Genomic DNA, 57671 nt, shown 5'->3' with positions numbered 1-57671 from the left:
AAGAGATCAGTTCAAGAATGCGCTTATCTTTCATGCAGATGGCACCCGCTGCATATTGAATAAAACCCACTTTATGCGGGTCGACGGTAATCGAATCAACGTCTTTCAATGCCTTGAAACTCTGATAAACTTCCGGTTTTGGCCAACTGATATTTTCTGGCATGATCCCCGCCGAACGGTGGTAATTGGCCAGTTCATCATATTCCACAAATTCACCTTGCTCATTCAGGAGCATGGAACACGCATATCCTGCATAAGCGGCATCTACGTGAATATAGAATGATTCACCATAACGTTCTTCACACTCTTTTCTTAACGCAATCACTTCATCAATCCGATCAATGGCGCCAACTTCCGTCGTCCCCACCACGGCAATCATCGCCAGGATAGGTTCACCTTGCTCAATCAGTCCAAAGGTGATTTTCCGCATTTGGGCAACATCAGTTTGATAATGATCATTTACAGGCAATGGAATAATGTTTTCTTGGCCAATACCGAAAATATCTGCGGCTTTCATCCAAGAATAGTGTTTGGATTGTGGAACCAATAACTTGCCTAGAATTTGTGCTTTAACGCCAGTTCCACGGCATGTCATATCGCGGATTTCTTCAAACAGCCCACGTTTTTGCAATTCGGTAATCAAATCCAACAGTTCAGAAGTTGGCATATTTTTCAACTGCTTAGGTGTCTTATGCTCGATCAGATCTTTTGCTTTAGGATGTTGGGATATTGCAAAAGATAATGTTTTTAAATTCCTGGCTACCCACAATCCTTCATAGTTAGCCACGGTGCCACCAGAAGTAATATGCCCCCAAGATTGCTGAGGGTTATAGCCAAACATGCGGCAGAGATCCAACCCTGATTCCAGCTCTAATTCCGTTGTTGTCGGAGATGCTTCATAACTACAGTTATTCGGGTTGTACATCATGGCCATAACGTAGGCAAGATTAGAAACCATCAAGGTATCACTGCTGATATGACCGAGGTAACGGGGAGAAAAGAAAGGAATAGACGAATTTTTCAGTTTTGCTGACAACTGATTTAAGATCCCTTCTGTACGATAAAGCGTTTCTCTGTAGTTATGTTCATAGCGATCAACGGATGTCACTAAGGTAGAATCTTCGGGGTGAAAACCTGAACGCCAATGCATATGTTCACTAACTGCATAATCCATCATCTCTCTAAAAAAAACAGCGTTCTCTGATTTTGGCCCCAAAAACAAGGCATCTACATTTAAATTAGGATGAAACGGTTTAGTCATGATCATGTAACCTTTTAGCTGATTCTTTGTGTTTTGTCTTAAATTAAAAATTTATAAAATCATTAATAATTTCATTTTTATTTTCTGTTCTAACGACAAATGCCTTGCGGTGGTGATAAAACCCCCACAATAACTCAATGAAAATAATTGTTTGATTTTCGATCATTGCAATTGCATAAAAATCATTCTGCAATATATATCGAACTAATATATACAGATATAAAACATAATGCTTAGAATATTAATAATAAGTTAATAATTAATTTTAAATTTGTGCGCTACCACAAAAAAATGAAAAGAACACCTGATAGTATTAAATAGAAAATATTTACAACAGAAACTATAAAAGTGGTTATTTTTATACATAACAGAAACCGTAATATCGCCCCAGTTTCTGTTATGTCGAGCGAAGAGCGAAAAGAATAGGATTAATCAATCAAGAGAGTATGAATCATCTTTCATACATTTCACATAATAAAAAATGTATATTGATTAATCACTTCAGCGATGAACACGAGGGCTGCCCCGATGAGAATGGCATGGTTTTTAATGGAATAGTTTTTATTAATCAATGAGTTATTCCTTCCCTTCCATAGAGAGTAACTCCAGATTGCCATCGCAATAATATACAGGCACCATGAAAGCATTCTTAATCCAAAGGCACTTTTGATATTGAATTCAGCTTGGGGTGGAAAAATAACATTGGCATTGACTATTGTAACTTCCGATAACCACTCCATATAGGCGGGTTGTTCAATCAGTCGCATTGTGATGCTAATAAAAACAATCAACAGAGCTGCCATCACCAATTTGACAGGCAACTTTCCTTGGAGGCATTTTCCTAACGGATAAGCAATAAATGACAGCGCCAACGCAGGCCCTAACGTAAATACTGCGCTATAAAATAGAAAATAGGTGTTAATATTTGCCCATGTGATCATGGCACTGTTAACGTAAATAATCGCCATATAATAGAGATCAATTAAACCAATAACGCCAATCACCAGCATAATATAAACATGTGCGTGTTTTGTAATCATAAAAAAAAGTGTGTATAAGAGCAGCCCCCCAAAATAGATGGCAGCAAAGAGTGTTTCTATATTTACCCATCCTTGTACTATGTTCTGCAATGCGTGATAAACATTAAATGGGTGTCCTAGAATGTTTAAAGAAGCAGTCAGCCCTACTCCCGCCAGTGTGCTACTGACTAATAATGTTCTTAGTAATACTTCTTGCACAAAAATGGTCACTGGATGTTGCCATGTGTTTGACTCATGCTTCAACCAGTAAATATAAAGCCCGCTCATCAATACAAGCCCTACTGAGCTTTGGACTATCATTGTAAGTGCAATTAACAACCATTCACTCATGTCAACCCTATTTCATTTGTCTGTAACCAAATAACATCATCGACGTGTATTATATCCACATATTATTAATTCAATTTCAGTTTTATTGAGATATTATATTGAATGGCTAAAATTTCACGCAAGTGCGACGTTAATCCCCCCAAATTTCCTTTTCTTACCAGAATGATAAATACCGTGATAGTGGGAGTACTTACTCTTATCAGAGCAACCTAAATATGTTAAGTTTACGCATATCAATCACTTCTAATGAGTATTCCCTATGATCCCGGAAAAACGTATTATTCGTCGGATTCAATCTGGTGGTTGTGCAATCCACTGTCAGGATTGTAGCATTAGCCAGCTTTGCATTCCTTTCACCTTAAATGAACATGAACTTGACCAGCTTGATAATATCATTGAGCGTAAAAAACCCATCCAGAAAGGGCAAACGTTATTTAAGGCTGGTGATGCACTAAAATCACTCTATGCCATCCGTTCTGGGACCATCAAAAGCTATACTATTACCGAAGAAGGTGATGAACAAATTACAGGTTTCCACCTTGCCGGTGATTTAGTTGGATTTGATGCCATCATTAATACTGAACATCCCAGTTTTGCCCAGGCCCTGGAAACGTCAATGGTATGTGAAATCCCATTTGAAACGCTGGATGACCTTTCCGGAAAAATGCCTAATCTCCGTCAACAAATGATGCGTTTGATGAGTGGGGAAATCAAAGGCGACCAAGAGATGATTTTGCTGCTTTCCAAAAAGAACGCAGAAGAGAGATTGGCTGCCTTTGTTTACAATCTGTCACGCCGCTTTGCACAACGCGGTTTCTCTCCCCGCGAATTCCGCCTTACCATGACACGCGGTGACATTGGCAATTACTTAGGCTTGACGGTTGAGACAATCAGTCGCCTGCTTGGCCGTTTCCAAAAAAATGGTATTTTGGCTGTCAAAGGTAAATATATTGCGGTCGAAGATATGGGTAAATTGACTGAGTTGGCCGGCAAGCCTTCGGCTAATGTGTCCTAACATTAGCTAAATTTTAGGCCAGATCACGATATTTTGCTGATCTGGCGTACTCTTTCCCTGTTATATACCAATCTAACTTGAAGATGCAGGTTTTAAAATCTGAAAGTTGTCAGTCAGTCTAGTCGTGAGTTCTTTCGCTTTTTCTGGCAAAGTGACATGAAAAAAGTGACGAAGGGTTTCACGGAATGTCTTCGCATCCGGAAAATAAACATTGTTACGTACTTGCTCATTCATATACTTCCACAATCGCTCTATTGGATTGAGGTTTGGGCTGTAAGGCGGTAGGTAATGCAGTTCAATATTAAGGACATATGCCACCTCTTTCACCAATTCTGCCCGGTGGTAACCCGCCCCATCCAGAATAATATGAATTTTTTGCGAAAGTGGGTAAGTTTCTCTAATAGCGCCGAAAAAATACGCGATATTTTCGGCATTGATACTCGGGTATTCACGGATCACGGTGTCTTCAATTCGTTGTAAATTGAGGGCGCCCAGAAGATTGAGACGGGTACGACTGCCGGTGGTTTCGACCACTTTTACCTGATTTTTCCCCGCTTTCATCCAACCATAGCTGAGCTTTGTGGACTGCGAAGGATGCACCGCATCAATAAATAGGATAGGTTCATTCTGACCTGCCCGGTCTTTCAGAGACTGGAAGTCATCAATAAATTGTTGCTGCTTATCCGCATCGAATTTATGAGGAACGCCCTTTGGCTTTTTGTAGCTGAAACCTTGTCGGTGAAGCCATTTCGTCATGCCTCCCACGCTGAAAGACACCTGCCAACGAGCTCGTACATAATCCACAATTTGAGCGGTCGTATGCAGCAAATTTGCCGTCAAATAATCAACCAGATCGGCGGTTTGTTTGGCAGAGAGATGGCTTTCAGAACCGCCATTTTCGGGGGTGAGTTTTTCCTGCGCGATGAAATCTTTTAGGTGACGGCTTACCGTAGTTTCATGAATACGTAAGGCCTGAGCAATCATCTGAGCTGTCCAGCCCTCTGACGCCAAAAGCACGGCCTTGATGCGATCACAGACTCGACTATCACGAGTGGTATCATGCATCAATTCGAGGGCACGTTTTTGTTCTGGTGTCAGATGAATTTTCATGATTGCAAGCATGATCGGGTTTGGATAAGAAATCAAGCATCTTCAATGGCGATTGGTATATACGATATTCATCACCAATGTGTCTTCTTAGCCATTCAATGCCAAAATCATTTGTTACATGGCTTTTCTGGGCAATGATATCTCTACCACAACGATAGAAATCAGCCGCATCAAAAGTGGGTTCAAATTCTGTTACTGCTAGAGCAATTTTTTGTTGTTCTTTACTCTCCTTCTCCCAACCGAAATTATATTGTTCATCAGTCAATTGTGGTTTAGGCGCAGCACTCCATTTAGCTCCAGCCTTAAAATATTCTTTCAGCAAAGATTTATAGGCTGCTGTTTCGAAATAACGGGAACGCCATGCTAGTGGACACTCAATAATATTATCACCAATAATAAAAAGTATATCTCTTGGCATGGCACAATATAAACCTGTACTTGTCCATCCTGGAGCGCCAAATACTTTTGATTGATCTTGTTCATCAGGACGACGTACTTTGATACCTTCATTTTCAAGAATATAAACAAATTCTTCTAATTCTCTGGAGGCTGCTTCAATACGTTCTTTAGGAAAAGAGCGTCCTGCATTCCTTTGGAAATTAATGAGTTGATTATCTGGCAATACAGGTTCCAGCGCCATATGCCATGTGGGAAATCTGGCGCCATCGACAATTCCAACAATTACTTCTTCAAGTGGGTCCCATTCAGTAAATGCATTAAGTACTCAAGAGAAATTAATTGCAAATTGGTTACCATAACCGCCCAATAACGTATTTAATTCATTCTCCATTGTCTCCTGAGTCCAAGTGATAAAACGTCGCCAATGGTATTTGGCTTGTTTCCAGACGATTTCAATCAAATTCAGCTCTGGGCTGTAGGCGGGAAGGTAGAATAAAAACAGGTTGTGTTCTCGTAACCAGCTATTTCTGATTTTTTCTTCAATCCCGTGATGGATACGCGCATTACCCAACACTAAAAATGTCAGGCGGTTGTCCCCTTGTTGGGCGAGCTGCTCTAAAAAATCAATCACGTCATCTCGCGTGATACTGCCTGACGTTGTCTGGTAAAACAGCGTGTTATCCGTGTACTTTAACGCCCCCAGAACTGACCGCCTGTCATGCTCTTGAGGCTCAGTTTCATGGGGCTTACCCCGTGGACTCCATCCATATTGCACTGGTGGAGATGCGGCAAAACCCGCCTCATCAAAATAGACCAAACGGTAATGGCCTAACTGTGCTCCAGCCTTAATTTTATTCAGCAAGGCGGATTTGTTAGCAAACTACGTTTCGTTACGCTTTTTTTAAGCGATAGACGGGTGCGTTTATAGGTGAGCCCCTGCTTTTTCAGGGTATTTGCCAGCGTTTCAAGCGTACAAGGCAGGGGCCCATGCTTTGCCTCAACGCACTGGGCTATCCGTGCGAGAGTTAGGGACTCTGCACAGGCAGCTTCGACCGCAGTGGCAATCATTTCAGGCGTCATAGCGAGATACCGGCCTCCAGCATGACCGCCTAATAATCCCGCTATCCCTGAATTGTGCCACATGTGAACCCAATTATAGATAACCCGGAGACTGCATCCTATTTCAGCGGTGATCTGGGACGGCTTGCTCCCTCTGGCAAGCATGAGCAAACCCGTTCCTCGCGTACGGTATGCCCGGTGGGGATGATTCAAAGCGAGTTGTTGCAATGTTATTTGTTCAGGCTCAGAAAGTATTATCTTCGATTTCATAAGGACAGGCAGAAAATCAGGTTATCGTGTTATCGATTGTAACAGTAATGCAGATAGTTTATCTGATTAACTTAACAGGTGATTTAGATGATTCTGAATGAGATGATTTTTCCATGTTTTACTCCTTTTGTTATTTGTTTATTTGATGTCATTCATTATTCATTCCCACTTGATGATATTAATCATATTTTGAAAATTGGCAATCCTGTTAAAGTTTAATAAATTTGTTATTTTAAATGTATGAAATAATAACCAACATAAATCAATATGGCGATAACCATTTGAATTTACTTGATGTTATTAATTTTATTTGTCTTTTTTTTACGAAAAACCAGCGCCAAACCGATTATTATCGCGAACATTCCAAGGATACTCAAAATAGATAACGCATTACCTAAAAATAAATAATCCATGATTGCTGTTACTCCTGGAACAAGGTAAAATAAACTAGTGACATTAACCAAATTACCAGCCCTGATAAGTCGATAAAGTAATAATTGTGCTACGACAGAAATGACTAAACCAAGCCATAATGCTGGCACGATAAAACCAATGACCGGCTCAATATGAAAAGGTTTGAAAGGTATAAATAACAGGCAAAGCAATAAACTTACACCATATTGTAATGGTAGAACTTCAGAGGGGGTTTGATGGATTTGTTTCTGAAAGATAGCTCCGATACTCATACAGGCCAATGCAGCCAACGCGAAAAAAGTGCCTGAAAAGGAAAATTTTGTTAAAACCAATCCTTGAAATACAACCAGTACTAATCCAATAAAAGATAAAAACAACCCCACTAAACGGCGAGCAGTGAAATTTCTTTCCATTACCCAGAGTGTAATAATTGGCTGAATTCCCATCACCGTAGCCAAAATGCCGGGGGTTATGCCATTTTCCAATGCCAGAAAATAAAAAATCGAATATCCACCGATGATCAATAATCCTACTGCGGCGACTTTCTTCCTGCTTCCCGAAGCAGGAAGAAAACGTTTTTTGAATATGCAGAGTGCCAACAAAAATAGAAAAGCAATAGCAAAACGTATCGTCAAAATGGCAAAAGAAGAACTATGATCCAGCCCCCAACGGGAAAAGATTGCGCCGCTACTCCACAATAAAACGAAGAGAGAAGTTGAACCATAAGTACTCCAAAGTGTTTTTGCGGTCATATAAGTACACCTTCATAGTTATTTATGAAAGGGTAATAATTAACACTAAATGAAGTAATCTGTCGAATAATATTTGATCGCAAAAACGTCTGAGAAGTTAGTTAGAAATTTAAATTTCTGGCAGCATTCCTTAAGCGCTCATCCCCGCGTCGATCATACTTCTGGGTTGTCGTGATGCTTGAATGCCCCATTGCATCTTTGACGGTGACGATATCTTCTCCATTGTCCAACATAGCTGATGCAAATGTCCTGCGTAGATCATGCGGGGCAAACTTTTCCAGCCTGCTTTCTATCCTGCGTGTTTCAAGGATGTGATAAATGGCTTGATCTGACAAACGGTTATCGGTTACATCATCATGACGGCGAATACGGGTAAAAAGTGGACCCGGATGATCACCACGCACTTCATCTATCCAACGGTTTAAACGTTCCCATGTTCCTACCGGCATATAAGATAACCGTTCTTTATTACCTTTTCCCATCACTCTTAATGCTTGTTCACGATGAATAATGTGTTTTATATCGAGTGAAACAATTTCTGAACGACGAAGCCCACACCCGATAAGCACACCAATGATGGCCGCATCACGTAATCCTTTGGTGCTGATATCATTTTCGCAGGTAAAAAATAATGTTTTTATTTCATAACGTTCAAGCGCCCTGCCTTTTGGTAACCGGTTTCCCCTGACAGATCGCACCTGTTTTATATGTTGAAAACTATCGGTATCGAGTTGCTTCATGGTCCATGCTTCCAACGCAACGCCTTTTAAAGCAGCAAGATAAGTATTAATTGTTGCGGGAGCTTTACCCGAATCTGAAAGCATTTCCATAATTGCCTGAATATGGTGGCGACGGAGTGCATGCCAAGTACAGTCCTGCACATTTTGGTAGCCCAACATTTTTGCCACGATATCCAGAAATGATTTCATGGTTTGGCGACTGCGTTTTGATCCGAGACTAACAAGATAGGCAATGGCGGGATTGTTATAGTTTTGTCTTCCTGATGCTGACAGCGATATCAGCATATCCTGTTCTTGTTGGTAATCGGTCGGCACAATCAGTGATTTTTTATCACTGTCATTTTCATGTTCGAACGGAGCAGACATTTCCATTTCCCTATTCCAGTTGGTTTATTTTTTATGCGATTTTGGTGCACCTTAATGGTTACGCTCCGTAAAAATTACGGCTAATCACTCACACCATCTTATTTAATAAATCTTACTTTTTCAAATGTATATTTTAATAAGTAGAGTGTTTTTTGAAATGAGAGATATGCGTAATATATTGAATAATAATGATAAATTGAAATTGACGGAATTTTCTGGATGGATTGTTTTGATTGTAAGTTAGTATGAGTAATCACCAGAATCGTGTTACTGGATTAGAAAAAAAATCACACAAGGTGATTTTTTTAAATTTGTCAGTGTCAAAAGTGACATTAAGTTTTAGCGAACTTACTGAGATAATTTGTACTGGGATTGCTTAGACCAACCTTCTGCATACCACTGTGCTTTTCCATAGGTATAATCAGGAAATTCAGTTTCCAATGTTGTTTCTTTTTTCAGGATACGACGCACCAGATCCGCCAATTGGCGAAGTTCTTCGACATTGCGAATTTCTAGCGGTGCCACGATAGCGACATGACGATAGCGCTCCAGCATTTCGACTTTCATAGAGGGCGTGATAATAAAATCAGCTTCTTTGCGTAAACGGATTTTTTCTGCTTCCACTGCATCCCCCCATTTTCGCCAGTCTTCATTGGGAAGCAGGACATGAGAATGTACTTTTTTCCGGCTCCGCCCCACTTTTTTGTAGTTTTTTTCGGTCTGAAAGAAATTATCGCCTTCGGTGTGAGGATACAGATGGTTGGCTGCTTTCATGGCGGCGTCCTCAATTTTGTCCCAATATACACAGCGAGGATGCTGCCATGTCACTACAACGCGCACTTTGCCCAGAATAAAAGCAACATCATCCCACCAAGATAATTCGTCCGGATCACGTTCACTGTAATCATGATAAACCAAAATGCCTTGTTCAAATTGGTTGTGATGTTGATTACGATGATACTGTTTAGCCAGACGGCGATTTCGTTCAAATTTTCTGTTTTTCATAATCCTAGCCCCTAAATCTTAATAACAGCGATCATCTCTTCAACTTCTTCATCTATGCCAGCTTCAACAAAACCAAAACTGGCATAAAGATTTTTCGCAATGAGATTATTCGGATCATAGCTGATTGCTATTGATTCCAGTTGATCTGTACATCTGATTTCATCAAGCGCCAGCGATAGTGCTTTACGCCCAATTCCCATGTTTTGATGGTTTTTATCCACCATAAACCGCCAAATCATTATTCTTTGGTATCATCCGGTACCCACATGAAAAAACCGACAGGCTGCCCATCCAGACAAACTGCGCGTGTTTGGTATGAAGGAAAAAATTTAGATTGAGCAATAGAAAACGCATTCTCCGCAATATAGTCGAGTTGGTCATCAGTGACTGACAAGTCGCAGACAGCTTCAAAGTTGTTCTTGTTTACCTCAGTTAAGGTAATCAACATATACCGCTCCAATATGGGAAAACCTCGCCTTAGTATAGTTCCTAGGGCTGTATTAGGTTTTCTTCAAATTCAGCCCCTAACTTCCTCATTTCATCCAAAATAAGAGACAATTCGCTTTGATCTAACGTCAATTGGGCTGCTACGAAAAAAAGGATATGTTGATTTAATTCTCGCGGTTTTTCACCTCCAGTGTACTTGCGCCATTGGTTACTGCTAGATACCCCCGCAAGTTCTGCCATTTGTTGCCCCGTAAAATGCAATCGGCCTTTAAGATCAGTCAGATCATTTGTTGAAGGAGGGATGTAATTCTCAATTAGTCGCATAAGTATTCCATTAAAAAATGGGGCACATAGCCCCATTCATTAACCTACAAAAATATATTTTATGGCCGCGATGACGACTGCAACCCCAACCGTAAGGATTATTTTTTTCAGCCAATCTATATCACTTTTGATTGATGTTAAATCAGCTTTTAAATTGCTTTCTGTTTGTTTTAAATCCTCTTTTGTCGCCGTACTGACGTTTTGTAAGTCCGCTATAATCTCGACAATTTTTTCTGCTTGTGATTCATCCATGCCTGATTCTTTTAGAGATTTAATGGCGTTATGTATATTCATAGTTATGGACGGCATTTTTCACCCTCTTAGGGTTGATGGCTGCTGATCATCAGCTACCTGTGTAATTAACACTAACACCAAAGGGGCTAATTAGCTAGATTTTTATGCAACTCCCCGCTTCCGCATACGTTTTACCGAGGCAGCGCAATAAACCCCTCCTCCAACCCATAAACCTCTATTCCTTCCGGCATGGACTCTCCGATAGTGACCTGACGAGGCACAGACTGACGTTTTAAATCCGGACGCCAATTGACAATTAATTGCCCATTGCTATCGCGAGTCAATGCGGCTTCGGGTACAACAATGCCCTGTTCATTGCGATAAATAACAATATTGACTTTAGCACTCATTCCCGGCCTGATGGGATAACCTTGGTTCATGGATGAAGTGACTTTAATCACCACATCGTAATAAATCGCCGATCCGGGTTTATCCGTACTCACACTTTGCATTGCAATGGTTTCAATTTCTCCATCCAAAAGATGATCAGAAAATCCCTCCCCGCTAATTTTTACTGCCTGCCCTTCTTTGAGTTTGGCGAGATCGGTTTCTTCAACTTGGGCCAGTACCTGATATTGTGTGGTGTCCATCATTTCTAATAAAGGCATCCCTTCAGTAACCCGAACGCCGGTCTGAATCGTTAAGAGCTTCTTACTTTCCCCCTGTGCTGCCGCCCTAAGCACAACACCTGAAAATGGTGCTTTGATCTCTTTATGTAAATATTGTTCTTGCAGCGCCTGATAACGGCTTGTCGCATTTTGAAGTTCCATTTCGGCAACACGAACATTATTGATGCTGCCCTTTTGTCGAATAGAGGCAAGATCATCCTGTACGGAAGCCAGTTCTGTTAATTGTCGGCGAAGTTGTTGCTGGAGGTTTTCGACTTCCATTTTTGGCACGATGCCGCGGGAAAAAAGTGCCTGCGTTTTCGAAAGATTATTTTTTAATTCGATAACCATATGATTCGCATTTTCAACATTTCTTCTGGCACGGATCACGTCCTGGCTGTTCTCCCAGTCATGTAATTGGTCAACGGCGGATGAAGCCTTGATCATCTCAACTTGCGCTTGCCGAAGCTCAATATCAATCTTTCGGGTATCCAGCGTCACTAAGGTTTGGCCAGCTTCAACTCGTTGCCCTTCTTTGACCAAAACGTGTTGGATAATGGCATCAAATGGCGCGGGTATGGTTTCAAGGCGCGCAGATTGTAGATGACCAACTAAGCCAAGACGTTTTTCTATCACGCGTTGTTTTACTGCAATCCATTGTACCGATTCCTGATCCGGAGAGGGTTTTAAGAACAAAAAGGCAAAAAAACAAACTATCACGATAAATATGCCCGCTATGGCCCAGCGATAACGTTTAATCATTGAGGGTTATCTCCCAGCTTTCTAAGGTCGTGCCAAGAATGTGATCCAGTTCAGCCTGAGCATTGAGATAGTGAATCAGGGTATTCAGGCGGGCATTTTCAGCATTTCTCAGGTCAGTTTCAAAACTCAGAACCTGAAAGTTGCTGGATCGCCCGGCCTGCAATTTTTCCTGTTCAATGTCGAGTTTCTGTTGCGAAAGTGAACGGGCTTTTATCGCTAATTGATATTCCTGCCAGCGTGATTCGGTATCACGGATGGCATTGATGACTTTTTGTTCCAGATTTGTTTTTGCTTCCTCCACGTGCAACGCCTGCTTCTGGACGTTGACTTTGGCCTGAACTTCCGCCTGTTTCTGTGTCATATCACCAATCGGAATATCCAATTGTATCCCCACGTAATTTTCCCAGTTTCGAGGTTCAGAAGAAGATGAACGATACTGGGATCGCCCTCCAACCAGTGATAAATCCCAGAGCCGCTTATTTCGCGCCTGCATTAATTGAATCTCTGTCGTTTTTGCGGAAAGTAATTGGATAAGATAATCCGGTTGTTGAGCCTGTGCCTTTTTAATGGATTGCTCAATATTCAGATTAATGTGGGTGCCTTTCAGCGTCTCTGTCGCATAAATAGGGGTTTTATGGTTTAGCGCGAGTAATTTCAGTAACGCCAGTTTCGTGGTATGTACATTATTTTCAGCCTCTTTTGCTGAAAGCTCCTGCATGGCGAGATCGGCCTGCGTTTGTATGATATCTGTCTGCGCCATTCTGCCGGCTTCAATCAACTCTTTGTTAATTGATACTAATTTCTGCATACGTTTAAGGGAAGCAACCGATAATGATTGTTGCTCCTGAGCACGAAGTAACGCATGGTATGCCAGAATAATTTGTGTGATTGAATCGGCAACCGTCGCTTTTAAAGTCAGCCGGTGGGTTTGTTCCTGGAGTTTGGCCAGCAAAATCGGGGCATTATTCACATCGGTGCCGGCTCCCCGTAAAAGCGGTTGGATCACAGTCATACTTGCGCCATCATTGTGAACGTTGTTTCTCCCCGATTTCGTATTTTCACGTGTCCATGAAAGTGTAAAGCGAGTGCCCAAAGGGGTGAGTAGCGTGGCATTAGGCGAAAGGTTCATTTTCCTAAAATCGGCATCCTGATTTTTACCCGCTATGTAACGCCCGCTAAGCTGTAGCTTTGGTGTAAACCAGTCTTCTGCCACCCGTAAGTCAAATTTCTGGGCGACACGATCCAGATAAACACTGCGTATCGCGTAGTTATTTCTCAAACCCAGCCCTATTGCATCGCTTAACGACAGACCGATAACCTCTTTTGTGGGTTCTGATAAAGTTAACGGTTCCTGTTCAGCGGCAAAAAGCCCGGTTTGAGGAAAAAGAAGAAATAAACTTAACGAGCCATAAAGGAAATATTTTTTAGTCATCGCGTAATGCCTGTACGGGTTCCATTTGAGAGGCTTTGTGTGCGGGATAAAAACCGGAGATAAGCCCCGCCATGATTGAACTCCCTATTCCTAATGGAAGAGATAACGGAGCCAAAGAAAATGACCAGCCAGAATAAAGGACAAAAAGACCGGAGACGATGACACCGGCCAGTGCACCCAGTATGGCACCGGCGAAAGTCAATGCTGCCGCTTCATACAAAAAAAGCCGCCGGATATCCTGCGTTCGTGCCCCTAACGCCATCCGCAACCCAATTTCTTTGCGTCGGGTCGATACGTTTATCAGCATCACATTGGAAATGGCAATGCCGCCGGTAAGCAGCGAAATGACCGCCAACCCGATCAACATAAAAGAAAACGTTTTACTTTGTTCTTCCTGACCTTGCAGAAGTTGCTGGGCGACCCGCACATCGATATCAACCACTGGAAACTTGCGCTTGAGCAACGCCAATAAATCTTTTGCATCGGTTTCTGTGGTAGCGGTGGTTATGGTGCGGGCAATAATGCCATTCAGATCCGTATTGGGTGATATTTTGCGCATGGCATTAATAGGAACAATCACCACTGAGTCCAGCGAAAAAGGAAAGATAGGGTTTTGCCCTTTTATTTCGAAGATACCAATCACGGTATATAGATAATTGCCAAGCTGAATTTGTTTGCCAAGCACACGGGATGGCTCCCCTTCACCAAGGGTCACGGCCACTTCGTTGCCAATCACCAGATAAGGAGCGTGCTGATCATAATCGGAGATAAACCGGCCATAACGCAACCGCAACTGCATGACTTCTTCCAGCTCCGCAGAGGAACCTATTAGGGTAAATGTATCTGTTTTTCCGTTATAACGTCCGGGAGAAGGAAAATAGATCCACGGTGCTGCTGAAGATAATCCCGGAATTGCCGTTGTCAGGTCGGCCATGTTAAGTGATGTACTATCAATTCCATGATCGTAGGTGTTCAGGTTGACGGTAATGACATTGATATCCAGCCCGCTGAACATTTTCAGTGCCGCAAGGCTGGCGTTATGTCCGGTATTCACAAAGGCCACAATCGATGCACACCCAATGGCAATCCCTGATAAAGCAAGCAAAGTGCTTCTTCCTGTTGCCAATAAATTCCGCCAGGCTTCTCGCCAAATCATAAATGCCGACATACCGTAATTGCGGGGCTGATGATCACGCATGAATGGTTACGCCTCTGGTTTCCTGCAATTGACCATCAACCATGCGTAATTCACGCTGCATATGGTTTGCAACCTTCGGGTCATGGGTGATGACGACCAATGTCATCGCTTTGTCGGTGTGAAGGGAAGAAAGCAGCAATAAAATTTCTTCTGCCGTTTGTTGATCTAAATTACCGGTGGGTTCATCGGCCAACAGTAACGAAGGTTCTCCCGCCAATGCTCTGGCGAGCGCCACTCGCTGCCGCTGCCCGCCGGATAAGTCAGCCGGATAATGAGCCGCACGCTGTGAAAGCCCCACCAAATGCAGTTTTTCTTCGGCAATTTTATGCGCTTGTGAAGAAGTCAACCCGCGGTAAAGCAGCGGCAGAGCGACGTTCTCTGTCGCTGTCATTCCGGCCAACAGATGAAAACTTTGAAAAACAAAACCGATTTCTTTATTACGCATTCTGGCACGCAGGTCGGTATTGGCTGTGGACATATTGATACCACAAAGAAAGTATTCTCCGGAGGTGGGTTTATCCAGCAGACCGAGAATATTCAGTAAAGTGCTTTTGCCTGATCCCGATGTTCCGACAATGGCGCAACTCTGGCCGGCATAAATTTGTGCTGTAATATTTTTTAGCACCGGTGTTGGGTTCTCTTCGCCATGTTGATAAACACGGGTTAAGCGCTGCATATTGATAACCGGTGATATCGGCGTTGTCGGCTGCATAGCATTTATAAGATCCATTGTTTTTATAATTTCTCCGTTTCAATTATCTTTCTTATTAAATTAACTGACTTCCATTTACATTGAGAAATTAATAATTCACTGAGAAATTATCAATAATATTTCTTATGTCGGTGATTAATAGCACCGTAATGATTTGTCATAATTTATGATAATAAAAGCCAACTTTCTAATCCAGAATGAAATATATAGATGATATATAAATTTTAAAATTGCGATATCATCCGATGATGATTTAGATTTGGCTTGCATTATTAGAAGTGACTTTACAAGCAATAAAATTAACTTTCAAATTTTAAGGCAATTACAGGAGAATGTTTATGTTTAAGAAATTATTGACGGTTGGGGCGTTGGCGACAGCATTAATTGGTGGGATTGGGACTGCATCGGCATCAAAATATTGTAATCCTCAGGACCCAGCACCTATGGGTGGCGGTAAATATTATAGATTTGTTTCTAATCCTTCTAATAATTTTGCCAATGTATTTACGGAGAATACCAAATTTGGAAAGATAACATGGCATTTTAAAGAGCGTCTTGGATCTTGTGAATTTCATACCGGACGTACCGCTTTTCAAGCTTACTATGAAGGTAGAATAAGCGGATAATCTGATCAATTTTTTTGTGATAACGTTATTCACTGAACTAATAATATTTTTTCTCTAAAACTAAAATAGCTTCGTATTATAAACGAAGCTATTTTAGCATTTCGAGATTCTAGATTATTTGAATTCTTTCTAATTACAACCCCCGAAGAATCGCCTCTACACTCTCTTTGGCATCACCAAATAACATCTGTGTATTTTCTTTAAAGAATAATGGATTTTGCACTCCGGCATATCCGGTATTCATCGAGCGCTTAAACACAATCACATTCTGTGCGTGCCAAACTTCCAGTACCGGCATTCCGGCAATGGGACTGGCAGGATCTTCCTGCGCGGCGGGGTTAACAGTGTCATTGGCACCAATCACTAAAACTGTATCGGTTTCAGAGAAATCATCATTAATCTCATCCATTTCCAAAACAATATCATAAGGCACTTTAGCTTCAGCCAGTAACACATTCATATGGCCCGGCAACCGACCCGCAACGGGATGAATACCAAAGCGAACATTGATGCCCTTTTCACGCAGTTTCGCTGTGATGTCATGCACCGGATATTGCGCTTGAGCCACGGCCATACCGTAGCCCGGAGTAATAATCACCGAAGTGGAATTTCTCAACAGTTCAGCGACTTCTTCCGCCGTTGTTTCACGATACTCTCCCAATTCCTGTGCATCCCCTGCCGCCATACCATCGGTGCCGAAACCGCCGGCAATCACGCTAATAAAGGAGCGGTTCATCGCCTTGCACATAATATAAGACAGGATGGCCCCCGAAGAACCGACTAAAGCACCGGTGACAATCAGCAAGTCATTACTTAGCATAAAACCCGCCGCCGCCGCCGCCCAACCGGAATAGGAGTTCAGCATGGAAATAACGACCGGCATATCCGCCCCGCCAATGGAGGCCACTAAATGCCAACCAAAAGCCAGTGCGATAATGGTCATCACCAGTAAAGTGAAAACTTGCAAGCCAACACTTTCTGTTCTGATAAAGGTGAACATCAGGATCAGGGAGACGATCAATGCGGCCAGATTCAGTTTGTGCCGGTGTGGTAACATCAATGGCTTGGACGAGATTTTTCCCCGCAATTTACCAAATGCTACAATCGAACCGGTAAAGGTGACGGCACCAATAAATACCCCAAGAAAGACTTCGGTCAGATGAATATTTTCCATAATGGGGGTGGCAAAAATATCGTGGGTGGCGAAACTGTTAAACCCAACCAGCACCGCCGCCAGACCGACAAAACTGTGCAGGATAGCCACCAATTCCGGCATCTCAGTCATTTCCACTTTTTTGGCGAGACGAATGCCAATCGCTGCACCGATGACCATGGCTAAAATAATCCAGCCAATATTACCCGTATCAGGCCCTAAGATCGTGGCAACCAAGGCAATGGCCATACCCAAAATGCCAAAAATATTACCGCGTTTAGCGCTTTCGTGGCGGGAAAGCCCGGCAAGACTGAAAATAAACAAAATGGCGGCAACAATATAAGCTGCTGTAACTACTCCGTTCGACATAAGTTATCCCCTTATCCTTTACGAAACATTTTCAGCATACGTTGAGTGACAGTAAAGCCACCAAAAATATTGATGCTGGCAATTAATACGGCAATGAATGAGAAGAAACTGACCCATCCCCCTTCACCCATTTGCAGAACAGCCCCAACGACAATGATGCCGGAAATCGCGTTAGTAACGGACATTAATGGGGTGTGCAATGAATGGCTGACATTCCAGACAACGTAATAACCGACCACACAGGACAAGGCGAAAACGGTAAAATGCGATAAAAACTCTTTCGGCGCAACATCTGCCAGCCAGCCATACAGAATGATGGCGAGTGCGAGCAATCCATACTTCAGCCACGGAGATTTGGGCTTTTCTGCCGGTTTCTCCTCTTTTTTGGCTGCGGCGGGTTTGGCCGTTGCTGGTTGGGCTGAAACTTGGATGGGAGGCGCTGGCCAGGTGATTTCGCCCTCTTTAATCACAGTGACACCACGTATCACCACATCATCAAAATCAATGGCAATTTCTCCATTTTTTTCTTTACACAGTAGTTTCAGTAAGTTAACCAGATTGGTGCCGTAGAGTTGTGATGATTGAGTTGGCAACCGGCTGGGCAAATCCGTATAGCCGATAATTTTTACCCCATTGGCTGTCACAATAAGTTTATCGGCTTGGGTATATGCACAGTTGCCGCCCGTTTGGGCGGCCAAATCGACAATCACACTGCCGGGCTTCATGGCGTCAACCATCTCCTTTGTGATAAGCCGTGGTGCCGGTTTCCCCGGAATCAATGCCGTTGTCACGATAATATCGACTTCTTTGGCTTGTGCAGCAAACAACGCCATTTCGGCTTCGATAAAGGCTTCTGACATCACTTTTGCATAACCGTCACCGCTGCCGGCCTCTTCCTTGAAATTCAATTCCAGAAATTCAGCTCCCATGCTTTGCACTTGTTCCTTAACTTCTGGACGCGTATCAAAAGCGCGAACAATTGCACCGAGGCTACCGGCCGCACCAATTGCCGCCAATCCCGCCACACCCGCGCCAATAATCATGACTTTCGCTGGTGGTATTTTGCCTGCTGCGGTAATTTGCCCCGTGAAAAAACGGCCAAATTCATGAGCGGATTCAACAATGGCGCGATAACCGGCAATATTTGCCATTGAGCTGAGGGCATCTAAAGATTGTGCGCGGGAAATTCGAGGCACGGCATCCATCGCCAGAACGGTGACCTTGCGTTCTGCCAGCTTTGCCATTAATTCTGGATTTTGCGCCGGCCAGATAAAACTGATCAGCGTCGCACCTTGTTTCATCAAGGCAATTTCATCATCGTCAGGGGCATTGACCTTTAAAATGATATCGGATTGCCAAACTGGGTGGATTTCTGCTATATCCGCCCCCGCTTTTTGATAAGCGACATCATCAAAACTGGCCAGTTTACCTGCTCCCGTCTCAACGGTGACGTTAAATCCCAATTTACGCAATTGCTCCACGGTGGAGGGTGTGGCAGCAACGCGCGCTTCATTGGAAAATTGCTCTTTTGGTACACCAATACGCATAATGTTTCCTTCTTTAAGAATGAAATATTGCTGATTATGACCTTGTTGAAGCCTATTTAACGATTAGTTTGACTTTATTGCTGCTATCAGCGAAATCTATCAAAAGAATACCAAATAGTAACTCAATGAAAATAATCTCAACGAATTATCATCATAAAGGCAGAAAAAGCAAAATGACCTTTTAATGTAAACCATTCTTTAATTCATATAACTTACTATATTTATTAAAATTCTTGGTGTCATATACTAAAAATGGCTTATCGTTTCTTAGAAGACATAATTTATTGCGACAATTAGCATTATTACATGTAATAATTGCGCCCTATGTGATACATAACAATGTTCAGCCCGTTATAAATATTTTAATGCGCAAGGCGAAAGGATTTTTTATGAAGCTGAAGACAACGATCATCGCTACCGCGGTGCTCTCACTAACCACGATGACTGCTGCTCATGCGGCTAAAGAGTTAACGCCAGAACAAGCCGCAGAGATTAAACCTTTTGAGCGGATCTCGGTGACTGGTCGTTTTAATGCCATTTATGAAGCTGCTGACGCAGTTTCCCGTCAGGCCGATAAAAAAGGCGCTGACAGTTTTTATATCCAGAGTCTCGATGACCTCAATGGACGTGGTAACTTACGTGTTGTTGCCGATTTGTACCATAAAGATGCGGAAAAAGCAGATAAAACACCTAATTATCGCATCTACCGCGGTATCAAAGAGTTACCTAAAATTGAAGCCACCACTTTAGAACCTTTCGATACGGTAACCGTGAATGGCTATTTCCCTACTGATCCTGACCTGAAAGAAGCTATCGCTAAAGAGGCTAAAAAGAAAAATGCAGCCTCCTTCTTTATTGTGCGTGATATTGCACCTAATAATGGTGGCAACCAAATAGTCACCGCCTATGTTTATAAAGAGGATGCGCCAAAACGTAAAGTTCAGTCTAGTGAGGCTGTAATCCCAGCCGATTCTGAAGCAGGACGCAAGGCGCTGGCACAAGGTGGGGAAGAAGCCAAGAAAGTTGAAATCCCAGGTGTGGCTTCTTCAACTTCAACCAGTAATGTGATTGGCAACTTTTTTGAAACCCAGTCAGCAAAAGGTGGGCGTTACACTGTCACTCTACCTGATGGCACAAAAATTCAAGAGTTGAATAAAGCATCCGCCGCTCTGATGGCTCCGTTCGATTCCATCACCTTCTCTGGTTATTACACTACCGCACCTGAGGTTTCTTATCAGGTTGCTAAACGCGCAGCAGAAAAAGGCGCAAAATACTACCATATCACGAGAGAATGGCAGTCTAATGGTGGCAACGTTACCATCAGTGCAGATTTATTCAAATAATGATATATTCAAATAAAATAGTTCAGTAATTCGTAAAAAAAGGCACAAATGTTTTTTGTGCCTTTTCTATCTTCTTTTTCTGAGGGTTTTATTATTTATCTATATCAATAACTTCCTGCGAGTTAACAATTCATCAACATCATATTTTGGTATGATCTTCAGATGACCCCGTTTAGCCTCCCTTTTCATTGACATTATTTACATAATTGTTCGTAATTTGTTTCACTAGTGTAAAATTTATAATCAATATTATCAAACCTGTTTATCTTATGAACATTACTATGTTTATTAAGGAGATAATACGTATTAGAAAAATTATCTGTAATTCATTTTCTTACTCCTCCACACAATTTTATGCATAAAATTTATATTTTTTTGCATAGTCAACCATTGCATACCCTCCTTTCACTCCGTAGAATCGCCCTGTTTTTAGATTTATCTGCTAAATCCGTACTGCAATCCATCGCATGGATGCAATAAATGTCCAATATGTGTTCGATATTCAGGACAAGTGTTCTGGCTAATCGTGTCGATTATATTATTTTTGGGAACGTATCTTTGGAAAAAAAATTAGGCCTTACGTCTCTGACTGCACTGGTTTTCAGTTCTATGGTCGGTGCCGGCGTATTCAGTTTGCCGCAAAACATGGCGCAGGCAGGCAGTCCTGCAGCATTAATGATTGGTTGGGGAATAACAGGCGTAGGTATTCTCTTTTTAGCCACTTCCTTGCTTTTACTTTCACGACTTCGCCCTGATTTGGATAGCGGTATTTTTACTTACGCAAGAGAAGGTTTTGGCGAGTTAGTTGGATTTTGTTCTGCATGGGGATATTGGTTCTGTGCCATTATTGCCAATGTTTCTTATTTAGTTATCGTCTTTGCCGCGTTAAGTTTTTTCACTGATTCCGAACACTCAATTATCTTTGGTGATGGCAATACCTGGCAATCATTGATAGGTGAATCTATTTTACTCTGGTTTGTTCACTGGCTGGTATTGCGCGGTGTACAAACGGCTGCGGGAGTCAACTTGCTGGCAACAATGGCAAAATTATTGCCATTGGGCATGTTTATCATTTTAGCTGTTATCGCTTTTAAGATGGATATCTTTTCCTTTGACTTTAGTGGCATTGAAATGGGCGTTCCCGTCTGGCAGCAAGTTAAAGATACGATGCTCATTACACTGTGGGTTTTCATTGGTGTTGAAGGTGCGGTTGTGGTTTCTGCGCGAGCCAGAAAACGCCAGGATATTGGTATTGCAACGGTGCTGGCTGTTATTTCAGCATTAGGGGTATATGTACTGGTTACCCTGCTTTCATTGGGCTTGGTTACCAGACCTGAATTAGCCGCTATGCGTAATCCCTCTATGGCAACGTTGATGGTTGGGTTAATGGGTTCCGCAGGAGAAATTGTAATTATTGCTGGTTTGATCATCTCTGTTTGCGGCGCTTACCTGAGCTGGACAATCATGGCAGCAGAAGTCCCCTTTATCGCGTCATTACACGGTTCATTTCCTAAGGTATTCAAAAAACAAAACAGCAAGAAAGCACCTGAGTCATCACTTTGGATCACAAATGGCGCGGTTCAACTCTCTTTGATTGTTATTTGGTTAAGTGGCAGTAACTACAATACATTACTTTCTATTGCTTCTGAAATGATCCTTGTGCCCTACTTTCTTGTCGGTGCATTTTTAGTGAAGGTCGCTTTCCAACGCAGTAGCCGCGCTCTACTCTTTATTGCCTTAAGCGCTTGCACTTATGGATTATGGTTACTTTATGCTTCGGGATTAATGCATCTCTTGCTTTCGGTAGTGTTATACGCACCTGGATTGCTGGTTTTCTTGTATGCGCGTAGGCAAGATCAGGAAAGAGTGCCATTAACTTTAGTAGAAAAATCGGCCATTGTGATTTTGTTTTTGATGGTATTACCTTCCACATGGCAGTTAATGCACTAGCAGTCGTTTCGGAGCATGATAATCCTTACTGTTTAATATACTTTTAAGTGAATAAAATAAGAGGAGAGCTTAGTTTCCCCTCTTATTTTTTTATTTAAATTTTAACCATTGATATTATTTTTTGAGTTATTTGGTTTTTTTACTGAGCTTTTTTGTGTTTGGGAGTTGATTTTTGCTTTGTTGTTTTTTATTTGTAGGAATAAGTATGTTGTAACTAAATAAGAAGAAAAAGAACGTTTAGCGATCAACTCATAAGTATTAATTCTGCTTTTGTCTCGATATATTTTTCAAACATATAGGACCTGTTCTTTAAACAGGCACTTATCGATAAGATATTATTAATAATAAGTTAACTTTAAGTAGATAAAACCTATCATTATTTAGCTTAAGGCTAGATATAGAATCTTACATAATTGCAATATTAGACATAAAAATTAAATGAAATATATTTATTACAATTAATCAATCTTTGAGCAAAGAATCAACAAGAAAAGATAACGTTAAAATATCTATGTGTTTTTCAACATGTTTATTTTTACAGGATATCCTAAATTAATAATTAATCTTATAAAACAGAATAAAAGTTCATTGGAGTTCAGAAAAAAATCTATGTTATGAATAACAATTCTATTAAATTTTCCTTAATAGCTCAAAACTCCGAATTATGAGATTAGTCAAGTTATTATTTTGATCTTTGTTAAAGACTCGCTACTATATTCTTACCTTATCGTTGATAAGGAAATATGAACTGTTGTGTCTTTGTTATTTTTCAGACGCAATCCTAAATCATTCACTGCTGTAGTTATATACAGCATTAAACATTAACACTAACTCGATAATCTGTTTCTCTGTCGAATCAGTTCGTCAGAGATGGGATATTTTAGAAAATGAAAACCAAGTTAATTATTTCATCCTTATTTATTTCATCTGTACTCATGTCCACTGCGCACGCTGCCGATGGACAAGTCAAATTTACGGGAAAGATCACGGCGACGGCGTGTAAAGTCGATTCAAATTCCGCTAATCAAACCGTCAATATGGGTACTATCAGCTCAAGTTCATTTAACGGAGCGAATAGCACCTCTGCCGCGACTCGTTTTAGTATTAATCTGACTGATTGCCCAACAGAGTACAACCAGGCTCAGGTTAAATTTGATGGTCAAACAGACAAAACCAATAGCCGGTTTTTAGCGTTAACCAATAGTAAAGGAAATGCAGCTCAAGGTGTTGCGCTCGCTCTTTATGAAGATGACAGTAGCACAGCGATTAATATCGCAGAAAACTCACAATCGCAAAAATTGGTAGCAGGTCAGAAAGTTAATACTCTGGATTTCATCGCCAAATATATCGCGACATCTAACAAGGTTGTGCCAGGTTCAGGTGATGCGGTCGCTAACTTTACTATCACCTATAATTAATACTTATAACTAATGGAAATGATGGCAAGGAAGCCAAGACAATATAATTCAGGACAATATGACTTGGGTTTAAATAGTATTGTTTGGAGCAACCACCTTGAAATATTTTCGCATTTTGACTTTTATTTTAGTCTACATTTTCAGTACCAGTCTCTCTTTTGCCGGTGTTGTTATTGGCGGCACACGTGTCATCTATATCAGCGATCAAAAAGAAGCCTCTATTTCTATTAACAATCCAGAAACGGATATTTCTTACCTGATCCAATCATGGGTCGAAGGTGAGGATGGAAAAACCAAAGCACCTTTTATTATCACTCCCCCACTTTTTAAATTAAAAGCCGGGGATGAGAATATTTTACGTATTGTTAACACCGGAAATGCTTTACCTGAAAACAATTTACCTGAAGACAAAGAATCTTTGTTCTGGCTCAATATTAAGTCTATTCCGGCAACAGCCAAATCAGCACAGAACCAATTACAGATCACGGTAAAATCCCGGTTTAAGTTGTTCTATCGCCCTGCCAGTCTGATTGACAATGCTGGCATTGCTTATAAGGCACTGAAATTTAAGGCTGATGGACACAAACTGATTGTAGAAAATCCAACGCCTTACTATGTCTCTTTTTCTACATTAACCGTTGGCAATAATCTAAAAAGTCATGAAATTAAACCCGCAGGAATGATTGTGCCTTTTGGCCAAATAAGTTGGGATGTTCCTATCAAAAACATCAATCAGGTAACTTGGAAAACCATTAATGATTTTGGTGGTGTAACACCAGAGGAAAAATGTCAGTTGTAATTAAATTTTATTGTAATAAGAAATAATACAACCTATATACCCAACAGATTTCAAGATACAACCTGAAAGATAGAGGGTATATCAAAATTAGAAAATTATTATGAATCATTATCTTCAAAAAAATCTTTCTGATAATTGGGCGTTATTTTTCAAACCAAGCTGGCGTTGCCTATATAGTCAGGCATCTCTTTATGTGTTGTTAAGCATTCCCTTTTGGGCGTATAACCATAAAGCTCACGCTGAAGAGTATTTCAACATTAATGCGTTGGAAACTTATTCAGGTTTTGAAGATATTGATTTGTCGATCTTTACTCAAGATGATCAACAACCTCCCGGCCGTTATTGGGTAGATATTTATCTGAATCGGGAAAAAGCAGATACCGGTAATATCGATTTTGTTATCGTCAATAATAAACTATCACCCAAACTTAAAATATCTCAACTCAAGGAGATGGGTGTCAATATTGAGGCATTTCCTACATTACTTGATTTACCGCAAGAAACAGAAATTTCTGATCTCGGTCAACATATTCCATCTGCATCAACATTGTTTGATTTCAAACAACAGCGGTTGGATATTAGCGTTCCCCAAGCCGCGTTGAACAATCAGGCAAGAGATTATGTGCCTCCTCATTTGTGGGATCAGGGATTAACCTCTCTGTTGGTCAATTATAGCTACAGTGGTTCCATGAGTTGGCAGGATAATCAACCCGGATCAACAAACAACCATTTTCTCAGTCTCAGAACCGGTGCCAATTGGCAAGCATGGCGTTTGCGGAACTATTCTACTTACAGCAGCCAGAATAAAAAATGGCAAAATATCAATACGTATCTTCAGCGAGATATTCATGCACTGAAAAGTCAGCTTATATTTGGAGACAATTATACCTCATCTCTTATCTTTGATGGTTTTCAGTTTCGTGGGATTCAGTTGTCTTCTGATGACAATATGTTGCCCGATAGTTTAAAAGGGTTTGCGCCAACCATTAGAGGAATTGCCCAAAGTAATGCTCAAGTCACCATTAAACAAAATGGTTACATTATTTATGAATCTTACGTTCCTCCGGGGCCTTTTATTATCAATGATCTCTATCCAACAACGTCGACAGGAAATATCGAAGTCATTGTCAAAGAAGCCGATGGAAGTGAACACCGTTCTGTGCAAACTTTTTCTACTATGCCCGTGATGTTACGAGAAAATAGCCTGCGGCATTCGCTGACGTTGGGAAAATACCGCTCTAACTCTCCGCGGGGAAAAGATCCCTATTTCATGCAGGGTACGATGATTTATGGTATTTCCAATCGTGTGACTGCTTATGGCGGAACGACGATTGCAAAAGATTATCAATCCATCGCGTTAGGTACAGGCTACAGTCTGGTTGACTGGGGCTCCCTTTCTTTTGATGTCACTTACGCCAAAACCCATTTAATACCGAATTCCAGTCAGTATGGTCAATCTTATCGCTTCCAATATGCCAAAGATCTGTCCCAGACAGGCACCAGCCTGACTCTCGCCGGTTATCGTTACTCGACACAAAATTTTTACGATTTTAAAGAGGCGAATGAGTTAGGTACTGGAACCGATGGAAAAACCTACAACAGCACCAATAAACGCAGTAAATTACAGCTACATATTAATCAGTCCCTTGGTGATTGGGGCGCTATCTATTTATCGGCTTTCCAACAGGATTATTGGCAGCAAAAAGGTTATGAAAGAAATATCAGTGCGGGTTATAACACGAGCTACAATGCCATTAATTATAGTCTGAATTACTCCCATAGCGCTTTCCCTGGTTCAGATCGCAATGAACAAATTATCTCATTTGGCGTTCAAATTCCCCTTGATCGTTGGCTGAAAAATAGCTGGGTAAGCTATAACATCACTGACAGTAAAAACGGTGATACCTCGCACCAAATCAGTCTAAATGGTACAGCTCTTGAAGATAACAATTTGATTTATAACATTCAGCAAAGTTATACCAGCCGCAATCAAGATGTTGGCGGAAACATCGGCGCAGAATACAAGGGAGCATATGGCCAAGTCAACGCAGGTTACAATTACGACAAACACGCCAGACAACTGACTTATGGTTTATCCGGCGGGATCGTCGCCCATCCTTATGGCATCACCCTTTCCCAATCTTTAGGGGATACACCGGTATTAGTACGTGCTAATGGTGCGTCAGACGTCAAAGTAAAAAACCAGACTGGCATCAAGACTGACTGGCAAGGCCATGCCATTGTGCCTTATGCCAGTAGCTACCGAAAAAACCGTATTGCGCTGGATACGTATTCAATGGGTAACAATGTTGATATTGATATCAATACGCAAACTATCATTCCAACGCAAGGTTCACTGACGCTGGCCAATTTCCAGACCCGTATTGGCTATCGCGCCTTACTGATACTTTCCCATCAAGGTAAAGCCGTTCCATTCGGTGCAACCGCAGCTTTAGAGCCCAAGAATGAAACTGATGAAATCAACAGCACTATTGTCGGTAATGATGGTCAGGTTTATCTCAGTGGTGTTCCCCAGTCAGGCCGGATATGGGTGAAATGGGGTCATAAAGAGGTGCAAGAATGTCATGTTAATTATCAGCTTCCGGAGAAAACACCAGAATCCGGTTTATACATTCTGAACACATCCTGTGAATAACAATATGGAATATTCATTTGATATTTCTACATATTATGGAAATCATTTATGGCTAGCAGCTTAAAATTATTCTTAAAATTATTCTTAAGACCATTAATGGCAGGTTTGTTTATCGCCGGCATGATGAGCAGTTTTGCCAGTCAGGCACACAGTAACTGCAACTATACTAAAACGCTCAACAAAATGACCCCCGTCTCTTTTGGAACTATCGTTATTTCCAGAGATCACCCTATCGGAACCACCATCGGGGAAGTTCGTCTCGACCAAGTGATTGAGCAAGGCGATATCGCTGTTTGTCATCAGCCGATACCGGCTTCGTGGGATGAACCTGGTTTTGTAAGAGCAAACTACAATAATGACGCCATTTATGAATCCGGTGTGCCTGGCGTGGGAATACGTATTAATACCTGGGGGCCGGGTTATGGTATTGACTGGTTGCCCAGAATAGTGGAACGTCCTGCCACCTGTAATTCAACAAAATATTCTTATCAAAATGGACTACTTTATTGTGGCAGCACGTGGGGTTATTTAACCGTGCAATTAATCAAAATTGCGCCGACTACAGGTTCAGGAGACACACATAGACAAGTATTAACCAGAGCCAAAATAGGCCATAAAGCGATTAATACTTTTTATTTGGAAAATACTCACATTATTACTCAAGGATGTTCTCTTAAACAAAACACGACCTTTGTTAATATGGGGGATATCAGAAAAAGTGAATTTCGGGGGATTTATAGTACTGCCGGAGACAAAAGTTTCGAGCTAGGATTAGATTGTGATGCAAATCTTAATGTCCAAGTCTTGTTGGATGGGCGTCCTGCCAAAAACAATGCCAACAATATTTGGGCGTTGGATTATAACAGTGACAACGTCACGGCAACCGGTGTCGGTTTACAGATCTTGTATCGAAACCGCCCCGTATCAATGCGCGCACCATTTGTATCCGGTTCAACCCAGTCAGGAGGATCTATTCAAATTCCACTGAGTGCCCGCTATATCCAGACTGATACGCGAATTACTCCCGGTAAAGCAGATGCAACGGCGACAGTTACATTAACTTATCAATAAAAGCGCCCTTTTCTGTATCCTCCATAGCAATGTTGTTGTGGAGGTTGTTTGGCTAGCTGGATTTTTTGAGTTGGTACTTAAAAAGTATGTTGTAACTATAATTAACAGAAAAGTGAGACACCTCTTCTAATCCAAAAACAAATTGATGGGCCGTAGTAAAGCGACTACAGCCCATCAATTGCAAGATCACAACGCGATATTTTCCATCGCCTGCAAAATACGCTTATCTGAGATGGGATATGCAGTCCCCAATTGCTGGGCAAACAGGCTAATTCGAAGCTCTTCAATCATCCAACGTACTTCTTTTACTTCCGGCAATTGTTTCTGTTGAACAGACAATTTTGCCAACCATTGTTGCCATTGGCGCTGGATATTTTCAATCCGGCTCATATGTGCCCTATCTTTGTTAGGATCCACCGCCAATTTTTCCAATCGACGCTCAATGCCATTTAAATAGCGCAAAACATCTGCCAGACGTTTCCAGCCATGAGAAGTCACGAATCCATTAAAGACCAGACCGGTGATTTGTTCTTTAATATCCGATAACGCCAGTGCCAAGGCGATATCTACCCGCCCTTTCAGACGCTTGTTGAGATTAAAGACTGCGGTCAGGATCTGTTCCACCTGTTTGGCAATATCCACCACCGCATCATTCAAATCAGCACGCACTTTATCCTGTAAGCCGGAGAATGCTTGTTCATTCCACACTAAACCGCCGTTTTCTGCGATTAGCCTGTCCACGCCACAGGAGATACAGTCATCAATCAAGTCCAATACTTTCCCATAGGGATTGAAATACAGACCCAGTTTGGATTTGTTGGGTAACTTCTCATGCAAGTATTTAATTGGTGATGGAATATTCAGCAATAATAGCCGGCGTGTGCCTTCCCACATGGCATTTTGCTGTTCAAATTCGGTTTCGAACAGTTTAATGCCGATACTGTCCTTTTCATCAACTAATGCCGGAAACGCCTTAACAGAATAACCTCCCCGTTTTTGTTCGTAGCATTCGGGCAATGCACCAAAACTCCAGATATGCAATCCACTTTGCTCTATGCCGTCATCGGCAACGGCTGAAAGCGTTTCCTGAACTTTTCCTTTCAATTTCAGTCGCAATGCTGACAAATCTTTGCTTTCAGCCAACGGTTTATTTTTCTCACCAAGCACACGGAATGTCATTTTCAGGTGATCAGGCACTTGTTCCAACTGCCAGTCTTCACGTGACACTGTCACTCCCGTCATCCGGCGCAGCTCTTTTTCAAGGCTGTCCAGTAACGACGCCTGAGGTTGTGTTACCCGCTCCAGAAAGGCCTGCGCATAGTTAGGTGCCGGGACAAAATTACGGCGGATGGGTTTGGGCAGTGATTTAATCAGCGCAATCACCAATTCATGGCGAATACCCGGAATTTGCCAGTCAAATCCTTCATCCCTGACCTGATTTAATACGGGCAAAGGAATATGCACCGTCACGCCATCCGCATCGGTTCCCGGTTCAAATTGATAACTCAAGCGGAATTTTAAATTATCTTGATACCAGTAATTAGGGTAATCCAACGCACTGACTTTGTTGGCATCTCCCTTGATCAACATGTTCTTTTCAAAGTTGAGCAATTCCGGCTGATCTTGACCGGCTACTTTCCACCAGCGGTCAAAATGACGCGCTGAAACAACGTCCTTGCCAATTCGCTGATCATAGAAACTGAACAAGATTTCATCATCAACCAGAATATCCCGCCGACGGGATTTGTGTTCCAGCTCTTCCACTTCTTCACGCAATTTCAAATTAGCACGGAAAAAGGAATGACGGGTTTGCCAATCACCTTCAACCAGTGCATGGCGAATAAAGAGTTCGCGGCACAACATGGGATCGATTTGGCTGTAGTTGACCAGACGCCCGGCCACAACCGGCAAGCCATACAAAGTCACTTTTTCTGTTGCCATCACCGCGCCCTGAGATTTCTGCCAGTGCGGTTCACTATAGTGCTTTTTGATTAAATGGGCAGCCAGCGGTTCGATCCATTCAGGCTCTATACGCGCGGCAATGCGCCCCCACAAGCGGCTGGTTTCCACTAATTCAGCCACCATCCCCCATTTAGGCGGCTTTTTAAATAATCCGGAACCGGGGAAAACCGAAAAACGGGCATTACGCGCGCCGGTATATTCCTGTTTATCCGTGTCTTTCTGACCAATATGGGATAACAGCCCGGTCAGCAAGGCAGTATGGATACTGCGATAATCCGCTTCCTGACTGTTGATCGGCAAACCAATCTCTTTCACCACTTGCCGTAACTGAGTATAAATATCTTGCCATTCCCTGACGCGAAGATAGTTCAGATAATCTTGCCGGCAAAGTTTGCGGAATTGAGAACTGGAAAGCGCTTGCTGCTGTTCCAGCAAAAAATCCCACAGTTTCAGGAAGGCGATGAAATCTGAATCCTTGTCCGCAAAACGGCGGTGTTTTTCATCAGAAGCCTGCTGTTTTTCCAACGGCCTTTCCCGTGGATCTTGAATCGACAAAGCGGAAGCAATCACCATCACTTCGCGAACACAACCCCGAGCTTTGGCTTCCAGTACCATGCGCGCCAGACGGGGGTCGATAGGCAACTGAGCCAACTGCCGTCCCATTGGCGTTAATCGGTAAGTTCCCTCTGACCATGATTCGGGATCAATCGCACCTAACTCTTCTAACAGACGAACACCGTCTTGGATATTGCGTTTATCCGGCGCTTCAACAAAGGGGAATGCGCTGACATCGCCCAAACCAATCGACGTCATCTGCAAAATAACGGAAGCCAGATTGGTACGCAGAATTTCAGGATCAGTGAATTCCGGGCGTGATAAAAAATCCTCTTCTGAATAGAGACGAATACAAATCCCGTCCGAAACACGGCCACAGCGCCCTTTTCGCTGATTAGCCGATGCCTGTGATATCGGCTCTATCGGCAAACGCTGGACTTTGGTTCGATAGCTATAGCGGCTAATACGGGCAAAACCGGTATCGATCACGTATTTGATACCCGGCACAGTCAATGATGTTTCTGCCACGTTGGTTGCCAGAATAATGCGACGGCCAACATGAGGCAGGAATATCCGGTTCTGTTCGCTGTTAGACAGCCGGGCAAAAAGCGGCAAAATTTCAGTATGGGGGAAATTTTGTTTATTGAGTGCATCCGCGGTATCACGGATCTCGCGTTCGCCGCTCATAAAAACCAGTATGTCACCGGCACTTTCACGCCCCAATTCATCCACGGCGTCAATAATGGCCTCAAGCTGATCCCGATCACTGTTATTATCATCGCCAACCACCGGGCGATAACGCACTTCTACCGGATAAGTACGCCCGGAGACTTCAATAATCGGCGCCTGATTGAAATGACGGGAGAAGCGTTCAGGATCAATGGTTGCAGAGGTAATGATGACTTTCAGGTCAGGGCGTTTAGGCAGTAATTGACGCAGATAACCGAGGATAAAATCGATATTCAGGCTGCGTTCATGAGCTTCATCGATAATTAACGTATCATATTGTAATAACAACCGATCTTGCTGCAATTCTGCCAACAAAATACCGTCAGTCATCAATTTAACTAAGGTATTGTCACTGACCTGATCATTAAAACGGACTTTGTAACCGACGGTTGATCCCAGCGGCGTTTCCAATTCATCCGCAATGCGATTAGCCACAGAACGCGCTGCCAAACGACGGGGCTGGGTATGGCCAATCAGCCCTTTAACGCCTCTTCCCAACTCAAGGCAGATTTTGGGGATTTGGGTGGTTTTACCCGAACCGGTTTCCCCGGCAATAATGACAACTTGATGATCCCGAATAGCCTGATAGATATCGTCTTTCTTCTGGCTGACCGGCAGGTTTTCAGGATAGTGAATCGCAGGACATGCAGCCTGACGATGGATGACTTTCTGTTTTGCCGTCGCGATATCCGCAGCAATGGATTGTGCTACAGCCTGCAAGGAGACTTGATTCTTAATTTTCGCTGCTCCATGCAGGCGTTTTTTTAAACGGAACTGATCGCGCAGCGGTGTGTGATCAAGTTCAGCGAATAATTCAGCAAATGGTGCTGTCAAAGGTGATTCCACGTGATAAATCCTTGTGACGTTCTTAACTGACTAGCGCTGTTTTTTTGCAGGCTCAGGGGATTGTTTTTTATAACTTAACGGTTAGAAGTGTAACATATCTTGTGTGACTCTCTATATATTCTCCACTTCGTCGATTGCTCAAGAGATACGACCTACCCGTGATAATACTCTCCCTGTATTGATTCAATGAATTTGAACGAATATCTCAAAATATTGTGCTATTGACTGAATAACTCTCTGTATAAGATGTGATGCACAAACAATATTATCAATGAAGTTATTAGTCTCTTATATCCCATTAACTTCAAGTTGCAACCGTAAGATAGCAGCGTATTATCTCCCAGCGGCGCGGGGAGATAATAAAAGCATCTTGAATACCGATAACTGAGGAAATAAAAAATGAATAAAGTACTGGTTCTGAAATCCAGCATCCTGGCACAATATTCCCAAAGCAATAAACTGGCCGACTATTTTATGGAAACGTGGTTGGCTGACCATGCAGAAAGCAACATGACTATCCGTGATCTGGCTGAAAACCCGGTTCCAGTACTTGATGGCGAGTTAGTCAGTGCCTTGCGTCCAAGCGATAGCGAGTTGACAGAGCGCCAAAAAACCGTTTTGGCCCTGTCGGATGAGTTGGTTAGAGAGTTAAAAACACATGATGTTATTGTCATCACTGCGCCAATGTATAACTTCACTATCCCGACTCAGCTAAAAACCTATTTTGATCTGATTGCCCGTGCGGGTGTCACTTTCCAGTACACTGAAAAAGGCTCGGAAGGGTTGCTGAAAGGTAAACGCGCGGTGATTTTGACCAGCCGTGGCGGCATCTACAAAAACAGTCCAGCCGATGTGATGACTCCCTATTTACGCACTTTCCTTGGATTTATCGGGATTACCGATGTGGAATTTGTCTTTGCTGAAGGTTTGGCGCTGGGGGCAGAAACTGCTAACCAAACCCACCAAGATGCTCGTAACACGATAAATGCTGTCGTCGCGAAAATAGGGCAAAAGCAACCCGAAAAAATCGTGGCTTAATCTCGTTCCCAAGATGGCGCGCCAACCAGCGCGCTTATTTCTGCACCCAATGTCCATTAATGCCAAGGACATATTCTCCCGACGCTGCACGGCGTACCAATTTTTCGCCGGTTATTTTGGCAACTTGCTCTGTCGTCATGTTATTTTGAGCCGCAATCTCAGCATATTTCTTTTGCCGCTCGTCGTTAACTCTTTTAACCACGGATTGAGCATCTTGGGTATTTTTGACCAATGCCAGATAACCACTAAATGTCTCTCCCACCAGCCCTTGTTGTTTGGCCTCACTCAGCGTCATGCCCACGGCAAAGGGACTGAATAACAGGCTCAACAGCAGTATCACGCCGACTTTTTTCATATTCTCATCCTTAGAATAAATTCGAGTTGTTTTTGAGCATATCTTCGATTTGCCGGTCGACTTTAATATGAATTTCATGCTCAATTTTCACGTTCATGTTAATGTTGATGGGTTTATCCGGTGTCGCCATTTCCAGCCTGATACAGCCCGCCAAGGCTATATTAAGTAAGGCCACGTTGACCCACATCACCCCTGTTCTAACCGTTGGCAACTTGAAGCCAATATTCTTTATCATTTATCACTCCTGCCCATTACAGATATATTTTTCTGTAACCATTCTTCCAGATTACTGCCAAAACGCAGGCTGCGCCATAACTGAAAAACGTTCTCCTCATGATGATAGTTGAGCCTGACTTCACGTTTTCTGTCTACCACGGGATTCACCCCGCTAATCTCTGAATGCAATGTTAAGATCCCCAAATTATCGAGCGTCACATAGGCTTTTGAACGGCTGATTTCTAAATAACGCAGCCAATCCATGGCCATACCTGCTGATAAGTCATTTTTCCCGATAGAATCAACGGTATCTTTATCCAATCTCAATGTCAGATAATCGTCATTGGCTACCCATCCCCGTTGAATAATCCAACGATCATCATTTAATAATACGGGTAATTCACCGCTAATTTTGCCTGACATCGCCATTTGTTTAACTTTTAACACACCAAACAATTTGCTTAAATTGAGTTTGTTAAACCGTAATACCGCCGCTTCTTTTTGTGGGATCTGTAATTGGTCCATTTCCAATTTACCATCCAGTATATCCACATTCACATTGGTCAATTTTAGTGGCTGTTTATCCGTTGCCGGATAGTAGCCCAACAGATCGGCGGTCACATTTTGCATCTCAAACAGTCCCTTAATGGCTTTGATCCGCAACTGAACGGGAGATCCCAACCCTAATTGCCAGGTGTGCTCCTGCAAACGCCAGGGCAACACAAAATCTAAGCCATTAACTTCGCCGTTTTTCAGCCACATCCCCGCGTTTTTGACTACCCAATGACCGCCTGCACGTAATCCCTGCCCCTTGGCAGCAGAAAAAGCCGCTTGGGCATAAATATTGCCGCCCAGCACGGTAATACCCAATTCTGGCGGAATCAAAGATTGAAACGCTAATAAAGACTGTCTCGGCCAACGGGCTTCTCCCCGCAATCGCTCGCCATCCCAGCGGCCATAAAAAGGAATTGGGCCAATGCCATCGGAGTACAATTTTCCATTCAACATAAAGTTATCAGGCGATTCCCCTGTAAGCGTGGCTTTAAAATCAAAGGCTGGCAGAAAACCGCCGGAACGAAATTCTGTTTTCTGGGCAGATAACTGTAAATCGCCCGTTAAATGGGGACGATCTGCCGCACGTTGCCACGTTAACGGCTTAGTCAGTTTTAAGCGTGGTGCCTGCATCTTAACAAGGTCATATTGGATCGAATCAAAACCGGTATCTAATGTCTCTACCGTTATTTGTGAGTGATCCCAACGTCCCCTGCCCGCGATATCCCATTTGGCTTGTAACGGCGGTAATTGCCCCTTCCCCCAATAACGCCAATGCCAATTTCCCTGATCGGGGATAAAATCTTTTGCGAAGCCATCCAGATGTAACTTAAATTGACCCCAATAATTGTCTTGTGCCGTTAAAATGGCTTGCAGGTGCCCCGTAAAGCCCTCACGGGTCAGATAAGTGCCCGCCAAAGGTAAGCGGGCTTCTTTGACAGTCAATGTTTCACTGATCTTTCCCCAAACCCGAAACAATGCCCCTGAACGAAAAATAATTTTGGGGTCAATCAATGGCCCGGTAATAACCGCAGGTAATGACATGCTCATTACCATTCGCCCGCTGTTCATTTGCCCGGTTAACTGAAATGGAATATGGGCATTGGTGATATTAATGGGTGTTGGCTCCACGGAAAGCACAACATTGCCTTTACCCTGTTTATTTTGCGTGATCAAATTCGCCCGCCCACTGACAGACATACCGGACAACCCTTTTTTCCACTGTTCAAGCGTAATATTCACCCTGCCGGATAACGTTTGATTGTTTTCTACCCATTGCCAATGGCCATTCACTATCCGGAACTGCGATTCATCGAATAACCAGGGTAATTCTGCCAACATTTGCTGGTTTTTTTGTTCAATAACGGTGAGTTGTCCCTGTTGCCCCTGCCATTTTAATGCCAGTTGTAATGGGTCGGGATATTGGTTCAAAGATAAATGCGCGGTAATCTGGCCTTGTTCTGGTAACGTTGCCGTATTCAAGGGTAAGGCGATATTTCCATTCAGGGAAATCACCTGCTCAGGTAACTGCATAAAAAAATGCTGAACAATGAGATGTTGTTTATCGGTAATATGCGCATCGAGTTTTAATTTTTCGCCTTGATAAGACAACATTTTCCCCTGAGGTGATGAACTGAATTGAAGTTTGCCGGCAAACGCTTGCCAGGGCATAAGAGCCAAACGATCAACCGTAATATCCATTGCAGGGATCGCGGATAATATCGCTTGAACAGATAACGGGGCTGATTGTTTTTCCTCTGGAGGTAATTGCGCCAAGCATTGGCTCTGACTGTCAATATTGGCAGCATGAATATTCCAGTTGCGGCCTTCACTCTTTTCCCCGGATAAATACGCCACAGAGATCCCGGAGACTTTTATCAACTCACACGCTTTTGCCTTTAATGACAATTCATCTAACCATAATGCGCTGTTTGTCCATCGAGGTTGGCTCAAAGACAGAGTGATTCCCTGTGGCAACCAATAACTGGCAATCAATGGCAACCAACGTGGAAGTGTATACCATCCCGCCAACACTAATAACGCCAGCAGTATCACCATCACTGCAAACACCTTGAGTACTTTTGCCATTAATTCCCTATCTCTTCTTTTCAACCTGAGAACGACTTCCTGTTATGATAATCTCATATCAGGCTCTAAGCCGATTTATTATAGAAGCTATCACTATGAATAGCTTACAGGCGATTTATTCGAGTATAGCGAAAGATAGAGTTACTGTATGGTGGAGATGTTGTGATGAAGTTGGTTGTTTACAGTACAAAGCAGTATGACCGCAAGCATTTTGAAATGCTCAACCAAAAACTTGGCTTTGGCTATCATATCGAGTTTTTTGATTTTCCCTTGAGCCCACAGACGGCCAAAAATGCCATTGGTGCGGATGCAGTCTGTATTTTCGTCAATGATGATGGCGGGCGGGAAGTGCTGCAAGAATTAGCAGAAATGAACATCAGAATTCTGGCATTACGTTGTGCCGGATTCAACAATATCGATCTGGATGCAGCGAAGGAATTAGGCATTCAAGTTGTTCGAGTACCGGCTTATTCTCCTGAATCGGTTGCCGAACACACGGTTGGCTTAATGTTATGTCTTAACCGACGCATTCACCGCGCCTACCAACGCACCCGCGATGCTAATTTCTCCCTTGAAGGATTAACCGGTTTCAATATGTACAAACGTACCGCAGGCATTATCGGAACGGGAAAAATCGGCGTTGCGACTTTGCGAATTTTAAAAGGCTTCGGGATGCGTTTACTTGCGTATGATCCCTACCCCAATCCTGACGCGGTAAATATGGGTGTGGAATACGTGGATTTAGAGACGCTATACGCTGAATCTGATGTGATCTCCCTGCATTGCCCAATGACACCAGAAAACCACCATTTATTGGATGAAACCGCATTCAACAAAATGAAAGATGGTGTGATGATCATTAATACCAGCCGGGGCGCGCTGATTGATTCCGCCGCTGCCATTAACGCACTGAAACAACAGAAAATTGGTGCGCTTGGCATGGATGTTTATGAAAATGAAAGGGATTTATTCTTTGAAGATAAATCAAATGACGTTATCCAAGATGATATCTTCCGCCGTTTATCTTCTTGTCATAATGTGCTGTTTACGGGTCATCAAGCATTCTTAACCGAAGAAGCCTTAACCAGCATCAGTGAAACAACCTTACAAAATATTCAGCAAGTCATTTCCGGAAAGCCTTGTCCGAATATGGTTGAATAACGATCAAAAATCACCAATAACCGCCCGACATTACCCAGTATTGGCTGGGTAATGTCGGGCTTTACTTAAATAATAAACCTCGCCAAAGCGAGGCTTAGAACTCATTTTTCTTATCTGCTTATGACAATAGGATGCCAATGGTTAATGTTACAGTAATCCAAACCCCTACAAACGTTACATAGCTCATCAATCTGTTTTTCATTTTGCTTTCCCTCATTATCAAACAAACATCCATAGCTGCACGGTAGTGGCCTTGATTGTCTGATATAGAAACAGACAAACAGTATTTTATATATATTGGGTATGCAGCATAAATTCCATACTAATATTTATTACAATAGGTATTAAATTAGTTAGGTTGTTGTAACAATAAGACAATGCTTAGGTAATAAAATTGACCAGAATAAAAAGGCTAAGCAATACAGGGTTAATGCGTTTTCCCAATCACTCGCCTGAGCCGGATTCAGTTCGCGGTTTTTCGGGATATAGTGATGCACTCCAGTTACTGTAAGTACAAACGAATATTGCCGGATCTCTGTCTGAAAATGGTATAGCCATAGATTTGATTTTTTCCGCCAACTGAATGGATTCCATCGTTGAATGACCAATATAAGTGCCACTAGGCAGACGATGCCATTTCCCATTAGGAAAACGGATAGATTGGCTGAATTGATTCGCCGTCATCCTTTTATGTAATTTTTCATAACCCTCAGGACCCGTGCCAGAAAGCTCCACACGAATCAAATAACTTGCCATTTTTCTTTCCTTGTTTTGACGATTGAACAAACAAGTTATCAGATTTTCTTTACTGTTAAAAGTCAGAAAAATGGGAGAAAAACCCGCCGGAGCGGGTTATTAAGGATAGGGTTTAATTACAGCCCAAGTACTCTAACAATCGCAATTCTGGATACATTGTTATTTAACCCTACAGCATGACTGAGCGCGTCGGTATTAAGCAGCTCTAAAAAGCCAGCCGCAGTGATTGCGCTCACATCAATATCCAGAGCAATCTGAGAGCTAACGATAACGGTATTGTTATTATCAAGGCCGTTATAAGTAATAATATATTTACTCATACATTGACTCCTTCATTTTGTTTTGTACCCACGACAACACTACATTGCGTATTTTTCTTTTGCCATTCCATTAATTAGCTGTTGGTTATACGGTTTGTTTAACGCCATCCGTGACGTGGGATTGCGGCTGCCACTCTAATCTCCCCGCGATGCGGGGAAATAATTACTTAGGCCTGTTAAGGATATGATCTTCCCAATCCACCACATCCGCTTCACGCACCGCGATATACCGGATAGAAATCCGCGCCGCGTGCATTGCCGATTTTGAACCGCTGACTAATGGGTGCCACGGAAAAAGCCGTTTTCCCTCGCCAATCAGACGATAGGCGCAGGTCTTCGGCAACCATTCAAATGTATTCATATTTTCGCGAGTCAATTTGATACAGTCAGGCTCGTATCTGAAACGATCTTCATAATTCTTGCACTGGCAGGTTTTAATATTCAGTTGATTGCAGGCAACATTGGTGAAATAAATTTCATCCGTATCCTCATCCATCAACTTATGCAGGCAGCATTGGCCGCAGCCATCACATAATGCTTCCCACTCTTGATCGGTCATTTGTTCTAAGGTTTTCACCTGCCAGAAAGGTTGAGACATAATTTCTGTCATTCCTCGTGGTTAAATCACTCTGGTTGTCAAGGCATGTTCATTGAGAGAAACGCCTAATACATCACCAGATTGCAGTGGCCCTACGCCTTCAGGCGTTCCCGTCAAAATAATGTCGCCTGGGCGCAGGGTAAAAAAACGTGACATATAACTAATCAACGGAATGATAGGTGTTCGCATGTCACTCGTATTGCCGTTTTGGCGCAATTCGCCATTAACTGTTAAAGAAAGTTGGGCATTTTGTGGATCATCAAAGGCATTGACAGGAATAAACCCTGATATCGGGCAGGATCGATCAAACGCTTTGCTTTTCTCCCACGGTTGCCCTGATTGTTTAAATTCACGCTGTAAATCACGTAATGTTAAATCCAACGCAACAGCAAAGCCTGCAATCGCCTGACTGACCCGCTCCTCATTGGCATTTTTGAGTGTCGAACCTATCAAAACAGCCAATTCTATTTCATGATGTACACAACCCAATTCCTGTGGGATGAAAACAGGCTGACGTAGATCACACAGCGCCGTCTCAGGTTTAATGAATATCACCGGCTCTTCAGTCGATTGGGAGCCCATCTCTTTCATGTGCTTGTCGTAATTACTGCCAACACAAACAACTTTATTAGCAGGAAAATCCAACAACACGCCATGCCAATCCCGATGCTGGTACATAACATTGTTCCTTTATCTTGTTTTCAGGATCTGATTTTCAACGAGCGAGAAAATGAGTACGTTGCATAATACCGTCCGCCATCATACCAACACTCAGGGCAAAATAGTAAGAACGATTCCAGTGCATGATGGTGCGGAAATTCTGTGTTACCCAAAATGCCCGTTGTGCTGAATCATCAGGAATGACTATCCAACCTTTGGTATCTGTTGGCAGGTGAGCAAAATGCGGGGATGAGATCCCCCATGCTTGCCATTGGGCAATGGTTTTTCCCTGTTCGGGCTTAATGCCTTCCAGAGCGATATTGAAGCCAGCAGGTAACGAAATGGCATATCCCCAGGGTAAACCCTGTTTCCACCCTTCCTTATGCAAGTAATTGGCTGTCGAGGCAAAAACATCTTCTTTATTGTGCCAAATATCAATTTTGCCATCACCATCGCCATCAGCCCCATAGGTTAAGTAAGAGGTTGGCATAAATTGGCTTTGCCCCATCGCTCCTGCCCAAGAGCCTTTTAACGTTTGATCTTGATTAATGTATTGATTTTCAATGATTTCTAACGCTGCCAATAATTGTTTGATAAAAAACACTTCTCGGCGGCCTTCAAAGGCTAGCGTGGATAATGCTGAAATGACATCTTCTTTTCCCTGAAATTTGCCAAAACCGCTCTCTAAGCCCCACAAAGCAACAATATAGGCTTTAGGTACACCGTATTGACGGCTGATCTTCTCTAACTGGGGTTTATTATTTTCATATTCCTTGGCACCCTGTTCAACCTTCCAGGCTGGCAAGACACGATTCAGGTAACTATCCAGTGTAATTTTTTTCTCTGGTTGGTTACGATCAGATTTAATAACATGCGGAATAAAATGGATATTGGCAAATGCCCGATCTAATGTTTTTTCACTGATCCCCTGCTCCAGAGCTTGCTGTTTCAGCAAAGCCACATAGTCAGGAAACTGTGATGGCTCGCGGGAATGCAATGGAAAAGCGTGCTCCAATGTCCTGACTTCTGCCTGGGATCGTGAAGTCAACACGGATTGATGGTGTAATGGTTTACCACTTGATGTACTGCACCCGGCCAGCAGGGTTGCCGTCAATAACGTTATCCCAGTGATTAATTTCATAAATCAGCGCCTCCTCAATTCAGGATCAGGCCATTATCAACGATTTTTATTGTTTAGATGTGTTTGATGTCAGATGTTTATTGAGCAAACTTTCCACTGGCGGTGGCATTTGCAGGTAAAAACCTTGTTCATGTAATGCGGTTTTGACTTTTTCAATATCCGCATTTGCCAATTTTTTTCTTTCAGATAATGAAATCATCATTGCATATTGAGGTTCACCAAATGTTTTTAACAGCTCTTCAGGAACACGCGAAAAATCACCTTTTCTTTCAATATACAGATAGGTTTGGTCACGTTTTGGGCTTCTGTAGATTACACCAATCATTGTCATAAACTCTTTTAAATTAACTCTGCGACTTGCTTGAATAATTCACTAACTATAACATGCTTATTATATTTAAGAATATCGTCTCCCAGAGACTGTTCTAGGAAAATGTTTGTGTAATCGCGTTTGTGTAAACTACTTTGGGAAACTTAACCTTGCTGAGTCAGAATATCGATGTCACAGTCGCCAATTGAGCTAAAAGGCAGTAATTTTACGCTTTCGGTCGTTCATTTGTATGATGATAAGCCGGAAGTTATTCATAAGGCTATGCAGGAAAAAATGGAGCAAGCTCCCGAATTCCTGAAAAATGCTCCCGTTGTTATCAATATTTCTGCTCTCCCTGTTGGTGCAGATCTCCTTGCACTCCACCGAGCCATTGAGTCAGTTGGGTTGCGCGTCGTTGGCATCAGTGGTTGCCAGGATGAAGCACAACGAGAAATTGTTCTGAAATCTGAACTTCCTTTATTGAAAGAAGGTAAAAGTCAGAAAGTTCTTACGCAAGAAAATAAACCGACTGAACCTATTTTCAAAAAAACTCGTATAATTAATACGCCTGTTCGTTCAGGACAAAGAATTTATGCACCAAACAGTGATCTTATTGTGACAAATAATGTGAGCGCTGGTGCAGAATTAATCGCTGATGGAAATATTCATATATATGGTGTGCTGCGGGGACGAGTATTGGCAGGCGCATCTGGTGATCAAGAAAGCCAGATTTTCTGCACCCATTTAAACGCTGAACTCACCTCTATTGCAGGTCAATATTGGCTCAGTGAAAAAATCCCAGAAAATTTTGTTGGCAAAGCAGCAAAATTACGTCTGGTGAACAATGAATTAACTATTGAAACTTTAGTCTAGCCCTTATAACAAGGAATCGCTTCATGGCACGCATTATTGTTGTTACATCTGGTAAAGGTGGCGTTGGCAAAACCACTTCAAGCGCGGCCATTGCTACCGGTCTCGCCCAAAGAGGGAAAAAAACCGTTGTTATCGATTTTGACATCGGTTTGCGGAACCTCGACCTCATCATGGGATGTGAACGCCGTGTGGTTTTTGACTTCGTGAACGTCATTCAAGGTGATGCCAGTTTAAATCAGGCGCTTATCAAAGATAAACGCACCGATAATCTATATATTCTACCCGCTTCCCAGACCCGTGATAAAGAAGCCCTGACTCGAGATGGGGTTGAGAAAATTCTGAATGAATTGGATCAACAGGGATTTGAATTTATTATCTGTGATTCACCCGCAGGTATTGAAAGCGGCGCATTGATGGCGCTCTATTTTGCCGATGAGGCAATTATCACGACCAATCCAGAAGTTTCTTCTGTTCGTGATTCTGATCGTATTTTAGGTATCCTGGCATCCAAATCACGCCGTGCAGAGAAAGGGGAAGATCCTATCAAAGAGCATCTTCTGCTGACACGTTATAACCCAGGGCGTGTCAATCGCGGCGATATGCTAAGTATGGAAGATGTACTGGAAATTCTGTGTATTCCTTTACTTGGCGTCATTCCAGAAGATCAATCTGTTCTCCGTTCATCCAACCAAGGGGAACCCGTCATTTTGGACAAAGATTCTGACGCCGGTAAAGCATACGAAGACACGGTTTTACGTTTACTCGGTGAAGAACGGCCTTTCCGTTTCATCGAAGAAGAAAAAAAGGGCTTTTTAAAACGCCTGTTTGGGGGATAACGCATGGCTTTGTTAGATTTCTTCCTGTCGAGAAAAAAACCGACGGCCAATATCGCCAAGGAGCGGCTACAAATCATCGTGGCAGAGCGGCGCCGTGGTGACTCTGAGCCTGCCTATTTGCCTGAAATGAAACGGGATATTCTGGCTGTTATTTGTAAGTATGTCCAAATCGATCCAGACATGCTTTCTGTGCAGTTTGAGCAAAAAAACGATGATATCTCTGTGCTAGAGCTTAATGTCACCTTACCTGAGGTTGAAGAATCGCCAAAATAACAGCATCAAATAACGTTATTTAATTTAACACGGTGATTTTTTTGAGAATAATAAATCGGGGTGCGGTAGTATCCCGATTTAAGATCAAGAACGAGAAATACCTACATATAAGGCAAGATAACAAAACAAAATATAAACATTATTTTTACCTAATAATGTACATTAAGTATCAAAGAAAAGCGTGTTTATATTATTGGCCGCGGTAACAACTAAAGTCAGTAAAAACAGTCTTACTTCCCTGCCTGTATATCAAACAGGGAAGCAAAATGATATCTCTTAAATAGAGCTAGAGTTGTGACCGTTATTGAACTAACGGTATGACTCCGAATAGTTTGTCAATATTTCTGCAATAGGTTCAGCCAGCAACATACCGCGCCAGCCTTTGATTAATTCAGGTTGATATTTTGATGATTTCAATTTCCAATGCCAACTCAGTAATTGATTGATTTGACGGCGAGAAGCCAGCAGCTCGGCACTGAAATGGTGGGATTCCGCCACCTGAGTGACCAGTGATTTAATTTCCTTGAACGCCTTGCGATAATCAGGGTAATCAATCAAATTCACAATCTGATCCGGACAGGCCTCTTCTGGAATATTCCTGCTCTCTGCCACCATCGCCAACAATCGACGACCATGACAACGAATTTCTTGCCCACTCAATCCCAACGCATCCAGTTCTGCCAAAGAGGTCGGCATATAGCGGGCTACTTGCCATAAATTTTCCTCACGGATCACAAAATTGATCGCCAGATCACGTTCCCTCGCCTGATTTAAACGCCATGCAGCCAATTTTTGCAAACAGGCCAATTGCCTTGGCCGTAATTGCCATGCGTTACCAATATCCTTATAAGCATACTCCGGCATCAATATCTCTTTACGGCGCTGGGCTATCAGATTGCTTTCATCTTTTGCCGCATCCAAATACCCCGCCAACTCTGCCTTTTCCATCAAGATATCGGCGAGCGGTAATAAATGGTAGACATCTGCCGCAGCATATTGACATTGCTTTCCACTCAATGGCCGAGCCAGCCAATCAGTGCGGGATTCACTCTTATCCAATTCGATATGTAAATATTCAGCAACCAGTGTCGCAAAGCCACACGATATGGGATGACCAACAAACGCCGCCAATACCTGGGTATCAATCATGGGCTCTGGCAAGCATTGGAAACTATGACCAAAAACCTCCAGATCTTCACTGCCAGCATGGATAAATTTTAATACATTTGGATCAGTCAATAGCTCCCTAAGAGGCTGCCATTGCGAAATGTCGAGGGGATCAATCAGAGAAAGCTGTTCACCATCAAACAGTTGTATCAAACCTAATTGGGGATAGTACGTCCGTATACGTACAAATTCAGTATCTAATGCAATTCTTGCGTGTTTTTTTGCCTGCTCACAGATTGACTGCAACTGGGCATCGGTGTTAATCAACTGATAGTTCAAAACATCATTCTCTTAGCCATTCATAAGACGTGCACAACAACGCCGGTAAGAAACCGGCGCTTTTGTTGACTGCCTATGGTTTAAAATCAATGGAGCACAGCAATAAACATGATCAATGTGTAGCAGCATCATCATCCACTTTTACCAATTCTTCATTACGTAGTTCTTTACGAAGAATCTTACCGACATTGGATTTTGGCAACTCATTGCGGAATTCAATGAGTTTTGGCACCTTATACCCTGTCAGGTAATGACGGCAATGCGTTTTAAGTTCATCTTCAGTCAGGCTGGGATCTTTACGCACAACAAATACTTTGACAGTTTCTCCTGAGTTTTCACTCGGAACGCCTACTGCTGCCGACTCTAACACTTTAGGATGGGAAGAAACAACTTCTTCTACTTCATTTGGATAGACATTAAACCCTGAAACCAGAATCATGTCTTTTTTCCGATCAACAATGTGAAAAAAGCCTTTTTCATCTACGTTAGCAATATCCCCGGTTGCCAACCAGCCATCTTTCAACACCTCATCCGTCGCATCAGGACGGTTCCAGTAACCTTTCATTACCTGCGGCCCACGTACCCACATTTCACCGACTTCGTCCGGTGAAACTTCATTACCGTCATTCCCTACTAATTTAATTTCTGTTGAAGCAACGGGGAAGCCAATACTGCCACTGTAATGAGTCAAGTTATGTGGATTAGCTGAAACCAGAGGGGAACATTCTGTCAATCCATAACCTTCCAACAGGTGACAACCGGTCAAGTTTTGCCATTTTTCGGCCACCACTCTCTGTACAGCCATACCGCCGCCAACCGATAAACGTAATGAGGAGAAATCCAGTTTCTGAAATTCTGCATTATTCAGCCAGGCATTGAATAGTGTGTTAACACCTGATAGCGCGGTAACACGATAACGCGCGAGTTCTTTGACCGTGCCGTGTATATCACGCGGGTTGGTAATCAACAGGTTTTGCCCGCCCATTTCAATAAAAAACAAGCAATTTATCGTCAAAGCAAAGATATGGTACAACGGTAATGCCGTTACCACGACTTCTTGCCCCGGCTTCAATAATGGAGAATAACAAGCTTTGGCTTGTTCAAGGTTTGCCAGCATATTACGGTGAGTCAGCATTGCACCTTTTGCTACCCCCGTGGTTCCCCCCGTATATTGCAGAAAAGCCAAATCCTCACTTTGCACATCCGGTTTGACATACTGCATGCGGTAACCTTTATGCATCGCACTACGGAACGAAATAGCATCCGGTAAGTGGTATTTGGGCACGAGCCGTTTAACGTATTTCACGACGAAATCAACCAGGGTTCCTTTAGGACGGAAAAGTTGGTCACCCATGCGCGTCAAAATAACGTGCTTAACTGGCGTGTTGAAGACTATTTTTTCTAAGGTATGTGCAAAGTTAGAAACGATAACAATAGCAGAGGTGTCACTATCATTAAGCTGGTGTTCCAACTCACGCGGGGTATAGAGCGGATTCACATTGACCACAATCATACCTGCACGCAGAATGCCAAACAGTGCCACGGGATATTGCAATAAATTTGGCATCATCAATGCCACGCGAGCCCCTTTTTTCAGCCCCAGACCATTCTGTAAATAGGCAGCAAAGGCACGGCTACGCTCTTCCAATTTACGGAAAGTCATTACCTCGCCCATATTGATAAATGCGCTTTGATCAGCATAACGTGCCACAGCATTCTCAAACATTTCAATCAACGACGTATAACGGTCGGGATCGATTTCTGCCGGAACATCTGCCGGATAATGTTTTAGCCAGACTTTTTCCAAGTTGAATACTCCTGAAATCTAATTGCGATGTAATCACTGCCCATAAAACAAACAAACCAGACTTGTATATTTAACAAATTATTAACTCAGCGTACCAGTTTGAAAAGGAACAATGTTCAGGTTGGCGATGCACATCACTAATTTAATACTATCAATTATTGCAAAAAAATAAGGCAGCCTTTGCCGCCTGAATATTCTTGTTATTTATCAATGAATTAGTTAATTTATTGGTACTTGTATTTATAATCCATTGATTATACACCGATTTACTAATTCTTGACTTAGAGTCTTACCATTATTCCAAATAGTTATAAGTAGGATACTCCAATAAAAGATAATTATTAAGAATAGAATTTATAATAGGATTTAGCTTATAGAATAAACATATTGAATGTATGGCTAGTGGCAGGTTTATTTCTGTTAGGTTCTGCCTGCCACCAGATATCTTTTGATTGACAAAAAACTATTCCGTTAAAATCGTTTCAACAGATACAGGTTGAAGTGGCGGATAGCCGCGCCAAAACGGATCATAAGGGTTGCTATAATAATTCCACGGATCAATGGCTACGGCAGAAGGAAAAATCATTCTCTGAGATTCATGCCAACGTTTCATCCCCGTGGCATTCATCACAACGTAATGATACGGGCTATTGCCTACATTTCCCTGTTCAAGGCCAGTAATCAAACCCACGACAGTAACATAATGATCTTTAAAATCACTGGGTTCCAGGAACGTATTCACATAAGCATAAACTCGTCCCAGAGAAGGTGTATCCAACCGTGGGGCGGCATTACTTGCCAGTGGCATGGCAGATATTTCCAATCGGGTATGATCTTTTTCATTTAAGACACTCAATACCTTTCCACCAAATCGCCCTTCATGCCCAATGTATAATTCAGGCGCATTTTTGACAGAAAACAGGTTTTCTACCGGTGTCTTACTTGTTCCTTTAATAACATCAGGAACTGACACACAGCCCGCAAGTGCTAAGGTTCCCACCAGTAGCGCCGCTTGCAGTATGCTTCGATAGTATGTTCCATTGAGCATAAATCCTCCAAACACAGAAAAATCTTATTAAGCTAACCTGAATCTGGTTAGCCATACTCTAGCTCTTTCTCTATTCATGGACACTGCTTTCTGCCACAAGTTGCATGAATTTTATTGCCCCAGACAACAGATCCTTAACGACCCGGCAATTTTTTCCATGTCACTTCATTACGTAAGTAAACAGGTTCAGCATGCTCAACTGCGGTTGCTTTCCCCGATTGCCACATCTGGATTGCCAATGGCAGCATATCTTGCGCATGAGGCAAAGTCATGTCGCTGTCTGTCAGCGTTAAGTGGCTGTTCAATAATTGAGGATAGGCTTGCCACCCCGTTCCGGCAATTGCCCATTCACCTGACAAGGAACTCATGATCGCTTGCACTTGTTCAGGTTTTAGCACGGCTTCCGTTGCATCGCCTTGCCATTCACCTTGAGAATTACGGGTGTATTGTCCCCAGTAAACTTCGCCCATCCGTGCATCAATGGCAACCAGAACGTTTGTTGCGCCCTTCAGGCGAAAAGCACCTTGTGCCATTGTTTTCAGGGAAGAAACGCCAATCATCGGTAATTCAGCGCCCAGTGCCAGCCCTTGCGCAATGCCAACACCAATCCGTACACCGGTAAAACTGCCCGGCCCACGTCCAAACGCTAACGTATCTAATTGTTGCAGGCTCACTCCGCCTTCCGCTAATACCGCTTGAACCATCGGTAAAATACGTTGCGTATGCTCTCGTGGGGATATTTCAAACTGTGCTTCGACAGCCCCTTCATTCCAAAGTGCAACAGAACAAGCTTCAGTTGCAGTATCAATAGCTAAAATCCGCGTGGACATGCCTTAACTCCGGCAAGATATAGAATCAAAAATAAGGAGCTATACTAGCATAGCCCCAACATCATCGCCCCGTCATTTTATTCAAACTGCATTTTACTCAGACCGCGGTGGGCGTGATTGCAAAAACGCGATGGCTTTTGATAAATCACGGGTACGGGAAGCGGGAGGCAGGCTATTTAGAAAAACCTCACCGTATGGACGCATTACCAATCGATTATCACAAATCACCACAACACCATAATCATCAATATCACGGATCAGTCGTCCAACGCCCTGCTTCAAGTCAATCACGGCATCGGGAAGTTGAACTTCATTAAAAGCATCGCCGCCCTTAAGTTGACAATCTTCGATACGCGCCTTGAGCAAGGGATCATCCGGCGCAGTAAACGGTAATTTATCAATAATAACACAGGACAACGCATCGCCACGGACATCGACCCCTTCCCAAAAGCTGCTTGTTGCCACCAGTAATGCATTACCCGCAGAGATAAATTGAGCCAGCAATTGTGACTTACTTGTCTCCCCCTGTACCAATACCGGCAACGTCATACTGGCACGAAACTCTTCTGCCAAACCACGCATCATTTGGTGGGAAGTACAGAGGAAAAAGCAACGCCCTTTATTGCTTTCAATCAATGGCTTCAACATGCGAGCCAGCAATTTTGCACCACCATTTTGGTTAGGTGAGGGTAAATGACGCGGAACACATAATAACATTTGCCGTGGGTAATCAAATGGACTGGGCAGAAGTAATGTTTGGGCTTGTTTCAACCCTAAACGCTCGGTGAAATGGTTTAGCTGTTCATTGACCGACAGTGTTGCCGATGTAAAAATCCAACAACCCGATTGTTCACGGATCATCTCACTGAATTTATCGGAAACAGATAATGGTGTCAGCGCCAGCAAAAAATGCCGTCCATAACTTTCGAACCAATAGCTGTAATTAGGTATGCTGACATCAATCAGGCGCTTAAGACGATTGCGATAAGCCGTTGCCCGTTCAAAAGCCGCATCCAACATGGTTGAACGCCCCAAAGAGAGCTTCATCACGTCATAACAAAGCTCAAGGGCATCATCCAAACGCACTAATGCTCGCTGAACTTGCGGCTGCTGTAACGCTTCCCGGAGATTACCCCGATAGCTGTTTTCACCCAATGACAAACGAAAATCTTGCGCACTTTGGCTGAGACGATCGGCACTTTTTTGCAACTGCGCCTGATCCCGAACTTCAGTGCGATAAGCCATGATGATATCACGCGATAAATCCATTAATTGGCGGCTGCTTAACTGCTGACCAAAATATTGGCTGGCAATATCGGGGATCTGGTGAGCCTCATCGAAAATCACTACATCGGCCTGCGGGATTAATTCACCAAATCCGCTATCCTTAACCACTCTATCGGCCATAAATAGATGATGGTTAACAACCACGATATCCGCTTCCATCGCTTTACGGCGGGCTTTCAGAACGAAACATTCCTGATAGCGTGGGCAATCACTGCCAAGACAATTGTCATTAGTACTGGTGACCAACGGCCAAACCGTGCTGTCTTCCGCCACTTGGTGGCAGGTGCTAATATCACCCTCTTCTGTATGGGCTGACCAATGCCTGAGTTTGATAACTTGTGCCAATATTTCGGCTTCCAGTTGGGAATTGCCGATTGACTGTTGTTCAAGGCGTTCAAGGCATAAATAATTTGAACGCCCTTTTAATAGCGCCAAATTGCCTGTAAAACCTAAAGCATCAACGATGGTGGGAAGATCTCGATTGTAGAGCTGATCCTGCAACGCCTTGGAGCCAGTAGAAATGATCACTTTTTTACCGGAGCGCAAAGCAGGCACCAGATAAGCAAATGTTTTACCGGTTCCCGTTCCTGCTTCCACGACCAGTTGTTGCTGTTTTTTGATCGCAACGGTAATAGCCGAAGACATTTCCCATTGGGCATCACGCGGCTTAAAACCCGGTATGGCGTTGGCAAGTATGCCATTTTTCGCAAAATCGTCTGACACAAACTGTCTCTTTCAATAAAATGTGGCAGAATTATGCCAATACTGAAGGGTAATAACCACCCCAATTCAGCAAAAAACTGTACAAATTAACAGGAGATTTAATGACTATTAAACGCATTGATCCAGATGCCCGTTGGTCAGAAGCGGTCGTTCACAATGGCACTATCTATTATACCAGCGTGCCAGAACAACTGGATGGCGATATTACAGCGCAAACCGCCGATACGCTGGCAACCATTGATGCCCTGTTACAGCGTCTCGGTTCAGATAAGAGCAAGATTCTGGATGCGACGATCTTTCTGGCGGACAAGGCCGATTTTGCAGGTATGAACGCCGCTTGGGATGCGTGGGTTGTTGCCGGGAGCGCGCCAGTCCGCTGTACGGTTCAAGCAGCATTGATGAACCCTGACTATAAAGTAGAAATTAAAATTATCGCTGCCTTATAATCTGTATTCATCAAACAAACATGGCATTGAAAAAGTTATCACTTCTTCAATGCCATTTTGGAAATGAATCTACAAAATGAAATTTAAGGTATGGAACGCAAAAATTAAGCCATCTTAATTATAATCATGCCGATCAACAGCAGCACAATACCACTCCATCCCTTAAAATTCAGTCGTTGATTAAACATTATCCAGCCAGCAGCGACTGTAGCAATAATGCCGAATGCCCCCCATAACGCATAAGCAATGGAAAGTTCAATCCCTTTCACTGCCTGAGCCAGTGCACTGAATGCGCCTAAAACCGCAATCAGAGATAAAATACCGAGCCAGAAGCGCTGAAAACCGTTGGATAATTTCAATAAAATATTCGCTATAATTTCCAAAACAACAGCCAGAACCAGAAATGCCCCATGCCACCATTCAAATTGAGTTAGCATATCATGCCTCCTTAATTTGTTTGTTCAAAATATCATTTGGAGCATGGTCTTGGTTCTTTTTTGTCCCCGTCTTGATCAAGGCAATTCCGGCTATCAGCAATGCCAATCCACCCATTTTCATCAATGACAGTGATTCGTTGAACCATATCACACTAAAAGTGGTAATAAACAGGATCCCAATACCTTCCCAAAGTGCATAAGCGACGCCTAATGCTACTTTTTTTACAGCAATTGCCAACAAGACATAAGAAGTTGTGATCATGGTATACATCACAATCATGCCGGTCAGATCACCCGAAACGCTGGCTTGTTTCATTGACAAAGTACCCACCACCTCTGTCATAATCGCCAGTGCAAGAAACATCCAATAAATCATTTTTTTTCTCCTGAACATACTGATAAGCATGCCAAGATATCTAGCTATAAATGCCAACAAGAGCGGCAGCAAATGCAATTACACAACATCAGAATTAAGCTGACGTTTTAGCGAAATATTTTGGCAAACGAAAATTGCCGGTGAAGAACCGGTTAGTAGGAGAAGGCCCTAAAGGGCACCGCACCAGTAGTGCTCACTGGATAAGATAGTTGAGAGGAAAAAAACATGGGTACAACGTTGAATTTTGTTACTATGCTGAATGTTGACGCTTTTGGCGCTATTCATAATATTTTATTCTTTCATCACACATAATCGCCGTGTGATATACTACGAACCCTCATTATGGAATTGATTACTTTTATTTCTAGCATATCCCAACAATAAACACAACTGACAGGTAACTTTTTCAATGACCTGTTTTATGGGCTTGGATGGGATCTGGCCACAAAACGCGGCCAGATGATGATAACCAGATAATAATAGTAGAAAATACCGTTCGTTACTCAAATTCATTCCATGAACGGCCATCGCGTGTAATCATCGCGATGGAAGCAACGGGTCCCCAAGTCCCCGCTTGATAAGGCTTCGGTGGCTCATTATCTGCTGCCCATGCGTCCATTATAGAATCAACCCACTTCCACGCTTCTTCCACTTCATCACGACGGACAAACAGAGCCTGAATGCCACGCATCGCTTCCAACAGTAATCTTTCGTAAGCATCAGCAAGATGCGTCTGATTAAATGTTTCCGAGAAACTCAGATCCAATTTAGTCGTTTGCAAACGGTGCTTATGTTCCAGTCCCGGCGCTTTATTCAGCACTTCAATATCAATGCCTTCATCCGGCTGTAAACGGATCGTCAATTTATTCTGCGGTAACTGCTGGTAGGATTCAGCAAACAGATTCAGCGGAGGCTCTTTAAAATAGACAACCACCTCAGAACATTTAGCCGGCAAACGCTTTCCGGTTCTCAGGTAAAAAGGCACGCCTGACCAACGCCAGTCATCAATATCGACACGGATCGAAACAAAAGTTTCCGTTTTGCTGGCCTTATTCGCCCCCTCTTCTTCCAGATAACCCGGCACTTTCTTACCATGCACAAAACCTGCGGTATATTGCCCGCGAACCGTTTTTTCCCTGACGTTGGTCTGATCAATTCGACGCAATGAACGCAATACTTTCACTTTTTCGTCACGAATGCGATCGGCTGTCAGATCAGACGGGGGTGACATGGCAATCATGGTCAGGATTTGCAGAAGATGATTCTGGATCATGTCGCGCATCTGCCCTGCCTGATCAAAATAACCCCAACGCCCTTCAATACCCACTTCTTCAGCAACCGTGATTTGCACATGATCAATGGTGCGGTGATCCCAATTATTGACGAAAAGTGAGTTGGCAAAACGCAGTGCCAACAAGTTCAATACCGTTTCTTTACCCAAATAATGGTCAATGCGGTAAATTTGGCGCTCATTGAAATATTTTGCAACTTCATCATTAATCGCCTTGGAAGAAGCAAGATCGGTTCCCAGTGGTTTTTCCATCACGACCCGGTTGGGTTCCGTATTCAGTCCCGCAGCACCCAGCCCATGACATACTGAGCCAAACGTACTTGGCGGCATGGCAAAATAGTGAATAGCAGGCAAGTTATCCTTATTAAGGACTTTTGCCAATTCGGTGAAATGTTCCGTTTCATTGACGTCCAAATTACAAAATTCCAGACGTGAACTCAGCTTCTTCCATAATTCTGAGTCCAGTTTCTCAGACATAAATGTAACTAACGCTTCCTCAACGACTTTGGTATAGGCTTTTTTATCCCAGTCAGCCCGGCCGACACCGATAATTCGGGTATCCGGATGGATATAACCTGCTTTTTCCAACTGGTAAAGGGAAGGCATTAATTTCCGGCGTGCTAAGTCTCCTTTCGCCCCAAAAATTACCAAATTACAAGCCTGAGCTGTAGACGTCACCGCCATGTTGCATCTCCTCAATTACGGGGTATTGTAATTTTTTTACAGAACTTGCAGGTAATGTACTCTTTTGGTTATAGGCAGTAAATACTGATTACCATTTTGCATTCATTGACGATATGGTCATAATTTACACTGAGTAGTGACTATCAACTGAAAATTTACAACGATTAAGAAGTAATCTTACCAAGTTGAAAGTTAGACACTTGTCATATTTTGATGAAAAATCCCAGGTTATCCGGTTGTTGCCACTGCCCGCGTTCAATGACAAGTAGTATATTTTCATAAAAATGACATAGATTTCCCCCTGTTAATGAAATCGTTAAAACCGAGGTTGAACTTCGTCTTATGAACACACTGGAACGGCTCCAAAATAGTCTTGATGTTTTGAGTAAGTCAGAGAAAAAGGTGGCGCAGGTCATCCTTGCTTCACCACAGACTGCCATCCATTCAAGTATTGCCACTCTGGCTAAAATGGCGAATGTGAGTGAACCGACGGTTAATCGCTTTTGTCGCCGCCTCAACACCAAAGGGTTTCCCGATTTTAAATTGCATCTGGCACAGAGCCTCGCCAATGGCACACCTTATGTAAACCGCAATGTGGAAGAAAGTGACAGCGTCACCTCTTATACACACAAAATTTTCGAATCCGTGATGGCAAATTTGGAAACGGTCAAAGGTAATCTGGATATTGCGGCCATTAACCGGGCTGTTGATTTGCTAACCCAAGCCAGAAAACTCTCTTTTTTCGGTTTAGGGGCATCAGCCGCTGTCGCCCATGATGCCATGAACAAATTTTTTCGCTTCAACATTCCAGTGACCTATTTTGACGATATTGTGATGCAACGAATGAGCTGCATTAACAGTAGCGAAGGCGATGTTGTCGTCCTGATTTCCCATACCGGAAGAACAAAAAACCTCGTCGAAATTGCGAAACTGGCCCGCGAAAATGATGCCACCGTGATCGCTATTACTTCGACAGGCTCTCCATTAGCACACGAAGCGACGCTCTCCATTCTGCTGGATGTTCCCGAAGATACCGATATTTATATGCCGATGGTCTCAAGAATTGCGCAATTAACCATCATTGACGTGCTGGCAACGGGTTTTACCCTGCGCCGAGGCGCAAAATTCAGGGATAATTTGAAGAGGGTCAAAGACGCGTTGCGTAATTCACGCTTTGATAAGCATGAATAAACCAGAAAATAGACTGTGTTTTTGTTCACTATTTATCAACTCCCCAGACTGGTAGCATAGGTAGACTTTCCCCATCTGCATATTCGCAGTACAGGGTTAATAATCAATAAATTAAATGGTTATATTACGGTAATCGAAAACGCATATACCCAATGGATTTTGAGTTACAGCAAGCAACTTGAAAAACGGAAGGTATACTTCACAAGTCAACGGAGTAATACATGTCCAGACGGCTCAGAAGAACAAAAATCGTCACTACACTTGGCCCGGCTACAGATCGTGACAACAATCTAGAAAACGTTATCAAAGCGGGAGCCAACGTCGTCCGCCTCAATTTTTCTCATGGTACTGCGGAAGATCATCTCCAACGTGCGAATAAAGTGCGCGAAATTGCGGCTCGTTTAGGCTGCCACGTCGCTATCCTCGGTGATCTCCAAGGCCCCAAAATACGCGTATCCACGTTTAAGGAAGGAAAAATTTTCCTGAATATTGGGGATAAATTCCTGCTGGATGCCAATCTGGGTAAAGGAGAAGGAGATAAAGAAAAAGTCGGCATTGATTATAAAGGCCTGCCTTCAGATGTCACAGCCGGTGATATCCTGCTATTGGATGATGGGCGCGTCCAATTGAAGGTACTGGATGTCCAGGGTATGAAAGTCTTCACGGAAGTGACTGTCGGCGGCCCCCTTTCCAACAACAAAGGCATCAATAAACTGGGTGGCGGGTTATCAGCCGAAGCGCTGACAGCAAAAGATAAAGAAGATATTATGACAGCCGCCAAAATTGGTGTTGATTATCTCGCTGTTTCTTTCCCCCGTTCAGGTGAAGATTTGAATTACGCCCGCCGTCTTGCACGAGATGCAGGCTGTGAAACCCAAATTGTCGCAAAAGTTGAGCGGGCGGAAGCCGTCAGCAGCGACGAAATTATCGATGAAGTTATTCTGGCATCCGATGTTGTCATGGTCGCTCGCGGTGATCTCGGTGTTGAAATCGGCGACCCTGAACTGGTTGGTGTACAGAAGAAACTGATCCGCCGCGCTCGCCAACTGAATCGTGTCGTGATTACGGCCACGCAAATGATGGAATCCATGATCACCAACCCAATGCCAACCCGTGCTGAAGTGATGGATGTCGCCAACGCGGTACTGGATGGGACTGATGCGGTGATGCTTTCTGCCGAAACGGCAGCGGGACAATATCCTGCGGAAACCGTTGCCGCAATGGCACAAGTCTGTCTTGGGGCGGAAAAAATGCCCAGTGTCAATATCTCCAAACATCGCCTGGATATGACATTTGACAGCATTGAAGAAGCGATTTCAATGTCCACCATGTACGCTGCCAACCACCTGAAAGGCGTCAAAGCGATTATTGCCATGACTGAATCTGGCCGCACCGCTCGCATGATGTCTCGCATTAGTTCTGGCCTGCCTATCTTTTCGATGTCTCGCCATGAATCAACCTTAAACCGCACTGCCCTTTATCGTGGCGTAACGCCAGTTTATTGTAGTTCACATACTGATGGGATCGCGGCGGCAAACGAAGCCGTGAACCGCCTGCGCGATAAAGGCTATCTCATCTCTGGGGATCTCGTACTCGTGACTCAAGGTGACCAAATGGGCACTATTGGCAGTACCAATACCTGCCGTGTGCTTGAAGTTGAGTAATTGCGATACCCTTAAATTATGAAAATGCCTTACTCCTCGCGCTGCGAGGAGTAATAATCAAAGATCTTTCCTTTTATAAGGTTCAATATCCCCTTCTTTCCGCGTCTTAAGCAATTTTAAGATCCACGTGTATTGTTCAGGGTTAGGTTTAACCAATTCTTCTAATTCTTCATTCATGCGGCGCGCAATATAGGCATCATCCTGCCCTGCAATATCATCCATTGGCGGACGGATATAAATATCCAACTTATGAGTCTGGCAGTTATAAACCGGAAATAACGGAACAACGGCTGCGCGACAAACTTTCATTAAACGCCCAAGTGCAGGCAGTGTCGCTTTATAAGTGGCAAAAAAATCGACAAATTCGCTGTGTTCTTCACCATGATCCTGATCGGGTAAATAATAGCCCCAAAAACCTTCACGCACTGACGCGATAAAGGGTTTAATTCCTGCGTCACGGGAATGCAAACGGCCACCAAAATGATGGCGTGCTTTATTCCATAAGTAATCAGCGACAGGATTACTCTGATGATGAAACATAGCTGACACTTTTTGACCGCGTGCTATCAGCAACATAGCAGGGATATCAACCGACCAGCCATGTGGAACCATAAAAATCACATTCTTGCCTTGTGCTTTTAAGGTTTGAATAATCTCTTCGCCATGCCATTGGGTACGTTCAAGTGTCGATTTCACCCCCTT

Annotated in this window: 54 protein-coding genes (2 of these 54 running past the window's edge); 16 read left to right on the top strand and 38 right to left on the bottom strand. The window is 42.9% G+C overall.

Going from position 1 to position 57671, the window contains the following annotated elements:
- Both XDD1_RS09835 and XDD1_RS09830 read right to left on the bottom strand, forming a co-directional pair.
- On the bottom strand, positions 1-1261 hold the 5' portion of the coding sequence (locus tag XDD1_RS09835) for a pyridoxal phosphate-dependent decarboxylase family protein (RefSeq protein WP_045970772.1). The gene continues 683 nt to the left of window position 1, outside the view; the window shows 1261 of its 1944 coding nt (coding positions 1-1261); it begins with the start codon at positions 1259-1261; its stop codon lies beyond the left edge, outside the window.
- A gap of 467 nt (positions 1262-1728) precedes the next feature.
- A complete protein-coding gene (locus tag XDD1_RS09830; protein WP_045970770.1) occupies positions 1729-2631 on the bottom strand; it encodes a dimethyl sulfoxide reductase anchor subunit family protein in 903 nt (300 codons plus the stop codon).
- Positions 2632-2890: 259 nt separating this feature from the next.
- On the opposite strand from XDD1_RS09830, the gene XDD1_RS09825 reads away from it, so the two are divergent.
- The gene (locus XDD1_RS09825; protein ID WP_045970769.1) at positions 2891-3646 is read left to right on the top strand and encodes an FNR family transcription factor; all 756 of its coding nucleotides are present in this window, start codon (positions 2891-2893) and stop codon (positions 3644-3646) included.
- Positions 3647-3718: 72 nt separating this feature from the next.
- Here the strand turns inward: XDD1_RS09825 and XDD1_RS09820 are convergent, their stop codons facing one another.
- The 15 genes from XDD1_RS09820 to XDD1_RS09755 form a co-directional block, all read right to left on the bottom strand.
- Positions 3719-4756: an IS630 family transposase gene (locus XDD1_RS09820; RefSeq protein ID WP_045970767.1), complete on the bottom strand. Its 1038-nt coding sequence runs from the start codon at positions 4754-4756 to the stop codon at positions 3719-3721.
- Positions 4704-5396, bottom strand: a complete 693-nt coding sequence (locus XDD1_RS09815; RefSeq protein WP_231854382.1) for a hypothetical protein — start codon at positions 5394-5396, stop codon at positions 4704-4706. Before XDD1_RS09815 ends, XDD1_RS09820 begins: the two co-directional genes overlap by 53 nt.
- Positions 5397-5480: 84 nt before the next feature.
- Positions 5481-6017: an IS630 family transposase gene (locus XDD1_RS09810; RefSeq protein ID WP_084721000.1), complete on the bottom strand. Its 537-nt coding sequence runs from the start codon at positions 6015-6017 to the stop codon at positions 5481-5483.
- Positions 6011-6484 carry a helix-turn-helix domain-containing protein gene (locus tag XDD1_RS09805; protein WP_045970765.1) on the bottom strand — a complete coding sequence of 158 codons (474 nt, stop codon included), beginning with the start codon at positions 6482-6484 and terminating at the stop codon, positions 6011-6013. The genes XDD1_RS09810 and XDD1_RS09805 overlap by 7 nt, the downstream gene beginning before the upstream one ends.
- 287 nt (positions 6485-6771) lie before the next feature.
- A complete protein-coding gene (locus XDD1_RS09800) occupies positions 6772-7650 on the bottom strand; it encodes a DMT family transporter (RefSeq protein WP_045970763.1) in 879 nt (292 codons plus the stop codon).
- A gap of 101 nt (positions 7651-7751) precedes the next feature.
- Positions 7752-8675: a tyrosine-type recombinase/integrase gene (locus XDD1_RS09795; RefSeq protein WP_231854507.1), complete on the bottom strand. Its 924-nt coding sequence runs from the start codon at positions 8673-8675 to the stop codon at positions 7752-7754.
- A gap of 429 nt (positions 8676-9104) precedes the next feature.
- The gene (locus tag XDD1_RS09790; RefSeq protein ID WP_045970759.1) at positions 9105-9761 is read right to left on the bottom strand and encodes a hypothetical protein; all 657 of its coding nucleotides are present in this window, start codon (positions 9759-9761) and stop codon (positions 9105-9107) included.
- An 11-nt stretch (positions 9762-9772) separates the two neighbouring features.
- Positions 9773-9985, bottom strand: a complete 213-nt coding sequence (locus XDD1_RS19950; protein ID WP_231854381.1) for a GNAT family N-acetyltransferase — start codon at positions 9983-9985, stop codon at positions 9773-9775.
- 14 nt (positions 9986-9999) lie between these two features.
- A complete protein-coding gene (locus XDD1_RS19945; protein WP_231854380.1) occupies positions 10000-10209 on the bottom strand; it encodes a hypothetical protein in 210 nt (69 codons plus the stop codon).
- A gap of 41 nt (positions 10210-10250) precedes the next feature.
- The gene (locus tag XDD1_RS09780; RefSeq protein WP_045970757.1) at positions 10251-10532 is read right to left on the bottom strand and encodes a hypothetical protein; all 282 of its coding nucleotides are present in this window, start codon (positions 10530-10532) and stop codon (positions 10251-10253) included.
- A gap of 39 nt (positions 10533-10571) precedes the next feature.
- Entirely contained in the window at positions 10572-10826 is a 255-nt protein-coding gene (locus XDD1_RS09775) for a CCDC90 family protein (protein WP_231854379.1), read from the bottom strand.
- A gap of 131 nt (positions 10827-10957) precedes the next feature.
- Positions 10958-12196: an HlyD family secretion protein gene (locus tag XDD1_RS09770; RefSeq protein ID WP_045970753.1), complete on the bottom strand. Its 1239-nt coding sequence runs from the start codon at positions 12194-12196 to the stop codon at positions 10958-10960.
- The gene (locus XDD1_RS09765; RefSeq protein ID WP_045970751.1) at positions 12189-13628 is read right to left on the bottom strand and encodes a TolC family protein; all 1440 of its coding nucleotides are present in this window, start codon (positions 13626-13628) and stop codon (positions 12189-12191) included. Before XDD1_RS09765 ends, XDD1_RS09770 begins: the two co-directional genes overlap by 8 nt.
- On the bottom strand, positions 13621-14826 hold the full coding sequence (locus XDD1_RS09760) for an ABC transporter permease (protein WP_045970750.1): 1206 nt from the start codon (positions 14824-14826) through the stop codon (positions 13621-13623). The genes XDD1_RS09765 and XDD1_RS09760 overlap by 8 nt, the downstream gene beginning before the upstream one ends.
- The gene (locus tag XDD1_RS09755) at positions 14819-15556 is read right to left on the bottom strand and encodes an ABC transporter ATP-binding protein (RefSeq protein WP_045970748.1); all 738 of its coding nucleotides are present in this window, start codon (positions 15554-15556) and stop codon (positions 14819-14821) included. Before XDD1_RS09755 ends, XDD1_RS09760 begins: the two co-directional genes overlap by 8 nt.
- A 320-nt stretch (positions 15557-15876) precedes the next feature.
- Between XDD1_RS09755 and XDD1_RS09750 the strand changes: the two genes are divergently transcribed.
- Positions 15877-16164 (top strand): hypothetical protein, encoded by a 288-nt coding sequence (locus XDD1_RS09750; protein WP_045970746.1) that lies wholly within the window; start codon positions 15877-15879, stop codon positions 16162-16164.
- Between the two features lie 133 nt (positions 16165-16297).
- Here XDD1_RS09750 and pntB read toward each other — a convergent pair whose 3' ends face one another.
- Both pntB and pntA read right to left on the bottom strand, forming a co-directional pair.
- Complete coding sequence (gene pntB, locus XDD1_RS09745; protein ID WP_045970744.1) at positions 16298-17686, bottom strand: Re/Si-specific NAD(P)(+) transhydrogenase subunit beta; 1389 nt, start codon at positions 17684-17686, stop codon at positions 16298-16300.
- An 11-nt stretch (positions 17687-17697) separates the two neighbouring features.
- The gene (gene pntA, locus XDD1_RS09740; protein ID WP_045970743.1) at positions 17698-19233 is read right to left on the bottom strand and encodes a Re/Si-specific NAD(P)(+) transhydrogenase subunit alpha; all 1536 of its coding nucleotides are present in this window, start codon (positions 19231-19233) and stop codon (positions 17698-17700) included.
- 389 nt (positions 19234-19622) lie between these two features.
- On the opposite strand from pntA, the gene ydgH reads away from it, so the two are divergent.
- From ydgH to XDD1_RS09710, 6 genes are all read left to right on the top strand, one after another.
- The gene (ydgH, locus tag XDD1_RS09735; RefSeq protein ID WP_045970740.1) at positions 19623-20576 is read left to right on the top strand and encodes a DUF1471 family protein YdgH; all 954 of its coding nucleotides are present in this window, start codon (positions 19623-19625) and stop codon (positions 20574-20576) included.
- Between the two features lie 558 nt (positions 20577-21134).
- Positions 21135-22526 (top strand): basic amino acid/polyamine antiporter, encoded by a 1392-nt coding sequence (locus tag XDD1_RS09730; RefSeq protein ID WP_045973448.1) that lies wholly within the window; start codon positions 21135-21137, stop codon positions 22524-22526.
- Positions 22527-23413: 887 nt separating this feature from the next.
- Positions 23414-23944: a fimbrial protein gene (locus XDD1_RS09725; protein ID WP_045970738.1), complete on the top strand. Its 531-nt coding sequence runs from the start codon at positions 23414-23416 to the stop codon at positions 23942-23944.
- A 97-nt stretch (positions 23945-24041) separates the two neighbouring features.
- A complete protein-coding gene (locus tag XDD1_RS09720) occupies positions 24042-24743 on the top strand; it encodes a fimbrial biogenesis chaperone (protein ID WP_045970736.1) in 702 nt (233 codons plus the stop codon).
- A 100-nt stretch (positions 24744-24843) separates the two neighbouring features.
- Complete coding sequence (locus tag XDD1_RS09715; protein ID WP_045970734.1) at positions 24844-27399, top strand: fimbria/pilus outer membrane usher protein; 2556 nt, start codon at positions 24844-24846, stop codon at positions 27397-27399.
- A gap of 48 nt (positions 27400-27447) precedes the next feature.
- A complete protein-coding gene (locus XDD1_RS09710) occupies positions 27448-28470 on the top strand; it encodes a fimbrial protein (RefSeq protein WP_045970732.1) in 1023 nt (340 codons plus the stop codon).
- A 186-nt stretch (positions 28471-28656) separates the two neighbouring features.
- Here XDD1_RS09710 and hrpA read toward each other — a convergent pair whose 3' ends face one another.
- Complete coding sequence (hrpA, locus tag XDD1_RS09705) at positions 28657-32562, bottom strand: ATP-dependent RNA helicase HrpA (protein ID WP_045970730.1); 3906 nt, start codon at positions 32560-32562, stop codon at positions 28657-28659.
- Between the two features lie 399 nt (positions 32563-32961).
- On the opposite strand from hrpA, the gene XDD1_RS09700 reads away from it, so the two are divergent.
- Positions 32962-33600 (top strand): FMN-dependent NADH-azoreductase, encoded by a 639-nt coding sequence (locus XDD1_RS09700; RefSeq protein ID WP_045970728.1) that lies wholly within the window; start codon positions 32962-32964, stop codon positions 33598-33600.
- 34 nt (positions 33601-33634) lie between these two features.
- On the opposite strand, the gene XDD1_RS09695 is transcribed toward XDD1_RS09700, so the two are convergent.
- The 3 genes from XDD1_RS09695 to XDD1_RS09685 are packed head-to-tail and all read right to left on the bottom strand — an operon-like array spanning position 33635 to position 36811.
- Complete coding sequence (locus tag XDD1_RS09695) at positions 33635-33955, bottom strand: YdbL family protein (RefSeq protein ID WP_045970727.1); 321 nt, start codon at positions 33953-33955, stop codon at positions 33635-33637.
- A gap of 10 nt (positions 33956-33965) precedes the next feature.
- Positions 33966-34142, bottom strand: coding sequence for a YnbE family lipoprotein (locus tag XDD1_RS09690; RefSeq protein WP_197541025.1), 177 nt, complete (start codon positions 34140-34142; stop codon positions 33966-33968).
- Between the two features lie 44 nt (positions 34143-34186).
- A complete protein-coding gene (locus tag XDD1_RS09685; protein WP_045970723.1) occupies positions 34187-36811 on the bottom strand; it encodes a YdbH family protein in 2625 nt (874 codons plus the stop codon).
- Positions 36812-36976: 165 nt separating this feature from the next.
- Between XDD1_RS09685 and XDD1_RS09680 the strand changes: the two genes are divergently transcribed.
- The gene (locus XDD1_RS09680) at positions 36977-37972 is read left to right on the top strand and encodes a 2-hydroxyacid dehydrogenase (protein ID WP_045970721.1); all 996 of its coding nucleotides are present in this window, start codon (positions 36977-36979) and stop codon (positions 37970-37972) included.
- A gap of 444 nt (positions 37973-38416) precedes the next feature.
- On the opposite strand, the gene XDD1_RS09675 is transcribed toward XDD1_RS09680, so the two are convergent.
- From XDD1_RS09675 to XDD1_RS09650, 6 genes are all read right to left on the bottom strand, one after another.
- A complete protein-coding gene (locus tag XDD1_RS09675; RefSeq protein WP_045970720.1) occupies positions 38417-38728 on the bottom strand; it encodes a type V toxin-antitoxin system endoribonuclease antitoxin GhoS in 312 nt (103 codons plus the stop codon).
- 116 nt (positions 38729-38844) lie between these two features.
- On the bottom strand, positions 38845-39048 hold the full coding sequence (locus XDD1_RS09670; RefSeq protein WP_045970718.1) for a hypothetical protein: 204 nt from the start codon (positions 39046-39048) through the stop codon (positions 38845-38847).
- A gap of 163 nt (positions 39049-39211) precedes the next feature.
- Positions 39212-39649 carry a YcgN family cysteine cluster protein gene (locus XDD1_RS09665; RefSeq protein ID WP_211353868.1) on the bottom strand — a complete coding sequence of 146 codons (438 nt, stop codon included), beginning with the start codon at positions 39647-39649 and terminating at the stop codon, positions 39212-39214.
- 18 nt (positions 39650-39667) lie between these two features.
- The gene (locus XDD1_RS09660; RefSeq protein ID WP_045970715.1) at positions 39668-40324 is read right to left on the bottom strand and encodes a fumarylacetoacetate hydrolase family protein; all 657 of its coding nucleotides are present in this window, start codon (positions 40322-40324) and stop codon (positions 39668-39670) included.
- 37 nt (positions 40325-40361) lie between these two features.
- Positions 40362-41447, bottom strand: a complete 1086-nt coding sequence (locus tag XDD1_RS09655) for a lytic murein transglycosylase (RefSeq protein ID WP_045970713.1) — start codon at positions 41445-41447, stop codon at positions 40362-40364.
- Between the two features lie 46 nt (positions 41448-41493).
- Positions 41494-41772 (bottom strand): YcgL domain-containing protein, encoded by a 279-nt coding sequence (locus XDD1_RS09650; RefSeq protein WP_045970711.1) that lies wholly within the window; start codon positions 41770-41772, stop codon positions 41494-41496.
- Positions 41773-41946: 174 nt separating this feature from the next.
- Between XDD1_RS09650 and minC the strand changes: the two genes are divergently transcribed.
- The 3 genes from minC to minE are packed head-to-tail and all read left to right on the top strand — an operon-like array spanning position 41947 to position 43739.
- On the top strand, positions 41947-42630 hold the full coding sequence (gene minC / locus XDD1_RS09645; RefSeq protein ID WP_045970709.1) for a septum site-determining protein MinC: 684 nt from the start codon (positions 41947-41949) through the stop codon (positions 42628-42630).
- Between the two features lie 23 nt (positions 42631-42653).
- Positions 42654-43466 (top strand): septum site-determining protein MinD, encoded by an 813-nt coding sequence (gene minD, locus XDD1_RS09640; RefSeq protein ID WP_045970707.1) that lies wholly within the window; start codon positions 42654-42656, stop codon positions 43464-43466.
- Positions 43467-43469: 3 nt separating this feature from the next.
- The gene (gene minE / locus XDD1_RS09635; RefSeq protein WP_045970705.1) at positions 43470-43739 is read left to right on the top strand and encodes a cell division topological specificity factor MinE; all 270 of its coding nucleotides are present in this window, start codon (positions 43470-43472) and stop codon (positions 43737-43739) included.
- 309 nt (positions 43740-44048) lie between these two features.
- On the opposite strand, the gene rnd is transcribed toward minE, so the two are convergent.
- From rnd to XDD1_RS09610, 5 genes are all read right to left on the bottom strand, one after another.
- Positions 44049-45185 carry a ribonuclease D gene (gene rnd / locus XDD1_RS09630; protein ID WP_045970703.1) on the bottom strand — a complete coding sequence of 379 codons (1137 nt, stop codon included), beginning with the start codon at positions 45183-45185 and terminating at the stop codon, positions 44049-44051.
- A gap of 112 nt (positions 45186-45297) precedes the next feature.
- A complete protein-coding gene (gene fadD, locus XDD1_RS09625) occupies positions 45298-46992 on the bottom strand; it encodes a long-chain-fatty-acid--CoA ligase FadD (protein WP_045970701.1) in 1695 nt (564 codons plus the stop codon).
- A 463-nt stretch (positions 46993-47455) separates the two neighbouring features.
- On the bottom strand, positions 47456-48040 hold the full coding sequence (locus tag XDD1_RS09620; protein WP_045970699.1) for a Slp family lipoprotein: 585 nt from the start codon (positions 48038-48040) through the stop codon (positions 47456-47458).
- A 134-nt stretch (positions 48041-48174) separates the two neighbouring features.
- The gene (tsaB, locus tag XDD1_RS09615; RefSeq protein ID WP_045970698.1) at positions 48175-48870 is read right to left on the bottom strand and encodes a tRNA (adenosine(37)-N6)-threonylcarbamoyltransferase complex dimerization subunit type 1 TsaB; all 696 of its coding nucleotides are present in this window, start codon (positions 48868-48870) and stop codon (positions 48175-48177) included.
- A gap of 93 nt (positions 48871-48963) precedes the next feature.
- Positions 48964-50880, bottom strand: coding sequence for an ATP-dependent DNA helicase (locus XDD1_RS09610; protein WP_045970696.1), 1917 nt, complete (start codon positions 50878-50880; stop codon positions 48964-48966).
- 101 nt (positions 50881-50981) lie between these two features.
- Between XDD1_RS09610 and XDD1_RS09605 the strand changes: the two genes are divergently transcribed.
- Entirely contained in the window at positions 50982-51326 is a 345-nt protein-coding gene (locus XDD1_RS09605; protein WP_045970693.1) for a RidA family protein, read from the top strand.
- 104 nt (positions 51327-51430) lie between these two features.
- On the opposite strand, the gene mdtI is transcribed toward XDD1_RS09605, so the two are convergent.
- The 3 genes from mdtI to zwf form a co-directional block, all read right to left on the bottom strand.
- Complete coding sequence (mdtI, locus tag XDD1_RS09600) at positions 51431-51763, bottom strand: multidrug/spermidine efflux SMR transporter subunit MdtI (protein ID WP_045970691.1); 333 nt, start codon at positions 51761-51763, stop codon at positions 51431-51433.
- Position 51764: 1 nt separating this feature from the next.
- Positions 51765-52139, bottom strand: a complete 375-nt coding sequence (gene mdtJ, locus XDD1_RS09595; protein WP_045970689.1) for a multidrug/spermidine efflux SMR transporter subunit MdtJ — start codon at positions 52137-52139, stop codon at positions 51765-51767.
- A 499-nt stretch (positions 52140-52638) separates the two neighbouring features.
- On the bottom strand, positions 52639-54114 hold the full coding sequence (gene zwf / locus XDD1_RS09590; RefSeq protein WP_045970687.1) for a glucose-6-phosphate dehydrogenase: 1476 nt from the start codon (positions 54112-54114) through the stop codon (positions 52639-52641).
- Between the two features lie 342 nt (positions 54115-54456).
- On the opposite strand from zwf, the gene XDD1_RS09585 reads away from it, so the two are divergent.
- Positions 54457-55305, top strand: coding sequence for a MurR/RpiR family transcriptional regulator (locus XDD1_RS09585; protein WP_045970685.1), 849 nt, complete (start codon positions 54457-54459; stop codon positions 55303-55305).
- Between the two features lie 221 nt (positions 55306-55526).
- Positions 55527-56969, top strand: coding sequence for a pyruvate kinase (pyk, locus tag XDD1_RS09580; protein WP_045970683.1), 1443 nt, complete (start codon positions 55527-55529; stop codon positions 56967-56969).
- A gap of 57 nt (positions 56970-57026) precedes the next feature.
- Here pyk and lpxM read toward each other — a convergent pair whose 3' ends face one another.
- A protein-coding gene (gene lpxM / locus XDD1_RS09575) for a lauroyl-Kdo(2)-lipid IV(A) myristoyltransferase (RefSeq protein WP_045970681.1) crosses the window boundary here: on the bottom strand, positions 57027-57671 show its 3' portion. The gene runs 324 nt beyond the window's last position; 645 of the gene's 969 nt are visible here — the last part of the coding sequence; its start codon lies beyond the right edge, outside the window — the gene reads right to left on this strand; it ends in the stop codon at positions 57027-57029.

This window comes from Xenorhabdus doucetiae (assembly GCF_000968195.1).
In the GTDB taxonomy this organism is placed as follows: domain Bacteria; phylum Pseudomonadota; class Gammaproteobacteria; order Enterobacterales; family Enterobacteriaceae; genus Xenorhabdus; species Xenorhabdus doucetiae.
This window is presented reverse-complemented; position numbering and strand designations above follow the sequence as displayed.

Bases quoted from the DNA above. Each gene is read 5' to 3' on its own strand.
- XDD1_RS09830 (WP_045970770.1), bottom strand. From the start codon at position 2,631: ATGAGTGAATGGTTGTTAATTGCACTTACAATGATAGTCCAAAGCTCA.
- XDD1_RS09825 (WP_045970769.1), top strand. From the start codon at position 2,891: ATGATCCCGGAAAAACGTATTATTCGTCGGATTCAATCTGGTGGTTGT.
- XDD1_RS09820 (WP_045970767.1), bottom strand. From the start codon at position 4,756: ATGAAAATTCATCTGACACCAGAACAAAAACGTGCCCTCGAATTGATG.
- XDD1_RS09815 (WP_231854382.1), bottom strand. From the start codon at position 5,396: ATGGCGCTGGAACCTGTATTGCCAGATAATCAACTCATTAATTTCCAA.
- XDD1_RS09805 (WP_045970765.1), bottom strand. From the start codon at position 6,484: ATGAAATCGAAGATAATACTTTCTGAGCCTGAACAAATAACATTGCAA.
- XDD1_RS09800 (WP_045970763.1), bottom strand. From the start codon at position 7,650: ATGACCGCAAAAACACTTTGGAGTACTTATGGTTCAACTTCTCTCTTC.
- XDD1_RS09795 (WP_231854507.1), bottom strand. From the start codon at position 8,675: ATGCTGATATCGCTGTCAGCATCAGGAAGACAAAACTATAACAATCCC.
- XDD1_RS09790 (WP_045970759.1), bottom strand. From the start codon at position 9,761: ATGAAAAACAGAAAATTTGAACGAAATCGCCGTCTGGCTAAACAGTAT.
- XDD1_RS19950 (WP_231854381.1), bottom strand. From the start codon at position 9,985: ATGGTGGATAAAAACCATCAAAACATGGGAATTGGGCGTAAAGCACTA.
- XDD1_RS19945 (WP_231854380.1), bottom strand. From the start codon at position 10,209: ATGTTGATTACCTTAACTGAGGTAAACAAGAACAACTTTGAAGCTGTC.
- XDD1_RS09780 (WP_045970757.1), bottom strand. From the start codon at position 10,532: ATGCGACTAATTGAGAATTACATCCCTCCTTCAACAAATGATCTGACT.
- XDD1_RS09775 (WP_231854379.1), bottom strand. From the start codon at position 10,826: ATGAATATACATAACGCCATTAAATCTCTAAAAGAATCAGGCATGGAT.
- XDD1_RS09770 (WP_045970753.1), bottom strand. From the start codon at position 12,196: ATGATTAAACGTTATCGCTGGGCCATAGCGGGCATATTTATCGTGATA.
- XDD1_RS09765 (WP_045970751.1), bottom strand. From the start codon at position 13,628: ATGACTAAAAAATATTTCCTTTATGGCTCGTTAAGTTTATTTCTTCTT.
- XDD1_RS09760 (WP_045970750.1), bottom strand. From the start codon at position 14,826: ATGCGTGATCATCAGCCCCGCAATTACGGTATGTCGGCATTTATGATT.
- XDD1_RS09755 (WP_045970748.1), bottom strand. From the start codon at position 15,556: ATGGATCTTATAAATGCTATGCAGCCGACAACGCCGATATCACCGGTT.
- XDD1_RS09750 (WP_045970746.1), top strand. From the start codon at position 15,877: ATGTTTAAGAAATTATTGACGGTTGGGGCGTTGGCGACAGCATTAATT.
- pntB (WP_045970744.1), bottom strand. From the start codon at position 17,686: ATGTCGAACGGAGTAGTTACAGCAGCTTATATTGTTGCCGCCATTTTG.
- pntA (WP_045970743.1), bottom strand. From the start codon at position 19,233: ATGCGTATTGGTGTACCAAAAGAGCAATTTTCCAATGAAGCGCGCGTT.
- ydgH (WP_045970740.1), top strand. From the start codon at position 19,623: ATGAAGCTGAAGACAACGATCATCGCTACCGCGGTGCTCTCACTAACC.
- XDD1_RS09725 (WP_045970738.1), top strand. From the start codon at position 23,414: ATGAAAACCAAGTTAATTATTTCATCCTTATTTATTTCATCTGTACTC.
- XDD1_RS09715 (WP_045970734.1), top strand. From the start codon at position 24,844: ATGAATCATTATCTTCAAAAAAATCTTTCTGATAATTGGGCGTTATTT.
- XDD1_RS09710 (WP_045970732.1), top strand. From the start codon at position 27,448: ATGGCTAGCAGCTTAAAATTATTCTTAAAATTATTCTTAAGACCATTA.
- XDD1_RS09700 (WP_045970728.1), top strand. From the start codon at position 32,962: ATGAATAAAGTACTGGTTCTGAAATCCAGCATCCTGGCACAATATTCC.
- XDD1_RS09695 (WP_045970727.1), bottom strand. From the start codon at position 33,955: ATGAAAAAAGTCGGCGTGATACTGCTGTTGAGCCTGTTATTCAGTCCC.
- XDD1_RS09690 (WP_197541025.1), bottom strand. From the start codon at position 34,142: ATGTGGGTCAACGTGGCCTTACTTAATATAGCCTTGGCGGGCTGTATC.
- XDD1_RS09685 (WP_045970723.1), bottom strand. From the start codon at position 36,811: ATGGCAAAAGTACTCAAGGTGTTTGCAGTGATGGTGATACTGCTGGCG.
- XDD1_RS09680 (WP_045970721.1), top strand. From the start codon at position 36,977: ATGAAGTTGGTTGTTTACAGTACAAAGCAGTATGACCGCAAGCATTTT.
- XDD1_RS09675 (WP_045970720.1), bottom strand. From the start codon at position 38,728: ATGGCAAGTTATTTGATTCGTGTGGAGCTTTCTGGCACGGGTCCTGAG.
- XDD1_RS09670 (WP_045970718.1), bottom strand. From the start codon at position 39,048: ATGAGTAAATATATTATTACTTATAACGGCCTTGATAATAACAATACC.
- XDD1_RS09660 (WP_045970715.1), bottom strand. From the start codon at position 40,324: ATGTACCAGCATCGGGATTGGCATGGCGTGTTGTTGGATTTTCCTGCT.
- XDD1_RS09655 (WP_045970713.1), bottom strand. From the start codon at position 41,447: ATGAAATTAATCACTGGGATAACGTTATTGACGGCAACCCTGCTGGCC.
- XDD1_RS09650 (WP_045970711.1), bottom strand. From the start codon at position 41,772: ATGATTGGTGTAATCTACAGAAGCCCAAAACGTGACCAAACCTATCTG.
- minC (WP_045970709.1), top strand. From the start codon at position 41,947: ATGTCACAGTCGCCAATTGAGCTAAAAGGCAGTAATTTTACGCTTTCG.
- minD (WP_045970707.1), top strand. From the start codon at position 42,654: ATGGCACGCATTATTGTTGTTACATCTGGTAAAGGTGGCGTTGGCAAA.
- minE (WP_045970705.1), top strand. From the start codon at position 43,470: ATGGCTTTGTTAGATTTCTTCCTGTCGAGAAAAAAACCGACGGCCAAT.
- XDD1_RS09620 (WP_045970699.1), bottom strand. From the start codon at position 48,040: ATGCTCAATGGAACATACTATCGAAGCATACTGCAAGCGGCGCTACTG.
- tsaB (WP_045970698.1), bottom strand. From the start codon at position 48,870: ATGTCCACGCGGATTTTAGCTATTGATACTGCAACTGAAGCTTGTTCT.
- XDD1_RS09605 (WP_045970693.1), top strand. From the start codon at position 50,982: ATGACTATTAAACGCATTGATCCAGATGCCCGTTGGTCAGAAGCGGTC.
- mdtI (WP_045970691.1), bottom strand. From the start codon at position 51,763: ATGCTAACTCAATTTGAATGGTGGCATGGGGCATTTCTGGTTCTGGCT.
- mdtJ (WP_045970689.1), bottom strand. From the start codon at position 52,139: ATGATTTATTGGATGTTTCTTGCACTGGCGATTATGACAGAGGTGGTG.
- zwf (WP_045970687.1), bottom strand. From the start codon at position 54,114: ATGGCGGTGACGTCTACAGCTCAGGCTTGTAATTTGGTAATTTTTGGG.
- XDD1_RS09585 (WP_045970685.1), top strand. From the start codon at position 54,457: ATGAACACACTGGAACGGCTCCAAAATAGTCTTGATGTTTTGAGTAAG.
- pyk (WP_045970683.1), top strand. From the start codon at position 55,527: ATGTCCAGACGGCTCAGAAGAACAAAAATCGTCACTACACTTGGCCCG.